This window comes from Kitasatospora sp. NPDC001225 (assembly GCF_053597855.1).
In genome coordinates, this window is sequence record NZ_JBSFJC010000057.1 from 6744 (window position 1) to 56406 (window position 49663).

General features: G+C 74.4%; 16 protein-coding genes and 1 pseudogene. 9 read left to right on the forward strand and 8 right to left on the reverse strand.

All coding sequences use genetic code 11. The features are described from left to right. Positions 1–151 precede the first annotated feature (151 nt). Positions 152–23791: an EndoU domain-containing protein gene (locus ACWDCZ_RS20685; protein WP_449816604.1), complete on the forward strand. Its 23640-nt coding sequence runs from the start codon at positions 152–154 to the stop codon at positions 23789–23791. Positions 23792–24305: 514 nt separating this feature from the next. Here the strand turns inward: ACWDCZ_RS20685 and ACWDCZ_RS20690 are convergent. Together ACWDCZ_RS20690 and ACWDCZ_RS20695 are read right to left on the reverse strand one after the other, a co-directional pair. Continuing rightward, on the reverse strand, positions 24306–25007 hold the full coding sequence (locus tag ACWDCZ_RS20690) for a response regulator (protein WP_049659142.1): 702 nt from the start codon (positions 25005–25007) through the stop codon (positions 24306–24308). Beyond that, complete coding sequence (locus tag ACWDCZ_RS20695) at positions 24979–26073, reverse strand: sensor histidine kinase (protein ID WP_158077755.1); 1095 nt, start codon at positions 26071–26073, stop codon at positions 24979–24981. The genes ACWDCZ_RS20690 and ACWDCZ_RS20695 overlap by 29 nt, the downstream gene beginning before the upstream one ends. Positions 26074–26626: 553 nt before the next feature. On the opposite strand from ACWDCZ_RS20695, the gene ACWDCZ_RS20700 reads away from it, so the two are divergent. The 8 genes from ACWDCZ_RS20700 (at position 26627) to dpgD (ending at position 38656) form a co-directional block, all read left to right on the forward strand. Further along, a complete protein-coding gene (locus tag ACWDCZ_RS20700) occupies positions 26627–28396 on the forward strand; it encodes a 2-isopropylmalate synthase (RefSeq protein ID WP_449816605.1) in 1770 nt (589 codons plus the stop codon). Positions 28397–28559: 163 nt separating this feature from the next. Further along, entirely contained in the window at positions 28560–31307 is a 2748-nt protein-coding gene (locus ACWDCZ_RS20705) for a helix-turn-helix transcriptional regulator (RefSeq protein ID WP_449816606.1), read from the forward strand. 173 nt (positions 31308–31480) lie between these two features. Further along, positions 31481–32611, forward strand: coding sequence for a 3,5-dihydroxyphenylacetyl-CoA synthase DpgA (gene dpgA / locus ACWDCZ_RS20710; RefSeq protein ID WP_449816607.1), 1131 nt, complete (start codon positions 31481–31483; stop codon positions 32609–32611). A gap of 47 nt (positions 32612–32658) precedes the next feature. Next, positions 32659–33369: an enoyl-CoA-hydratase DpgB gene (gene dpgB / locus ACWDCZ_RS20715; protein WP_049658312.1), complete on the forward strand. Its 711-nt coding sequence runs from the start codon at positions 32659–32661 to the stop codon at positions 33367–33369. An 85-nt stretch (positions 33370–33454) separates the two neighbouring features. Further along, entirely contained in the window at positions 33455–34675 is a 1221-nt protein-coding gene (dpgC, locus tag ACWDCZ_RS20720) for a (3,5-dihydroxyphenyl)acetyl-CoA 1,2-dioxygenase DpgC (RefSeq protein WP_053112401.1), read from the forward strand. Next, positions 34675–36339 (forward strand): thiamine pyrophosphate-binding protein, encoded by a 1665-nt coding sequence (locus ACWDCZ_RS20725; RefSeq protein WP_449816608.1) that lies wholly within the window; start codon positions 34675–34677, stop codon positions 36337–36339. Before dpgC ends, ACWDCZ_RS20725 begins: the two co-directional genes overlap by 1 nt. 77 nt (positions 36340–36416) lie before the next feature. Then, complete coding sequence (locus tag ACWDCZ_RS20730; RefSeq protein ID WP_049652975.1) at positions 36417–37856, forward strand: benzaldehyde dehydrogenase; 1440 nt, start codon at positions 36417–36419, stop codon at positions 37854–37856. Next, a complete protein-coding gene (gene dpgD, locus ACWDCZ_RS20735) occupies positions 37856–38656 on the forward strand; it encodes an enoyl-CoA-hydratase DpgD (RefSeq protein ID WP_049652977.1) in 801 nt (266 codons plus the stop codon). The genes ACWDCZ_RS20730 and dpgD overlap by 1 nt, the downstream gene beginning before the upstream one ends. Before the next feature lie 87 nt (positions 38657–38743). Here the strand turns inward: dpgD and ACWDCZ_RS20740 are convergent, their stop codons facing one another. The 6 genes and pseudogenes from ACWDCZ_RS20740 to ACWDCZ_RS20765 form a co-directional block, all read right to left on the reverse strand. Then, positions 38744–39703: a quinone oxidoreductase family protein gene (locus ACWDCZ_RS20740; protein WP_117490417.1), complete on the reverse strand. Its 960-nt coding sequence runs from the start codon at positions 39701–39703 to the stop codon at positions 38744–38746. A gap of 79 nt (positions 39704–39782) precedes the next feature. Beyond that, positions 39783–40439: a CatB-related O-acetyltransferase gene (locus ACWDCZ_RS20745; RefSeq protein WP_388051534.1), complete on the reverse strand. Its 657-nt coding sequence runs from the start codon at positions 40437–40439 to the stop codon at positions 39783–39785. A gap of 19 nt (positions 40440–40458) precedes the next feature. Next, complete coding sequence (locus tag ACWDCZ_RS20750) at positions 40459–41964, reverse strand: class I SAM-dependent methyltransferase (protein WP_449816609.1); 1506 nt, start codon at positions 41962–41964, stop codon at positions 40459–40461. 93 nt (positions 41965–42057) lie between these two features. After that, on the reverse strand, positions 42058–43053 hold the full coding sequence (locus tag ACWDCZ_RS20755; protein ID WP_049652986.1) for a quinone oxidoreductase family protein: 996 nt from the start codon (positions 43051–43053) through the stop codon (positions 42058–42060). 50 nt (positions 43054–43103) lie between these two features. Then, positions 43104–44309 carry an FAD-dependent oxidoreductase gene (locus ACWDCZ_RS20760; RefSeq protein ID WP_049652989.1) on the reverse strand — a complete coding sequence of 402 codons (1206 nt, stop codon included), beginning with the start codon at positions 44307–44309 and terminating at the stop codon, positions 43104–43106. Between the two features lie 46 nt (positions 44310–44355). After that, a pseudogene (locus tag ACWDCZ_RS20765) lies at positions 44356–49587 on the reverse strand (SDR family NAD(P)-dependent oxidoreductase); the annotation flags it as partial. Between the last annotated feature and the right edge of the window lie 76 nt (positions 49588–49663).

The window sequence follows — 49663 nt, forward strand, 5'->3', positions numbered from 1 at the left end:
GGGTGAGGAGCCTGCTGGGGCGTCGAAGAAGTCCGGTGCGGCGGTGGGGGGTTCGGGTTCGTCGGAGCGGGTCAAGTCGCCGTCGGAGTCGGCGGCTTCTTCGGAGATGCGGGAGGCCGCGACGAAGCGGGAGGCCGCGGGGAAGGCTTGGGTGACGCCCAAGGCCGAGGCCGACGCGGCGGCGGTGGAGAAGCCCGGCGCCGGATCGGCTGCCCGGCCCCGGGTGCCGGAGAAGCCTTCGCCGGAGGCGCGGGGCGAGGAGGCCCGGCTGACGGCGCAGAAGCACGCGGAGGTCATGGACCGCTGGCTGGAGCACAAGCGGCAGGACCCGGAGACCAGGAAGCTGACGGAGCAGCGTGCCGAGGAGGCGCGCCAGGCGGCGGAGAAGCAGGCGGAGCGGCGGGCGGAGCTGGCCGCGGAGCGGCGGGAGCGGGCCGCTGCCGAGCGGGAGGCGTCCGAGCGGACGAAGGCGCAGGTCGCGGAGGCCGAGGCCCGGGCCGACCGCCGGCGAGCGGAGGCGGCGGCCGCCGAGGACGCCCGGTGGCGGGAGCTGTTGCAGGACCTGCGGGACAAGTCGGGTGGGAACTCCGGGACGATCGGGGAGATCTCCTTCGCCGAGGCCAGGGCCCGGATCACCCAGCGGGCCGATGCCGCGCTGCGCAAGCCCATGCGCGAGTACACGGGGCCGGCGGACTTCGAGGCGATGGACCGCTACCTGGCTCCCCACCTGGTGGCCGCCGAGGCCGAGGCCTGGCACGAGCTGGCGCGCGAACTCGGCATCAACGTGGGCTCGTTGGCTCGGCAGGGCCTCATGCCGACGTTCCCCCGGAACCTTCCGGAGCGGCCCGGCGGGAGGGTCGCCTTCGAGGCCGAGGCGTCCCCGGTCTCGAAGACCGGACCGGTCGGGGGCAAGGGCAAGGGCCTGGCCGTCGAGCCGGTTGAGACTGTCGGGGCCGGCAAGCCCGGCAAGCCCGGCAAGCCCGTCGAGGCCGTCGTGAAGGAGCCCGAGGAGGAGATCACGGTTCTGCGGGCTCCGAACCCGGACGAGACCTGGGCGCAGATGGAGGCCCGGGAGGCCCGCGAGCTGGCGGCGGCGATCGAGCTGTCGACGCGGCTCCGGCAGGAGTCGAGCGGGGGCGGGGGTCCGATCACCTCGGCGTCGGCCGCGTCCGGGAGCCGGACCGGGTCGGCGCTGACGCCCGAGGCCAAGGCGAAGCTCCTCCAGGTCCCCACGCAGGCCCTCGATGAGGTCTCCCCGGCGGAGGGGTCGGCGTCGACTCAGCCGGAGGTGCCCGTCGTCGCGCAGCCGGAGGCGCCGTTCACGGCGCAGGAGTTGATCGACGAGCTGGTCGGCCTGATGCCCGGGGTTCCCCAGGCGCCGGCGGGTCTGCTGGGTCCGGACGTGTTCGGTGACCGGGTCGTTCCGCCCGCTCCGGAGTTCCTCCAGGGCTACGACTACCGGCAGTTGAAGTCGGAGTCCCGGGTGGCGTTCTTCCGGGCGCTGGACCTGGCGCGCGCGACCGCGCCGACGGCCGAGGGGCTCGCCCCGGAGACGCTGGGCCAGCACCCGGAGTCGGTCGTCGAGTCCAGTGGGATCCGGACGATGTCGCGGACTGCCGGTTCGGGGTTTCTGCGGAAGTGGGTGCGCATTCCGCGGCTGGTGCACTCGATCTGGCTGGGTGGTCCGTTGTCGGCGGACAACGAGCACACGGGTCCGTTCATGACCAATGTGCAGGACTCGGCGGACGGTCCGGGCCAGGAGTTCACCCATGTGATCTGGACGGATGTCACCCGTGCCCGGGTCGCCGAGGCCAGGGCGGCCGAGGGGACGGGCGACGACACGCCCGAACTCGCCACCGTACGGGCGATGGTGACGTGGGCGGGGACCCGGCCGCGCGGGAACGTGGTGCTGGTCAACGTCGACGAGGTCTTCTCGGCCGAGGCGCCGATGGGCCTCGAAGCGGCCTACAAGATGGAGACGGCGAAGCGCCTCGGGCAGGGGTACGCCTCGGCGAGCGACATCCTGCGACTGGAGGTCCTCGGCCGGTTCGGCGGGATCTACACCGACGGCGACAACCGCCTCCGGACCGACCCCACCCCGGCGGTTCGGCGGATCGTCGAATCCGACCAGGGCTTCGCCGTCGCCAAGGTCGGCAACGCCGGCATGGCGAACGCGGTGCTGATCGCCCCGGCCGGGCACCGCGCCGTGCGGCAGCACCTGGAGGTGCTGCGCCGCAACTACCTGCGCAGCTCGCACGAGAACACCGTCCGCGGAGGCTACTTCCAGTACCTGGACCGGATGTCCGTGTCCAAGACCGACTTCCGCGAGGCGGACAAGATGGCGGGGGAGGACCCCGTCTGGGTGCAGGGCCACACGGAGGAGCGGGACAAGAACGCGGTCCTCTACCTGAGCGGGACCGGCATCAACATCTGGGCGGACCTGGCGCACGGCCTGGGGCTCAAGGGCCCCGGCAGGCTCCCGGTGGTCGAGCCGGGTGTGTTCGAGATCGGGGTCGGGAACACCTGGGTGCCGCGCGAGCAGCCGGCCGCGGAGGCGGAGCCGGCGGAGGGCGGCCAGCAGCCCGAGGCGCCCGACCGCGCGGCGACACTGCTGGCGGCCCGGAACATCATCAACACGCTGATCCGCGAACTCTCCTACCAGAACGGCAAGTTGGCTCTGAGCGAGGTGGCGGCGAGGGTCGCCCGGCACCCGCAGCCCGCGTTGCTGTGGGACACGGTGATCGGCTTCCTGGCCGGCCACCCCGAGCTGCGGACGCGGGTGCAGTGGCGCACCGTCCAGAAGTACGACGCGGGGACGAGGCCGATCGGCGCCCCGGTTCCGCTCCCGCCGTGGTCCGCCGGCCTCCTGGTGCCCGAGCCAGGGGAGGTCGAGGGGATCAAGACCGGGCGGGGTGTCGAGCGGGTGCGCATGCTGGCGCCCGAGGAGGTGCCGCCGCCCGCCGCGACGGGGGTGCTCCAGGTCCCCACCCAGGCCGTCGACGGTGTGGTCCCGGCGGTGACCGACCTGGACCGGGCCCGCGAACAGCTGGCCGCCGTGGGCGCGGGGGCGGAGGAGCAGGCCGCGATCGGCGCGCGCCTGGACGACCTGGTCGCGGCGCTGGACGAGATCGGTGCGGGTGCGGAGGCCCGGCAGGGTGTCGGCACGGCCTTGCAGATGGGTTCCTTCCAGCAGGCGTTCGCCGGGCTGGGCCAGGCGCAGCGTCTGGAGGTGCTCCGGCTGCTGGCGCAGGCGCTGCGGGACGGGCTGGAGCCCGGCGCGCAGCCGATGCTGGCGCTGCTGGTGACAGTGCTCCTCGCGGCTCAGCAGATCCGGGACGAGGTGCCGGTGGCGGCCGAGGGGGAGTCCCCGCGTGATCTCGCCAGGCGGTTGACCACGTTCGCCGACGGGATCCTCGCGGGCGCGGTCGCCTGGGCCCGTGAGTCGATGCGGGGTGAGCCCACCGCGCCGTACGCGGTGGTGGCGGTGGCGGGCTACGGCCGCACCGACCTGACGCCGGCCGCCGATCTGGACTTCGGTCTGCTCGGCGCCCAGGCGGACGCGGCCTGGCTGCGGTCGCTGACCAACCTGGCGGCCGGCTGGCTGGACCTGGCCCGCCAGTTCCTGCCGGTGAACGGGTCGGCGGCGGCGCCGTTCCAGGCCGACATCATGTGGTTCAACCCCAACCTGGCGGTCTTCGACCCGGAGGCCGTGCTGGAGCACGCGCTCGCCGCTTCGGCGGACGAGCTGACGCCCAAGCACGGTGTCATGCACGACACCCGGCTGATCGAGCTGGCGCCGCTCACCGGCGCCCTCGCCGCCTTCACGTCGCACGAGGGCCAGCGGGAGCTCTTCCGGAGGTTCGCCCAGGAGCGGAGCGGGCGCGGCGACGCCGAGGTGGAGTGGGCCGCCCTGCGGGAGTCGCTCGCCGGCCTCCCGCGTCCGGAGACTCTGGCGCAGGTGAACAGCGTCAACGTCAAGACCGGCTTGATGCGCCAACTGACCGTCGCCACGCGGCACCTGTATGCCGCGTACCGGGCCGTGGCGAAGCCGGACACCCCGTGGCGGCTCAGCACCGGCGAGCGGCTGGAGGAGCTGATCGCGGGGAAGGTGCTGTCGGGGCCGCTCGGCCGACAGCTGGTGGACGCCTATGTGCTGGGCCTGAGCCTGCGGCAGCGGTTGCACCAGGCGTACGGGGGTGAGCGGGACGAGGTCGCGACGGCACAGGTGGCCGAGCCGCCGAACGGGCTGGAGCGTCTGCTGCCGCAGGAGCAGGAGCAGTTGGCGGCCGCGATCGGGGTGCTGCACGAGGTGCAGGGGAGCCTCGGTGCCCTGTGGTCCAAGGTTCAGTCCTCGGCGCCGTCGCGCTGGAAGACCCTGTTCGGGCGCCGTCCGGTGGTGGACCAGTCCGTCGGCCTGGTGCCGGACACGGTCGAGCCGGGTGAGTTGTGGGACGCGGATCTGGAGCTGCCGCTGGTCGGTGGCGGCAGTGTGCGGCTGGGTGATGTGCAGAGCTTGACCATCGTGGCGCCGGAGACGGGTCTGCCGCAGGGTCGGGCGTTCCATACGGAGGACGAACTCGCGCAGCGGCGTGAGGTGTTGAGGAACTTCGACCTGGGGCGGCGGTGGCTGCTGGAGGTCGACGGGCAGGGGCGTGTGGTCACGGGGTACCGGAAGGTGCCGTGGGGGACGGGCGGTCGGCGCTACCTCGCCCTGCTGCACGGCAACCGGGACTTCGCGGTCCTGCCGCTGTCGGGTCCGGTCGGCACGGTGAAGGTCACTGCTACCGGGCTGGCCAGGACCTTGCGGCGCAGGCCGAGTGTCCAGCAGTTGGCGGCGGGTGACGAGATCGTGCTGGCCGCATGTGACGCGGCGCTGCCCGCTTCGGATGGCGGGCCGTCGCTGGCGCAGGAGGTGGCGGACGCTACCGGTCGGGTGGTGTGGGCGCCGACCGGGAGGATCGCGGCGCTGTCGACCGACCTGGACGCGGACGCGGGCTTCCTGATGTACCCGGCCGCCGACGGCACCCCGGGTGCCTGGATCCGCTTCACGCCCAACGGTGTCAATCCCTCCCAGGACTCGGAGGAGTCGCACCCGGCGGGCGTGTCCGAGGTGGGCCCGGTGCCGCGTGGCACGGCTCCGCTGGCACCGTCGCAGAGTTCGACGGGCGTCGTGATGACGGGCGTCGAGGACTCCGAGGAGGAACAGTCCGAGTCCGAGGAGGACGCGGACGACCTGGAGGAACTGGACGACCTGGAAGAGCTGGATCCGGCGGAGGGGTTCGCGTGGTCGCAGCAGCCCCAGCACCCCGGGAACCAGGGCGAGGGGTCGGGGTCTGTCCAGGCCCAGGTGTCGACCGTCATGCAACCGGAGGCGCCCTTCACGGCACAGGAGTTGATCAACGAGCTGATCGACCTGATGCCCGGGGCTCCGCAGGCGTCGGTGGCGCCGGTGGGTCTGCTGGGTCCGGACGTGTTCGGCGACCGGATCGTCCCGGCCGCGCCGGAGTTCCTCCGGGGTTACGACTACCGGAAGTTGAAGTCGCGGTCCCGGGTGGGGTTCCTCCGGGCGCTGGACCTGGCGCGCGAGACCGCGCCGACCGCCCAGGAGCTCACCCCGGATACCCTGGGCCTGCACTCGGGGTCGGTCGTCGAGTCCGACCAGTCCCAGACGATGCCGCGCAGGTCGGGCCCGATTCACCTGCCGAAGCCGGTGCGCATTCCGCGGCTGGTGCACTCGATCTGGCTGGGCGGCCCGCTGTCGATGGACAACGAGCACACCGGTCCCTTCATGACCAATGTGCAGCACTCGGCGGACGGTCTCGGCGAGGGGTTCACCCATGTGATCTGGACGGACGTCACCCGTGCGCGGGTCGCCGAGGCCAAGGCCGCGGCGGCCGCGGGGACGGACGACGTCCCGGCTGAACTCGCCACCGTGTGGGCCATGGTGGAGTGGGCGAGGAGCCGGCCGAACCGGAACGTGGTGCTGGTCAACGTCGACGAGGTGTTCTCGGCCGAGGCTCCGATGGGCCTGGAGGCGGCCTACAAGATGGAGACCGCCAAGGGTCTCGGGCAGGGGTACGCCTCGGCGAGCGACATCCTGCGACTGGAGGTCCTGAACCGGTTCGGCGGGGTCTACACCGACGGCGACAACCGGCTGTTGAAGGACCTGGACCCCGAGGTCCGGCGGATCGTCGAGTCCGAGCAGGGCTTCGCCGTCGCCAGGGCCAGTGCCGCGACCACGGTGCCGAGCGCCACGACCAGCACGATCGGTACGACCACCGGGTTCACAAAGACCACCAGGACCTCCAAGGGCGGCCTGGCGAACGCGGTGCTGATCGCCCCGGCCGGACACCGGGCCGTGCGGCAGCACCTGGAGGTACTGCGCCGTAACTACCTGCGCCGCTCGAACGAGAACACCGTCCGCGGGGTGTACTTCCAGTCCCGGAAGCCGTCGCACATTTCCGGTGCCGACTTCCGGGAGGCGAAGACGTGGGTGAAGACGGACCCTGGCGAGCCGACGCGCCACACGGACGACGGGGAGAAGAACGCGGTCCTGTACCTGAGCGGGACCGGTGTCAACATCTGGGCGGACCTGGCGCACGGCCTGGGGCTCAAGGGCCCCGACGCACTCCCGCTGGTCACCTCGGAGATCTTCGAGATCGGCACCGGGAACACCTGGGTGCCGCGGGAGCAGCCGGCGGCGGCCGTCCAGCTGCCCGAGGTGCCCGACCGCGAGGCCACGCTGCTGGCGGCCCGCCGTATCATCAACACATTGATCCGCGAACTCTCCTACCAGAGCGGTAAGTTGGCGCTGAGCGAGGTGGCCGCGCGGGTCGGCCGGCACCCGCGGCCCGATCTGCTCTGGGACACGGTGATCGGCTTCCTGGCGCACCACCCCGAGCTGCGGGAACGGGTGCAGTGGCGCACCGTCCAGAAGCTTGACGGGGCGACGAAGCCGACCGGCAGTCCGGTCGTCCTCCCGCCGTGGTCCGACAGCCTGCTGGTCAGGGTGGAGGAGGCCAAGCCCAGGGCGGGCGTCGAGCGGGTGCGCATGGTGGCGCCCGAGACTGTGGCGCCGCCCGCCTCGACGGTACCCGCGGCGGGGCTGCTCCAGGTTCCCACCCAGTCCGTCGACGGCGTCGCCACGGTGGTGGAGACCGTCGTTCAGGAGCAGTCCGAGCTGGACCGGGCCCGTGAACTGCTGGTCGCCGTGGGTGCGGATGCGGGGGAGCGGGCCGCGATCGGTGCGGGCCTGGACCGGCTGGTCGCGGCCTTGGACGGGAGCGGCGCGAGCGCGGAGGACCGGCAGGGCGTCGGCACGGCCTTGCAGATGGGGCCCTTCCAGCAGGCCTTCGCCGACCTGGGGCAGACGCAGCGTCTGGGCGTGCTCCAGCTGCTGGCCCAGGCCCTGCTGGACGGTCTGCGGCCCGGGGCGCAGCCGATGGTGGCGCTGTTGATGACGGTGCTCCTGGCGGCTCAGCAGATCCGGGACGAGGTGCCGGTGGCGGCCGCGGGGGACTCTCCGCGTGACCTCGCCAGGCGGTTGACCGGGTTCGCCGACGGGATCATGGCGGACGCGGTCGCCTGGGCCCGTGAGTCGATGCGGGGTGAGGCGACCGCGCCGTACGCGGTGGTGGCGGTGGCCGGTTACGGCCGTACCGACCTGACGCCGGCCGCCGACCTGGACTTCGGTCTGCTCGGTTCCCAGCAGGACGCGGTGTGGCTGGAGTCGCTGACCAAGCTGGCGGCGGGCTGGCTCGACCTGGCTCGTGCGTTCCTGCCGGTGAACGGGACGGTGCCGGCGCCGTTCCAGGCCGACATCATGTGGTTCAACCCCAACCTGGTGGTCTTCGACCCGGAGGCCGTGCTGGAGTTCGCGCTCGCCGGTCCGGGAGGTGAGCCGGGGCCCACACACGGTGTCATGCACGACACGCGGCTGATCGAGCTGGCGCAGCTGCCCGGTGCCCTCGCGGCCGTCACGTCGCGGGAGGGCCAGCGGGAGCTCTTCCGGACGTTCACGGAGGAGCGGGGCCGGCGCCTCGACCCCGAGGTGGAGTGGATCGCCCTGCGGGAGGCGTTCGACCGTCTCCGGCGTCCGGAGACGCTGGCGCAGGCGAACACCGTCGACGTCAAGGCCGACTTCATGCGGCAGTTGACGGTCGCCACGCGGCACCTCTATGCCGCTTACCGGGCGGTGGCGAAGCCGGAGACGGAGTGGCGGCTCAGCACCGGCGAGCGGCTGGAGGAGCTGATCACGGCGCGGGTGCTGCCGGCGGCGCTCGGCCAGAGGCTGGTGGACGCCTACAGGTTGGCCCTGAGTCTGCGGCAGCGGCTGCACCGGGCGTACGGGGGTGAGCAGGACAAGGTCGCGACGGTGACGGCGGCCGGGCCGCTGAACGGGCTGGAGCGCCTGCTGCCGCAGGAGCAGGAGCAGTTGGCCGTCGCGCTCGGGGCCCTGCGTGATCTGGAGGGGAGCCTCGACGCCCTGTGGGTCAAGGTCAGGCCCCCGGTCCAGGCTCCGTCGCGCTGGAAGAACCTGTTCGGGCGCCGTCCGGTGGCGGACCAGTCCGTCGGCCTGGTGCCGGACACGGTCGAGCCGGCCGAGTTGTGGGACGCGGAGCTGGAGCTGCCGCTGGTCGGTGGCGGCAGTGTGCGCCTCGGTGACATCCAGAGCTTGACCATCGTGGCACCGGGGACGGGCCTTCCGCAGGGTCGGGCGTTCCACACGGAGGACGAACTCACGCAGCGGCGTGAGGTGTTGAGGAGTTTCGACCTGGGGCGGCGTTGGCTGCTGGAGGTCGACGGGCAGGGCCAGGAGGTCACCGGGTACCGGAAGGTGCCGTGGGGAACGGGTGGGCGGCGTTACCTCGCGTTGGTGCACGGGAACCGGGACTTCGCGGTCCTGCCGCTGTCCGGCCCGGTCGGTACGGTGAAGGTCACTGCTACCGGGCTGGCCCGGACGCTGCGGCGCCGGCCGAGTGTCCAGCAACTGGCGGCGGGTGACGAGATCGTGCTGGCCGCATGTGACGCGGCGCTGCCGGCCTCGGACGGTGGGCCGTCGTTGGCGCAGGAGGTGGCGAACGCTACCGGCCGGGTGGTGTGGGCACCGACGGGGAAGATCGCGGCGCTGTCGACCGACTTGGATGCGGACGCCGGGTTCCTGATGTATCCGGCCGCCGACGGTACGCCGGGTGCCTGGATCCGCTTCACCCCGAACGGCGTTGGGGCTGTTTCAGCCTCGGACGAGTCGGTGGGCGCTTCCGAGGCGGGCCCGGTGTCGCGTGGCACGGCTCCCCAGGTGCCGTCCCAGAGCTCGACGGACGTCGCGACGACGGACGTCGTGGAGGAGCAGCCCCAGCTCCCCGAGAATCAGGGAGAAGGGTCGGCCCAGGCGCAGGCGCAGGCGCAGGCACCGGAACCGCCCTTCACGGCCCAGGAGTTGATCGACGAGCTGGTCAGCCTGATGCCCGGCGGCCCGCAGGCGCCGGCGGCGCCTGCGGATCCGCTGGAGGCCATGCTGGGGCCGGACCTGTTCGGCGACCGGGTGGTCCCGCCCGCCCCGGAGTTCCTCCAGGGGTACGGCTACAACCAGTTGAAGTCGGAGTCCCGGACGGCGTTCTTCCGGGCGCTGGACCTGGCGAGCGAGGCGGCGACGCCGACGGCCGAGGGGCTCGCCCCGAAGGCCCTGGGCCAGGACCCGGAGTCCGTCATCGAGTCCGGGGCGCTCCAGACGGTGCGGCGCAGGTCGGGGTCGATGCACCTGCCGAAGCGGGTGCGCATTCCGCAGCTGGTGCACTCGATCTGGCTGGGCGGTCCGTTGTCGGCGGGCAATGCGCACACCGGCCCCTTCATGGCGAACGTGCAGGAATCGGCCGACGGTCTCGGCCGGGAGTTCACCCATGTGATCTGGACGGACGTCACCCGTGCGCGGGTCGCCGAGGCCGCGGCGGCCGCTGGGACGGGCGATGACACGCCCGAACTCGCCACCGTACGGGCGATGGTGGCGTGGGCGAGGAGCCGGACGCACCGGAACGTGGTGCTGGTCAACGTCGACGAGGTCTTCTCGGCCGAGGCGCCGATGAGCCTCGAAGCGGCCTACAAGATGGAGACCGCCAAGGGGTTGGGGCAGGGGTACGCCTCGGCGAGCGACATCCTGCGGCTGGAGGTCCTGGACCGGTTCGGCGGGGTCTACACCGACGGCGACAACCGGCTGTTGAAGAACCCCGTTCCCGAGGTCAGGAGGATCGCCGACTCCAAGCGGCACTTCGCCGTCGCCACGGCCAGTCTGGCGGATGCGCCGGGCGCCAGGAACGGCACGACCGCCAGGGGCGGCCTGGCGAACGCGGTGCTGATCGCCCCGGCCGGGAACACGGCCGTGCAGGAGCACCTCAGGGTGCTGCGAAGCAACTACCAGCGCAGCTCGCACCAGAACACCTTCCGCGGGGAGTACTTCCGGCCCCGGGGGCAGGAGGACAACACCGAGGCCAACTTCCAGCAGGCGGAGGTGGTGGCGGGGCCCCCGGTCTGGGTCCAGAACCACACGGAGGAGAACGAGAAGAACGCGGTCCTCCACCTGAGCGGGACCGGTGTCAACATCTGGGCGGACCTGGCGCACGGCCTGGGGCTCAGCGGCCCCGGTGCGCTTCCCGTGGTCGAGCGGGGCGTGTTCGAGATCGGGGTCGGGAACACCTGGGTGCCGCCGAGGCCGTCGGCGGTGGCGGGCGCCCAGCTGCCCGAGGTGCCCGACCGCGCGGCGACGCTGCTGGCGGCCCGTCGCATCATCAACACGCTGATCCGTGAACTGGTGTACCAGAACGGGAAGCTGGCGCTGAGCGAGGTGGCGGCGAGGGTCGCCCGGCACCCGCGGCCCGAGCTGCTGTGGGACACGGTGATCGGGTTCCTGGCCCGGCACCCCGAGCTGCGGGACCTGGTGCGGTGGCGCACCGTCCGGAAGGTCGGCGCGGGAACCGGGCCGGCCGACCAGCCGGTGGCGCTCCCGCCGTGGTCCGCCGGTCTCCTGGTGCCCGCGTCCGAGCCGGTGGCGGGGGTCACCGCCGGGTCGGATGTCGAGCGGGTGCGCATGCTGGCGCCCGGGGAGGTGCCGCCGCCCGCCGCGACGGGGGCCGTGGCGGGGTTGCTCCAGGTACCGACTCAGTCCGTCGATGGCGTGGTCCCGGCGGTGACCGACCTGGACCGGGCCCGTGAGCAGTTGGTCGCCGCAGGCGAGGGTGAGGCGGAGCGGGCCACGATCGGCGCGCGCCTGGACGACCTGGTCGCGGCGCTGGACGAGAGCGGTGCGGGCGCGGAGGACCGGCAGGGCGTCGGCCGGGCGTTTCAGATGGGTGCTTTCCAGCAGCCGTTCGCCGGCCTGGCGCAGGCGCAGCGTCTGGATGTGCTCCGGTTGCTGGCGCAGGCGTTGCGGGACGGTCTGCGGCCGGGTGAGCAGCCGATGGTGGCGCTGTTGCTGACGGCCCTCCTCGCGGCACAGCAGATCCGGGACGAGGTGCCGGTGACGGTCGCGGGGGAGTCTCCGCGTGACCTCGCCCGGCGGTTGACCGCGTTCGCCGACGGGATTCTCACGGATGCGGTCGTGTGGGCCCGTGAGTCGATGCGGGGCGTTCCGACGGCGCCGTACGCGGTGGTGGCGGTGGCGGGCTACGGTCGCACGGACCTGACGCCGGCCGCCGACCTGGACTTCGGGCTGCTCGGCTCCCAGGCGGACGCGGTGTGGCTGGGGTCGCTGACCAACCTGGCGGCGGGCTGGCTGGACCTGGCGCGCGCGTTCCTGCCGGTGAACGGGACGGTGCCGGCACCGTTCCAGGCCGACACCATGTGGTTCAACCCCAATCTGGCGGTCTTCGACCCGGAGGCCGTCCTGGAGTTCTCGCTCGCCGCTCCGGGAGATGAGCCGGGGCCCAAGCACGGTGTCATGCACGACACCCGGCTGATCGAGCTGGCGCAGCTCACCGGGGCCCTCGCCGCCGTCACGTCGAGCGAGGGCCAGCGGGAGCTCTTCCGGAGGTTCACGGAGGAGCGCGGCGGCCGCATCGCCCCCGAGGTGGAGTGGCTCGCCCTGCGGGAGGCGTTCGCCGACCTCCAGCGCCCGGAGGCGCTGGCGCAGGTGACCAGCGTGGACGTCAAGGCCGATTTCATGCGGCAGTTGACGGTCGCCACGCGGCACCTCTATGCCGCGTACCGGGCGGTGGCGAAGCCGGAGACGCCGTGGCGGCTCAGCACCGGCGATCGGTTGCAGGAGCTGATCGAGGGGAAGGTGCTGTCGCCGAGCCTCGGGCGGAGGCTGGTGGACGCCTACGAGTTGGCCCTGAGCCTGCGGCAGCGCTTGCACCGGGCGTACGGGGGCGAACGGGACAAGGTCGCGACCGCGCAGGTGGCCGAGCCGCCGAACGGGCTGGAGCGACTGCTGCCGGAGGAGCAGGAGCAGTTGGCCGCCGCGCTCGGGGCCCTGCGCGAGGTGCAGGGGGGCCTCGACGCCCTGTGGTCCAAGGTCAAGTCCTCGGCTCCGTCGCGCTGGAAGAACCTGTTCGGGCGTTCCCGTCCGATGGCGGACCAGTCCGGGGGCTCGGCGTCGGACTCCGAGACGCCGGTGGTCGGTGTGCCGGAGGTGCCGGACACGGTCGAGCCGGGTGAGTTGTGGGATGTGGACCTGGAGCTGCCGCTGGTCGGTGGCGGCAGTGTGCGGTTGGGTGATGTCCGGAGTCTGACGATCGCGGCGCCGGGTTCGGGCCTTCCGCAGGGTCGGGCGTTCCACACGGAGGACGAACTCGCGCAGCGGCGTGAGGTGTTGAGGAACTTCGACCTGGGGCGGCGGTGGCTGCTGGAGGTCGACGGGCAGGGGCGTGAGGTCACGGGGTACCGGAAGGTGCCGTGGGGCACTGGCGGTGGGCGGCGCTATCTCGCGCTGCTGCACGGCAACCGGGACTTCGCGGTGCTGCCGTTGTCCGGCCCGGTCGGTACGGTGAAGGTCACTGCTACGGGGCTGGCCCGGACGCTGCGGCGCAGGCCCAGCATTCAGCAGTTGGCGGCGGGTGACGAGATCGTGCTGGCCGCGTGCGACGCGGCGCTGCCCGCTTCGGACGGCGGGTTGTCGCTGGCGCAGGAGGTTGCGGATGCGACGGGCCGGGTGGTGTGGGCGCCGACCGGGAGGATCGCGGCGCTGTCGACCGACCTGGACGCGGACGCCGGGTTCCTGATGTACCCGGCCGCCGACGGTAGGCCGGGTGCCTGGATCCGCTTCACCCCGAACGGCGTTGAGTCCGCCCAGGCCTCGGACGAGTCGATGGGCGCCTCCGAGGCGGGCCCGGCGCCGCGTGCCAGCGTTCCCCTGGTGCCGTCGCAGAGTTCGACGGACGTCGCGATGACGGGCGTCGAGGAGACGGACGTCGAGGGCGAGGAGGAGGACGAGCTACCGGCCGCGAACTCCCGTACGGACAAGGGCAAGGGCAGGGTCGACGAGGCCGCCGAGGAGGACCTGGACGACCTGGAGCGGCTTGATCTGGAGGAGGCGATCGCGCGTTCGCGGCGGCCCCAGTACCCCGGGAACCAGGGAGAGGGATCGGGATCTGCCCAGCCGGCGGTGCCGGTGCAGGTCGTCGTGCAGCCGGAACTCCGTTTCTCGGCGCAGGATTTGATCGACGAGCTGATCGGCCTGATGCCCGGGGTTCCGCAGGCGTCGGTGGCGCCGGTGGGTCTGCTGGGTCCGGACGTGTTCGGTGACCGGGTCGTCCCGGCCGCCCCGGAGTTCCTCCAGGGGTACGACTACGGGAAGTTGAAGTCCGAGTCCCGGGTGGCGTTCTTCCGGGCGCTGGACCTGGCGAGCGGAACGGCGCCGACGGCCGAGGGGCTCGCCCCGGAGGCCCTGGGCCTGGAGCAGGGTTCGGTCGTCGAGTCCGGACGGTTCCAGACGATGTCGCGGAGTACCGGTCCGGCGTTCGGGCGGAAGCGGGTGCGGATTCCCCGCCTGGTGCACTCGATCTGGCTGGGCGGCCCGCTGTCGATGGACAACGAGCACACCGGTCCGTTCATGACCAATGTGCAGGACTCGGCGGACGGTCTCGGCCAGGGATTCACCCATGTGATCTGGACGGACGTCACCCGTGCGCGGGTCGCCGAGGCCAGGGCGGCCGCGGAGACGGACCGGGACACGCCCGAACTCGCCACCGTACGCGCCATGGTGGAGTGGGCGGGGACCCGACCGCACGGGAACGTGGTGCTGGTCAACGTCGACGAGGTCTTCTCGGCCGAGGCGCCGATGAGCCTCGAAGCGGCCTACAAGATGGAGACCGCCAAGGGTCTGGGGCAGGGGTACGCCTCGGCCAGCGACATCCTGCGACTGGAGGTCCTCCGCCGGTTCGGCGGGGTCTACACCGACGGCGACAACCGGCTCCAGGCCGACCCCGCCCCGGTGGTCGAGCGGATCGTCAACGCCCGGCGGAGCTTCGCCGTCGCGAAGGTCGGCAATGCGGGCATGGCGAACGCGGTGCTGATCGCCCCGGCCAGGCACCCGGGTGTGGAGCAGCACCTGGAGGTGCTGCGCCGTAACTACCTGCGCAGCTCGCACGAGAACACCGTCCGCGGGATGTACTTCCAGTCCCGCGACCGGGCGCACATCACCGCCGAGGAGTTCGAGGAGGCGGAGGAGTGGGTGGGGAAGGTCCCCGCCGAGGCGCAGCGCCACACGGACGACGGGGAGAAGAACGCGGTCCTGTACCTGAGCGGGACCGGTGTCAACATCTGGGCGGACCTGGCGCACGGCCTGGGGCTCGATGGCCCTGAAGCGCTCCCGCTGGTCCCCTCGGAGATCTTCGAGATCGGCACCGGGAACACCTGGGTGCCGCGGGAGCGGCCGGCGGCGGCCGTCCAGTTGCCCGAGGTGCCCGACCGCGAGGCCACGCTGCTGGCGGCCCGTCGCATCATCAACACGCTGATCCGTGAACTCTCGTACCAGAGCGGTAAGTTGGCGCTGAGCGAGGTGGCGGCGAGGGTCGCCCGGCACCCGCGGCCCGATCTGCTCTGGGACACGGTGATCGGCTTCCTGGCCCGGCATCCCGAGCTGCGGGAGCGGGTGCAGTGGCGCACCGTCCAGAAGTACGACGGGGCGACGAAGCCGGTCGGCACTCCGGTCGCCCTCCCGCCGTGGTCCGACAGCCTGCTGGTCAGGGTGGAGGAGGCCAAGCCCAGGCCGGGCGTGGAACGGGTGCGCATGCTGCGGCCCGAGGACGTGCCGCCGCCCGCCGCGCCGGTGCCCACCGCGGCACCGGCGGGGCAGCAGCAGGTGACCGAAGAGCAGGAGGCGACCGGACAGGAGGAGACGGCCGACGGCCAGGCCGGTCAGGCACCCGGCCGGCAGTTCCACGCGCCGACCGGCGGCACCGACGGCACCGACGGCACGACGGCCGGCACCACCGCGCCGACCCGCGGCACGCCCCAGCAGCAGGCCGCGCCGCAGCCGCCCGCGGCGACGGACCCGGCGAACTTCCCCGGCTGGCAGCCCTTCACGACCGCCCAGGGGACGGCGGCCGAGCCGCTCCGCCCCGACCGTACGCCGCGCCCCGGCCCGGGCCCGCAGACCGACCCCAACGGGGTCGTGCGGGACCACGGCGGCTGGCAGCTGAAGCCGACGGCGGTCCCGGGGGCGCCGATCACGCGGTTCCCGGGTGCCTGGCAGCGGCCGGTGGCGGCGCCGGAGTGGACGTACTACCCGGAGGACTGGAGCGCCGACACGGTCCTGCGGCACGTCCAGGCGGCGATGCGGAACAGTCCGAGCGTCGCGCCGGGGCCGGACGGCCTGGACCGGGCGGTCGGCTGGTCCGGGAGCCTGTGGGTCGAGGCGGTCCTGGACCAGCAGGGCTACATCCTGTACCACCACCCGCTCCCCAACTCCCCCGCGCCGTACGCGGCGTGGCAGGAGGAGGCGGTGGTCGGCCGGGGCGACCGGGTCGACCTGTTCGGGTACCCGGGCGTACTGCTCCAGCGGGTGCGGTTCGACAGCGGGCAGGACGGCTTCGAGTTCACCGTCCGGCTGCACCTGGAGCCGTCCGTGGGCATGACGCCCGCCGAGCTGGACGCGGTGCGGCAGCAGGTGCGGACGCTCATGGCCGACTTCACGGCCGGGCAGCAGGTCGGGGCCTTCGACCGGCTGCTGAACGTGGGCGTGGAGTTCACCGAGGAGGCGGGCGACGGCGTCACCACGCTCCCGGTCGCGCCGGGCGCGGTGCCGACCCTGGCGCAGGTGCTGCCGCGGCAGTTCAGGGAGGCGGCCGGAACGGTCGACCTGGAGTTCGTGACGGGGACGCAGCTGCGCAAGTCCCCGCCGGTGCGGGAGGTCCACGTCGGCGGGGACTGGACGGCCGGGCTGCGCCCGTCGTTCACGGCTCCGGCCTGGGACCGCCCCGGCCGGGGGCTGCCCCCGGAGTGGGGCACCGCCGAGGCCCGGTACGCCGCCCACCACGTGCTGCGGACGGGGACGGCCGAGGTCGTCGGCGAGGCGGCCGCGGGCCGCCCGGTCCCCGAGGTCCGCCGCGGCCGGTTCGCCGGGGTGCGGCTGAACGTCCGGGTCGAGGACGGCGTCATCACCGACGTCTGGGGCGAGCCGCACCAGAAGCTGCGGCCGCAGCTGACCGCCCCAGTGGCCGGCACCGAGGCGGTGCTGGTCCCCGCGCAGGAGGTCAGGCCGCCGCAGGACGCCTTCATCCGGGCCATCACCGCCCGGGAGCTGGAGTCCTTCGACGCCCGCCGGGTCCGGCTGCCGGACGGGGACACCGAGACGGTGCTGACCGTCCGGCTGTACCTGGACCTCGAAGCGAGGCTGGACCTCGCGGACGGGCCGACGGCCGCGGCCGTGGAGGCTCTCCGGGAGGCGGGCCGGGAGGGGGTCGAGAAGGTCTACAACACCGGGCAGCGGCTGCCCAGCGGCGATCTGCTGCGGGTCGAGGTCGAGTTCGTCCCCGACCGCTCCACGGCGCACCACACGGTCGCCGTCCGGGAGCGCCAGGACCGGGCCAACCACCGGACCTGGGGCCTGAACACCGGGGCGCGGACGATCGCCCACGAGATCGGCCACCTGCTCGGCCTGGACGACGAGTACCGGGAGGCGGGTTCCACGCCCCGGCCGATCCATCCGGACGACAGCGGGATCATGGGCGGCCGGCAGACCGACCGGTTCGGACGCCCCTGGCTGGACATGAACCACCTCCACGAGGGCCCGCTGGAGGTCCTCGCCCCCTTCGCGCCGCCGGCCGCCCGCAACCTGCGGCAGCTCGGCGGGGTGGTGGACGAGGCCTTCGGCGAGGACCGCGGCCCGACGCCGGTCGGCGACGCGCCGACCCGGGCCCGGTTCCGCGAGGAGGTGCTGCGGCGCGCCCTGTACGGCGGTCCGGGCGGGCGGGACGGCCACCTGGTGCCGCCGCGGGGGTCGACGCGCCCCCGGCCGGAGCGGGTGCCGGGGTCGCAGGAGCGCAACGGGACGTTCAAGGTGGTCGGCGGGCCCGCCGACGCGGCGGCCACGCAGGTCGGCGCCCTGGCCGGCGACCTGCCCGGGCCGCGCCGGAACCGGACGGTGTTCCCCGAGCACTGGACGGCGGACGACGCGGTGTACGCCGCCGAGCAGGCGTACCAGCACGCCCTGCGCACCGGCCGGGTCACCGCGACCGGCCTGCACTCCCACCACTGGGTCGGCGAGTACGGCGGGGTGCGGATCGAGGGCCGGATCCGGGCGGGGGAGTTCGTCTCCTTCCGTCCCTCCGACGACCAGAGCGGGCTGGACACCCCGGCGTACATGCCGTGGCGCCCGACCGGTGGGGCCTTCGGCGCCCGGGTCGAGGACCTCGTCCGGTACGGCGACCGGCAGACCCTCACCGGCGTCCACGCCGAGCCGGAGAGGGCGGCCGCCACGGCGCACGGCGTCAAGGTGGGCTCGGTGCTCGCGGAGAACGACAACGGCACCTACCGGGCCGACGTCTGGTTCCTCGACGCGGCCGTGACCCCCGGCGCCCCGATGGCGAAGTTCCCGTCGCGGTGGCACCAGCACGCGGACGGGGAGACCCACACCCTCTACCCGAAGGCGTGGACGCCGTCGCGCATCCTGTCCGCCGTGGAGCGGGCGTACGCGGCCCGGCACACCTCCGAGCCGCTGGACTCCGGCGCCGTGCGCTGGGTGGGCGAGGCCGACGGCGTGCGGATCGAGGGGATCACCCGGGACGGCCGGCACCTGACGCACCGTCCGACCGCCCGGCAGCCGCTCACCGAGTGGTACGCGCCGCCGGCGGCGGACGGGTCCACCGGGCCCGGCCTGCGCGGCCGCCGCGTCCGGACGGTGGAGGGACAGCTGGGCATCGAGGTCGCGGCACCGGTGCACCTGAGGGTCGCGGCGGGCGCCACGCCCGCGGCGGTCGCGGACGCCCGCAAGCGGCTCCAGCGGGCCGCCGACGACTTCGTCCGGCAGCACCGCGCCGCCGGCGACCCGCCGGTCCTGCTGACCCTCGACTTCGTCGACACGGAGGCGGACGCCCTTCCGGGCGCGGCGGTCGGGGTGGACTCCCTCCCCGACGGCGCCGGGCTGGACGTGCTCCTGCCCGGTGTGGCCGGGGCGTTGACGCCCGGGTTCTCCGCGACGGTCGCGGGCAGCGCGGGCCCGGCCACGGTCACGGCCAGGGCACAGGCCGGGTACGGACAGCGGGCGCTCGTCGAACCGGAGCTGGCGGAGCCCGCGGCACCCGGAGCGGGCACCCGCCCGGCCACCGTCACGGAGATGGCGGGGCAGCAGTGGATGATCGACGGGGCCTTCGCCCCGGCGCTCGCGGGGAACGCCGGGCGGGGACTGCCGACCGGCTGGACGCCGGGCGAGGGCAGGTACGCGGCGCTCCAGGTGCTCGCCGGCTGGCGCGGCCGGCGGCGCGAGCTCGTGAAGGGCCGCTTCAACGGCGTCCCGATCGAGGTCCGGACCGAGAACGGGCGGATCGTGGACTTCCGCGGCCTGCCGGACCGGAGTGTCCCGGCCCAGTTCACCAAGGCCGTCCCCGAGCCGTCCGGCCAGGGCCTGGTCTTCCCGACCGGCCCGCGCCACGCCCCCGAGTCCTCCTCCTCGTCCTCCGCGCCCGCCGGCGCGATCCCGCAGCCGGCGCAGGACCCGGCGACGGCGCTGCTGCCGGGCCACGCCTCGGCCGAGGCCGTACCGGACGACCCGGCGGCGCAGCCGTTCGAGCTCCGGCGCGGCCCGCTCGTACCGGGCGGCGAGGACGTCACCGTCCTCGTCCTGCGCGTCCACCTGGACGGCTCCGGCCTGACCGGGGAGGACGCCCGGGCCAGGGTCGCCGCGCTGGGCGCGCGGATCCGGGACGCCGCCGCGCGGTTCGACAACCGCACCAGGCTCCCGGACGGCACCCCGCTGCTGGTGCGGGTGGAGTTCGTGGACGCCACCGGCGATCCGCACCGGACGGTGCTCCTGCACGAGCGGAGCGTCGCCCAGGACGCCGGGAACTGGCACCTGGAGATCTCCCGGGACGCGCTGGTCCACCAGCTGGGCCGGGCCTTCGGCATCTCCGTCACGGAGTACGCGGGCGGCGGCACGACCCACGTCGTCCCGGCGCCGTCGGTCCGCGTCCTGCGCGAACTCGGCGAGCTCGCGGACGACCGGCTGGGCCGCCTCGGGCACGACACCGAGGACGGCGAGTCGCCCCGGACGGAGTTCGCCGACGGCGTCCTGGAGGCCGAACTCGGCCCGGCCGTCGGGACGCGGGGCGGCCACCTGCCGTCGGCCATCGGCGAGGAGGGGGCCGAACAGCTGGAGCTGGTGCGCCGTCACGCCAACGGCACCCTGCTGGTGGAGACCGGCGCGGGCCGGCGCACCCTGTTCCCCGAGCACTGGACCGCCGCCGAGGCCCGGTACGCCGTCGAGCAGGCGGCCGTCGACGCGGTCCGCAACGAGACCTTCCGGGTGACCGAGAACGGGATCTTCTGGCAGGGCGTGTACGAGGGCGTCCGGATCGAGGGCAGGTCGGACGAGGACGGGACGGTCACCGCCTTCCGCCCGGCCGCCGACCAGCGCGGCCTGGTGGCGCCCGCCCACGCGCCGGGCGCCGGCGCGGTCGACGTCCCGTCGCTCGACGGGGCCCCGGTGCTCACCCCGGACCAGCTGCGCGTGTTCGGCGAGCAGGCCAGGCGGGAGGGCGGCACCGGGCTGCCCCCGGAATGGACCCGGGAGCAGACCCGCCACGCGGCCCTGTGGGTGTACGAGCAGCAGAACGGCGAGGCGAGGGGACGCAACGGGGACGAGATCGTCACCGGCGCGTACGGTGACGTCCGGATCAGGCTGCTGGTCCGCAACCGGCAGATCATCGACTACTGGGCCGAGCCGGGGCAGCGCTTCGACGCGACCGAACCGGCCGAGCCGGTACGGGTGCTGGCCACGGCGGAGGTGCGTCCGCCGGTCCGCCGGTTCCTGCGCTCGCTGCAGGCCCAGTTCATCCAGTCGTACGAGGTCCGGCGGGTGGTGGACTCCGACGGGGACACCCGCACCGTCCTGACGGTGCGGGTCCACCTGGAGGCCGACGGCCTGGTGGGCAGCCGCGCCGAGGCCGAGCGGGGCCTCGACCGGGTGCGGCTCAACGCCGAGGCGGGCGTCCGGGACGTCTTCGGCCAGGGGCTGCGGCTGCCCGACGGCAGCCTGCTGGAGGTCGCGATCCGGTTCGTCGACCGGGAGAGCGCCCACCACGTCGTCGAGGTGCGCTCCTATACCTCCCAGGAGCACGCCCAGCACTGGGGCGTGGACTCCCCGCCGAGGGTGATCGGCCACGAGGTCGGCCACCTGCTCGGCCTGGCCGACGAGTACCGGCGCCAAGGGGCCGGCCCGCGGCCCGTCCACCCGGAGTTCGGTCTGATGACCGCGCCCGGGAGCGACATCTACGGCCGGGTCTGGTACGACGCCGGGCACCCGGTGGAGCTGGGCGTCACGAACCCGGCGGTCTCGCTCCGGCCGCACAACCTGAACGAGCTGGGCGCGGTCCTCGACCGGGTCTTCCGGACGGACCTCCGGCCGGTGCCGGCCGGGGAGTTCCCGGTGCGGGCCGCCTTCGGCGAGGACGCGCTGCGGACCGCGCTCTTCGACGGGCCGGACCGGACGGGCGGGTACCTGACCCCGCCGGCGGAGTCGGGGCGGCGCAGGCTGCCCCGGGTCGGCGCGGAGAACCCCAACGGCACGTACCGCGCCGACGCGGGCGAAGCGGCGCTGGACCGGTACCGGACGATGTTCCCCGCGCACTGGACGGCCGAGGACGCGGTGTACGCGGCGCGGCAGGCCTACCTGCACGCCCGCCGCACCGGCGGGATCAGCGGGCGCGGAGACCTCGCGCAGCGCTGGGTCGGCGAGTACGACGGCGTGCGCATCGAAGGCCGGATCCGGTCGGGGGAGTTCATCTCCTTCCGCCCCGCCGAGGACCAGTCCGGGCTCACCGCGACGGCCCCCGCGCCCGAGCCCGCCACGCTGCCCTTCGGCCACCGGGTCGAGGACCTCAACCGCTACGGCGACCGGCACACCCTCACCGGCTTCCACCACCGCGCCCGGCTCCGCGGGGCCCTCGCGGTGGACCCGGCGGACCACGGCCTGCACCTCGGGCCGGTCCGGCCGCCGCGGGCCAACGGCACCTACCGGGCGCCGGTGTACTTCCTGGACCCGGGGATCGCGCCGGGCGCGCCGCTGAGCGAGTTCCCGTCCCGGTGGCGCCGCCCCGAGAACCAGGAGGCCCGGACCTTCTACCCCGAGTCCTGGGTGTCCGAGGACGTCCTGGAGCGGGTCGACCGGGCCTACCAGGAAAGGCTGTTCGAGGAGGTGCTGCCGGACGGCGCCGTGCGCTGGGTCGGGGTGGCCCACGACGTGTGGATCGAGGGCGTCACCCGGGACGGGCGGCACCTCGTCCACCGGCCCACCGACTGGCAGCGGTCCCGTCGGGAGACCGGGGCCGGGGCGGTCCCGGTCTGGGAGCGTCCCCTGGTGCGGGACGACGTCGACTACTCCATCGGCTACCGCCGCGTGCGGCCGGGCGGGGCCGGCCTGCCGGACACCGAACTGGTCGTCCAGGTGCGGGACCACGGCGACCTGACCGCCGAGGAGCGGGCCGGGCTCCAGCGGCTCGCCGACGAGCAGGCCGCGGAGCTGTTCCCGGCCACGGCTCAGCCCGGCGGCCGGCCGGTCCGCATCCGGCTCCGGTTCGTCCCCGAGGCGGACGGCCCGGAGGCGATGCCGCCGGTCTCGTCCTTCCCGAGCGCCTTCGTGCGGCAGCTGCGGTCGCGGCTGGAGGAGGCCGAGGAGCTGGTCGCCGGACTGCACGGCACGCCGGCGCCGGAGCCGCCGCTGCTCGCCCCGGTGACCCCGGGCACGGGCGAGCGCCCGGCTACCCGTACCCGCCTCCAGGACCTGGAGGCGGCGGGCATCGACGCGCCGGCCCTCGACCCGGCCCTCGCCCACGCGCTCGCCCTCGCGGACGAGCGGGCCGAGGGAGCCGAGAGGCCCGGGGGACTGCCCACCGCGTGGACGGCCGCCGAGGGCGGGCACGCGGCGCGCATGGTCGCGCGGGAGCACCTGGCCGAGCTCGGGGACGGGCGGACGGGCACGGTCACCGGGCGGTTCGCCGGGGTGGAACTCCGGGTGACGCTGGAGGACGGCCGGATCGTCCGCTTCGCGGGCACGCCGGGCCAGACCTTCGAGAACCAGCGCCGACCGCGCCCCGCCGGGCAGCAGCCGCCGGCACTCATGGCGCTGCGCCCGGCCACCGGGCGGCAGCTCCGGGAGGTCGGGGACGACGGGCCGCACGAGGCCGTCGAGCCGGAGCAGCCGGCCGTCGTGGAGGCGGCCCCGGTCACCCCGGTCACCCCGGACGCGGCGCCGCCGGTGCGGCCGCCGGCGGCCTTCGGTGCGGCCCCGGCCGTCCAGGCCGCCCCGGCCAGCACCGGCTCCGCCCCGGCGTCCGCGACCCCGCCGCCGGTGGTCCCCGCCGGGCCGCCGCCGCTGCCCGCGCTGGGGGGCCTGCGGTTCGACGGGACCGGCCTCACCGGCCGCCCCCCGTACGGGAGTTCGGCCGTCCGGGCCGGTTCGCCGTCGGACCCGCGGGAGTCCCGGATCCCCTGGGACACCGTTCGTGCACTGCTCAACCGCGCCTACCGCCAGGAGCGCGGCCGGCTGCTGCCGATGCTGCGGGAGTGGCTCGCCCCCGAGCACGTGGCGGCGGACCTGCTGGCCGAGGCGGACGCGCTGGTGTCGGCCCTGCCGTCGGAGCTGTTCGCCGAACTCCCGCACGAGGAGGACGCCCGACTGCTGCTCCGGGCCGGGTACGTCCTCCACGGCTCCTCGGCGGACCCGGGGGAGGAGGCCGCCGCGGCGGAGCAGGCCCGGGCCGAGCTGGCCGCCGCCCTGCTGGACCTGCTGGAGCCGCTGCGCGACCCCGCACCGGACCCGGCCGCGGTCGAGCGGTCCCTGGACGGCCTGCGGGACGCCGTCTCCGCCCTGCCGGACCCGACCGGGGCCGCCGTGTGGGACGTCCTGGCCAGGATCGCGCGGACGCGGACGCGGATCACCGCGACCACCCCGCTGCACGAGGCCAACTCCCTGGTGAACGAACTGGCCGACCGCTTGATCGGCCAGGACGTGCGCCGCCTGCTGGGCGTGCCGACGGGCGACGGGGACCTCGAGTTCCTCGCCGGCCGGATCTTCCACGAGGCCCACGTCGTCCGCGACGACTGCTTCGACGTGAGGACGGTGCGCCATGCCCTGCGCGGCCTGTAGCGGGGGCCGCGGGAACGGCGGGACGGCCCCGGCCGTCCCGCCCCCGGGGGCCGGCACCATCTGCCCGCCCGGCGGTGTGGTGGCCGTCGACATTGCCGGGCGGGCGGAAGTTCCGTACCTTGGTGCCGGCTTTGGCCCCCGAAGGGCTCTCCTTGACCTTGAGGCGTCGTCACCTGCCGTCGCACGGGCGGGTGGTGGCCACCGCCGACGGCGGGTGCGGGGAGAAGTTCCTCATGGCCGTCGAATCCGCTCCGGCCCTGAATTCCCCCCCCCGGTTCCCCGGCCTCCGCATGCCGGTACGGACCGGCGCTTCGGCGGCGAAGGGCGGGAGCACCGGTGGGGTGGAGCGCGGGTCCGGCCGTCGGGGTGCAGGGGCGGTAGGTGGTCGGCAGGGGTTGAGGCCCCGGCCGGCCGCGGCGAGGCTTGGAACCGGGCCGACCGGGCCGACCGGTGCGTGGGGCGGGGTGCCGGACGGCCGCGCGGGGGAGTCGGGAAGGAGCGTGCGGAGGAGGTCTCAGCCCGCCCGGTGGCGGTGGCAGGACTGGTCGTGCGGGGGCGCGATCAGGGAGGCGGCGATCGCCTTGTTCACGGCGTCGATCCGGGAGACCGCGCCGAGCTTGGCGAAGACGTTGCGCAGATGGCGTTTGACGGTGGCTTCGGTGATCGTCAGCCGGGTGGAGATCTGGCCGTTGCTCAGCGCCTGCGCGACCAGCTCCAGGATCTCCAGCTCCCGGGCGGACAGCACGTTCTCGGTGATGCCCTGCATCCGGGCCAGGCTGTCCCGGGAGACGGCCAGGACCATCCGGTCCGAGCCGCGGTGGACGCTGCGGACCGCCGCGAGCAGCTCGTCGCCGCACACGCTCTTCAGCAGGTAGCCCCGGATGCCGGCGTTGATGAGCCGTCGGAGCAACTGGGGGCCGTCGTACATGGACAGCATGATGATCTGCGAGGACGGCGAGAGCGCCCGCATCCTGGTGACGGTGTCGGTGGGCTCGCCGTCGGGGAGTTCGACGTCCAGCAGGACGACGTCCGGCCGGTGCCGGGCGACCTGGGCGATGGCGTCGCCGCTGTTGGCGGCCTCGCTCACCACCACCATGTCGTCCTGCGACTCCAGGATCTCGCGCACCCCCTCGCGGACCAGCGCGTGGTCGTCGACCAGGGCGACGCGGGTGGTGGCGGACGCGGGGTCAGCAGCTACGGCGTCGCGCGGGTTCATCGAGGAGCCGTCCTTTGAGAGGTACCGAGAGATCCACCCTGGTGCCGTTGTCCGGACGGCCGTTGACCAGCAGTCGGCCGCCGAGCAGTTCGGCCCGCTCGCGCATCGAGGACAGGCCGACGCCGGCGTCGGCCGGCCGCTCCTGCGGCAGCCCGCAGCCGTCGTCCTCGACGGTGGCGCGGAGCTCGTTGGGGGTGATCTCGACGTTCACCAGCAGCACCGTGGCCCGGGCGTGGCGCAGGGAGTTGCGGACGCCCTCGCGGAGGATCAGGAACACCTCGTCGAGCACCTCCGGCGGAGCCCAGGCCTCGTCCCCGTTCACCCGGAGCCGGGCGGCCACGCCGTCGGGGCCCAGCGACTCCAGGTCGTTGAGCAGGGCCTTCTCCAGGCTCTTCAACGGCTGGCGGGTGTGCAGGTCGGAGGTGACCGCGCGCAGGTGGTGCATCGACTCCTGGATGGCCTGCTGGGCGGTGGCCAGCTTGACGCTCGCCCGGTCCGGCTGCTTGTCCAGGTAGAGGGTGTAGAGCTCCAGCTGGCGGTGGGTCACGCTCATGCCGTGCCCGATCCGGTCGTGGAGCTCGCGGGCGATCCGGCGCCGCTCGTCGAGCTGCGCCTCGTGGATCTTGTCGACGAGTAACCCGGTGTACGCGGCCACCGACTCGCGGATCCGCAGGGCGACACCGCGCTCCAGTGCGAGGGTGATCAGGGTGAGGGTGTCGACTTGTCTCGATCCGGGCGGAAGGTGGCTGAATATCGTCGACAGCGCCGCGTGGAAGAAGGCCGAGGAGGCCTGGACGGATTCCCGGGGGTGGACCCCGTCCGCCGCGCGTGTCGCGCCGACGTCCCAGGCCAGCAGCTTGCACGTCTGGTCGACCTCGACCTGCCCCACGCGCAGGCTGGTGACCACGTCGGCGACGATCTGACGGGCGGTGGCCAGGGCCTGGTCCAGCGAGGCCGGGCTCTGCGCGATGGCGTTGCCGGCCGCCCGGAGCGAGGCCTCGTAGGCCTCGACTATCTCGGGCGTGCGTTGTTCGATCAGGTCCGCCACCTGTTGGCGAGTCGTCAAGGCTGCCTTCTCCAAACCGGTCACGTGCCGGCCCCCGTGTCGCCTTGGCCAAGCGGGGTCAAGATACCAGAACGCCGTGCGAATTCGAGGGCGTGAAGATGGCCTCCGGGAGGCCCCCTCGCCGGTCGAGCGTGTTCGAATCTTCAACTAGTTCAAAGGCGTGGCCGGAATGCCGGGACCGGTGACAAAGGGGGGGTCGGCCGCGCCGTGAAGAAGTGGACGGCGGCGGTGGCCGGAAGTCGTCCCGTCGTGCCGGCCGCCACCCGGCCGGGCGCGGGCGGAGGGACCGCCGGTGGTACCGGGGCCGGAGCGGAGTGGCCCGAGGGTGGAGTGTCCACTACTCCCTTCGATACCCCCCGCTCATCCCTCCGGCGCGGATGGGCCGACAGCGCCGGCGAGACCGTTGTCCGGGACTACGGCGGCTCTCTAGCGTGACGTTCACAGGACGTCCGCAATCGACCGGTACTTCCTGCATGTCCGCAACAAGAGCATCACTCCGTGCATGTCCGCAACAAGACCAGTACTTCCCGCATGTTCGCAACAAGAAACAGTTGTGAGGAACCAGACCGTGAAGGCTGACCGGCTGCCCCGGCGCTACCAGGCGTTCGTCCCGATGACCCTGCCCGACCGCACCTGGCCGGACCGGACCCCCACGGCGGCGCCGCGCTGGCTCTCCACGGACCTGCGGGACGGGAACCAGGCGCTGGCCCGCCCGATGACGCCGGCCCGCAAGCTCGCCATGTTCGACCTCCTGGTGGCGATGGGCTACCGGGAGATCGAGGTCGGCTTCCCGGTCGCCAGCCAGGACGAGTACGACTTCGTCAGGATGCTGATCGAGCAGGACCGGATACCCGACGACGTCCGCGTCTCGGTGCTGGTGCCGGCCCGCGACGAGCTGATCGAACGGACCGTGGAGAGCCTGCGCGGCGCCCGCGCCGCCACCGTCCACGTGTACAACGCGACCGCGCCGCTCTTCCGCGACCTCGTCCTCGGGATCGGCCGGCCGGAGTGCGTCGACCTCGCCCTGCGCGGCACCCGGTCGATGATGCGGCACACCGAGCGGCTGCTGGGCGACTGCGAGGTCGGCTACCAGTACTCCCCGGAGCTGTTCAACGAGACCGAGCCGGAGTTCGCCGTCGAGGTCTGCGAGGCGGTGATGGACCTCTGGGAGCCCGGCCCGGGCCGCGAGATCGTGCTGAACTTCCCGGCCACGGTCGAGCGTTCGATGCCGCACGTGTTCGCCGACCAGATCGAGTGGCTGGACCGCACCCTCTCCCGCCCCGAGTACCGCTGCCTGTCGATCCACCCGCACAACGACCGGGGCACCGGGGTGGCCGCCACCGAACTGGCCCTGCTGGCCGGGGCGAAGCGGGTCGAGGGCTGCCTGTTCGGCGGCGGGGAGCGGGCCGGCAACGTCTGCCTGGTCACCCTCGGCCTCAACCTGCTGACCCAGGGCGTCGACCCGGGCATCGACTTCTCCGACATCGACCGGGTGCGCCGCACCGTCGAGCACTGCTCCGGACTGCCGGTCTCCCCCCGCCACCCCTACGGCGGCGAACTGGTCCACACCGCCTTCTCCGGGACGCACCAGGACGCCATCAGGAAGGGCTTCGCCGCCCTGGAGGCCGAGGCCGCCGCCGCCGGCGAGAGCCCGCGCGACCGTGCCTGGCGGATGCCGTACCTGCCGATCGACCCGCAGGACCTCGGCCTCGGCTACGAGGCGGTGGTCCGGGTGAACAGCCAGTCCGGCAAGGGCGGCGTCGCCCACGTCATGAGCGCCCGGCACGGCCTGGACCTGCCGCGCGGGCTGCAGATCGAGTTCGCCCGCACCGTGCAGGCGGTCGCCGAGGCCACCGGCGCCGAGGTCGCGCCGGACCGGATCGGCCGGCTCTTCGAGCGGGAGTACCGGTCCACCGCGGACGAGACCAAGCCGCTGGCCGTACGCCACGCGCCGGTCCCCACCGAGCTGTTCGTCGACGGGGCCGGCCCCGCCAGCGCGGACGGCACGGTCCGCGCGGAGGAGGTGCGCAGCCTCGGCGCGACCCTGGCGCCCTGGGGCGTCGAGGTCCGGGACGTCCGGCACACCGGCCCCGAGGGCAAGTCCGCGGACCCGGGGCGGGAGGCCGCCGTCTACGCCCGCTGCGCCTTCCCGGACGGGCCGGCCTGGGGCTTCGGCCGGGGCCCGGGCCTGCACGCCGCCGCCTTCTCCGCGATCCGGGCCGCCGCCGCCCGGGCCGGCCAGGGCCCGGCCGAACCGGACCCGCCCGCACCGGAGCGGGCCCGGGCCCAGGGCGCCGCCCCGCTCCCCGCCGAGCATCGCTGAGCCCGAACACCAGCTGGGCCCACCACAGACCCACCGACGGGGCACCACCGGGAGCCCCGGAGCAGCACCGAGCACCACCCAGCACCACCCGAGCACCGCTGAGTCCCACGCAGCCGGTTCCCCCACCCACACCCGCACGTACGCACGAGAGAAAGTCTGAGCAATGATGCTGGTCGAACGCGATGAGCACCTGGCCTTCCTGGCCGGTCTGCTGACCGAGGCGGTCGGGGGCAGGGGACGGATCGCCGTGGTGAGCGGCCCGGCGGCCACCGGAACGAGCGCCCTGCTGGACGAGTTCGTCGAGCAGGCGGCCGGGGCGGGCGTCCTGCCGCTGACGGCGGTGGGGTCGGCCGCCGAGACCGGCCTGCCGCTCGGCGTGCTGGGCCAGCTGCTGCGCGGCGCCCCGGTGCCGGCCGAGCAGCGGGCCGCCGTCCGCGAACTGCTCGCGGCCGGCCCGGACCGGCGGGAGTCGGCCGCCCGGGAACTGAGCGCGCTGCTGCTCGACCTGGCCGAACGGCAGCCGCTCGCCCTGGTGGTGGACGACGTCCAGCACGCCGACCCGGACTCGCTGGCCTGCCTCTCCCACCTGACCCGCCGGCTCGGCCGCTCCCGGATCATGGCCGTCCTCGGCCGGACCGGCCGGGCCGCCCACCGCACCGCCGAGTTCCACCAGGAGCTGCTGCGCCGCCCCGGCTGCCACAGCCTGGTCCTGCCCCTGCTCACCCCCGACGGTGTGGAGCGGCTGGTCGCCGAGCGCCTGGGCCGGGAGGCCGCCGACCGGCTCGCCGCCGACTGCCACCGGATCAGCGGCGGCAACCCGCTGCTGCTCACCGCCCTGCTCGACGGGCAGCTCGCGGCGGTGCGGGCCGGCACCGACGACGGCGGGCTGGCCGTCGCCGACGGCTACGGGCAGGCGGTGCGCGACCTGCTGCACCGGAGCGCCCCCGGGCTGCTCCCGCTCGTCCAGGCGCTCGCCGTGCTCGGCGCCCCGGACGGGGTCGGCCGGCTGCTCGGCGTGGACGGCGCGGAGGCGGCGCGCGGCCTGCGCGAGCTGGCGGACTGCGGCCTGCTGGCCCCCGACGGCTTCCGCCACCCGGCCGCCCGGGCCGCCGTGCTGCTCGACACCGGCTCCGAGCGCAGGGCCGAACTGCACGGCAGGGCCGCCGGACTGCTGCACGCGGGCGGGGGCGCCGCGGCCGCGACGGCCGAGCACCTGCTCGCCTCCGGGCGGGTCGAGGAGGCCTGGACCGTCCCCGTACTGGAGGAGGCCGCCACGCTGGCGCTGGCCGAGGGCCGGGTCGGCCAGGCCGTCGAGTACCTGCGGCTGGCCTGCCGGGTCTGCGCGGACGGGCCCCGGCTGGCCCGGATCAGGACCGCCCTGGTCCGCGCCGAGTGGCGGATCAACCCGGGCGCCCCGACCCCGCACCTCACCGAGCTCACCACCGCCCTGCACCGCGGCCACCTGCGCCCCAGCGACGGCCTGGTGCTCGCCAAGGCCCTGCTGTGGCACGGCCGTTTCGAGGAGGCCAGGGACGTGCTGTCCCGGCTCGGCCTGGAGAGCGGCCCGCACGACCCGGAGACCGCGGCCGAGCTGCGGACCACCCGGCCGTGGCTGCGCTGCTGGTACGCGCCGCTGCTGGCGCACGTGCCGTCCGCCGAGGAGGAGCCGGACCCGCGCCCGGCGCCGTCCACCGCGGTCAGCTGGCGGCTGGAGGCGGCCACCGCGCTGGACTCGGTGCTCAGCCGCGGCCCGTCCGAGCAGGCGGTCACCGAGGCCGAGCGGATCCTGCGCACCTCCCGGCTGGACGAGACGGGCATGGACACCGTCGAGTCGGCGCTGCTCGCGCTGACCTACGGCGACCGGGCCGACCGGGCCGCGCCCTGGTGCGACGGCCTGATCGCGGAGGCGGCCGCCCGCCAGTCCCCGGGGCGCCAGGCCCGGTTGGCGACCATCCGGGCCGAGATCGCCGTACGGCAGGGCGACCTGCCCGGCGCCGAGCGGTACGCCCGGCAGGCGCTGGAGATCATCCCGGCCGGCAGCTGGGGGGTGGCGGTCGGCGGCGCGCTGGCCAGCCTGCTGACCGCGCTGACCGCGATGGGCCGCCACGACGAGGCCGCCGACCAGCTCAACCTGCCCGTCCCGGAGGCGATGCTGCAGAGCCGCTACGGCCTCCACTACCTCCAGGCCCGCGGCCGGTACCAGCTGGCCACCGGCCACCTGAACGCCGCGCTCGGCGACTTCCTCGCCTGCGGCGAGCTGATGCGCCAGTGGGGGCTGGACGTGCCCGGCCTGGTCGCCTGGCGCGGCGAGGCCGCCGAGGCGATGCTCCAGCTGGGCGACCGCGACGGGGCCCGGCGCCTGCTGGAGGAGCAGCTCGCGATGGTCGACCAGTGCGCGCCGCGGGCGCGGGGCGTGGCGATGCGCCAGCTCGCCGCCACCGGCGACCTGCGCCAGCGCCCGGCCCTGCTGCGCAAGGCCGCGGACGTGCTCCAGGAGGCCGGCGACCGGTACGAGCTGGCCCGGGCGCTCGCCGACCTGGCCAGGACCTACCACGACCTGGGCGAGCTGCGCCGGGCCAGGCTCACCGCCCGCCGCGCCTGGATGCTGGCCGAGGAGTGCCAGGCCCAGCCGCTCACCCGGCTGCTGGGCGTGGAGTTCGGCTGGAGCAGCGGCGGCGACCAGTCGGCCCGGGAGAGCGCCCCGGCGGTGTCCGACGCGGTGCTCAGCGACGCCGAGTGCCGGGTCGCCGAGCTGGCCGCGCACGGCTACACCAACCGGGAGATCGCCAAGCGGCTGTACGTGACGGTCAGCACCGTGGAGCAGCACCTGACCCGGGCCTACCGGAAGCTGCGGGTCAGCTCCCGGGTCGACCTGCCCACGGCGATGGGCGCGCTGACCCGGGCCGGCTGAGCCCCGGCCGGGCCCCCGGCGGGCCCCTGGTCGAGCCCCGGCGGGGCCGGGCAGGGGGCCCCGCCGGGACAGGGGGCCCTAAGGGGCGGACCGGGGTGTTCGAGCGGGTCCGCCCCTGCTGGAATGCGTCTGTCAGTCGTCCATGGCCGGAATTTTCCAGAAAGGGGGGCGACATGGCGCTGACCTTGTCAGAGAAGGACGTGCCACCGCTCGCGGAACAGGACGGGGCATTGCCCCGGATCATCGGCATCGCCACCGCGAACCCGCCGGACTCCTATACGCAGAGCGATATCCTCGACATATTCGGGATAACCGACCAGCGCATTCGGTCGCTTTTCATGAACAGCGCGATCGACCGCCGTTTCCTCATTCTCCCGCCGGAGGGGCCGGACGGCGGGCGCCGGATGGAGACCCAGGGCGAACTGCTCCGCAAGCACCGGGCGTCGGGCGTGGAGACGGGCGCGCGGGCGGTGCGCGAGTGCGTGGCCCGCACCGGCCTCGACCTCTCCGAGATCGGCTACATCTGCTGCGTCACCACCACCGGTCTGCTCACCCCCGGGCTCTCCGCCCACCTGATCAAGGAGCTGGGCCTCGACGTCCGAACCAGCCGGCTCGACGTGGTCGGCATGGGCTGCAACGCCGGGCTCAACGGCCTGACCGCGGTGGCCGGTTGGGCCGCCGCCAACCCCGGGCGACCGGCCCTGATGGTCTGCGTCGAGACCTGCTCGGCGGCCTACGTCTTCGACGGCACCATGCGCACCGCGGTGGTCAACAGCCTGTTCGGCGACGGCGCCGCGGCGGTGATCCTGATGGCCGACCCGGACGGCCAGCTGGACCGCCCGGAGAGCGGCGTGCGGGCCGAGGGCCCGACCGTCCTCAAGTTCTCCAGCCGCATCATCCCCGAGGCCGTCGACGCGATGCGCTACGACTGGGACGACGACCAGGGCAAGTTCAGCTTCTTCCTGGACCGCGACGTGCCGTACGTGGTCGGCGCGCACGCCGAACTCGTCGTCGACAGGCTGCTGGAGGACACCGGCCTGCGGCGCAGCGACATCGCCCACTGGATCGTCCACTCCGGCGGCAAGAAGGTCATCGACTCGGTCCAGATCAACCTCGGACTGACCCGGCACGACGTCCGGCACACCACCGGGGTGCTGCGGGACTACGGGAACCTCTCCAGCGGCTCGTTCCTGTTCTCCTACGAGCGGCTGATGGCCGAGGGTCAGGTCCGGCCCGGCGACCTCGGGGTCTTCATGACGATGGGCCCCGGATCGACCATCGAGACGGCCCTCGTCCGGTACTGACCGGAATGCACCAGACACAGCCCGCACCTTCCGAAAGAGGAATTCCCATGTCCGTCAGCGAACTGCTTCCCGAACGCACCGGGTCGGCCGGGCGCCACGTCCTGATCGACTGCTCCGCGCCGCTGACCGAGCAGCTGATCGGCCAGGTCGTCGAGGTCTGCGACGAACTGGAGGACGCCGACCGGGCGACCTTCGCCGTGCTGCACGTCGAGGGGACGGCCGGCGTCCGCGAGCAGGCCTGGCCCGGCGAGGTCGGCATCCACCTGGTCAACAAGTGGGAGCGCGCGCTGCGCCGCCTGGAGCGCGTCCCGGCCGGCGTCCTCGCCGTCGCGGCCGGCGAGTGCGCGGGCCCGGCGCTGGACCTGCTGCTGGCCGCCGACCACCGGATCGCCACGGCGGACACCCGGCTGAGCCCGGCGGTCACCGCCGGCCGGCTGTGGCCCGGCATGGCCGTCCACCGCCTGGTCCAGCAGCTGGGCGTCGCCCGCGCCCGCCGCCTGGTGCTGTTCGGCACCGAGGTCACCGCGGCGGAGGGCGCCGAGCTGGGCCTGTTCGACCGGGTCGTCGAGGACCGCGCGGGCGTCGCCGCCGCCGTCGAGAGCGCCGGCGCGCTGCTCGGCGGGCTGGTCGGCGGCGAGCTGGCTATCCGCCGCCGGCTGCTGCTGGACGCCACCACCACCAGCTTCGAGGAGTCGCTCGGCGCCCACCTGGCGGCCTGCGACCGGACGCTCCGCAACCAGTCCGCCGACCGGGCCTGACCCGTCCGGCGCCCGACCGTCCCGTGCCCGGGCGGGCGGGCGCCCGACCCGACCCGTACCCGACCCACCGAGGGAAACAGCTGTCATGACCGTCCCAGTCTTCACCCTGGACACCGCGCGCAGCGTGGACACCGCCCCGGAGGCCAGGCTGTCCCGGCAGCGCTTCCTGCGGGAGCACGTCGCAGAGGTCTACGGTGCGCTCACCGAGGAGCGCACCGTCCACCTGCGACTGGACGAGCTGCTGCGCCGGGCCGGGGAACGCCACCCCGGCCTGGTGCCCGGCGAGGCGCAGCTGGCCGCCGAGCACGGGCTGCGGCAGGCCGACAAGGAGGGCCTGGAGATCGACCAGGGCATCTTCCTCCAGGCCGTCCTCGCCCACCCCGAGTGCGGCCGGCACCTGATCGACGCGATGCTGCGCCCCACCGAGCGGGCGCTGGCCCTGCTCCCGGAGTTCAGCCGCACCGGCAGCGCCGACCTCGGCGTGGTCCGGATCGAGCGCCGCGACGGCACCGCCCACGTGACCGTCCACAACGACCACTGCCTGAACGCCGAGACCAACGCCCATGTCGAGGACATGGAGACCGCGGTGGACCTCGTCCTGCTCGACCCGGCCACCGAGGTCGGCGTCCTGCGCGGCGGCGAGATGACCCACCGGCGCTACCTCGGCCGCCGGGTGTTCAGCGCCGGGATCAACCTCACCGAGCTGCACGAGGGCACCATCTCGTACGCGGACTTCCTGATGCGCCGCGAGATCGGCTACATCAGCAAGATCTACCGCGGCCTGCTGGTCGACGACGACCGCGCCTGGCCGCAGCGCACGCTGGAGAAGCCCTGGGTGGCCGCCGTGGACACCTTCGCGATCGGCGGCGGGGCGCAGCTGCTGATGGTCTTCGACCACGTGATCGCCGCCGCCGACAGCTACTTCAGCCTGCCGGCCGCCCAGGAGGGCATCGTCCCCGGCCTCGGCAACCTGCGCCTCACCCGGCTCGCCGGCGGCCGGGTCTCCCGCCAGGTCATCCTCGGCGGGCGCAAGATCTGGGCCCGCGAGCCCGACGCCGCCGCGCTGTTCGACGAGGTGGTCGAGCCCAGGGCGATGGACGCGGCCGTGGAGGCCGCCGCCGCCCGGCTGGCCAGCCCCGCGGTGGTCGCCAACCGGCACATGCTCCACCACGCCGAGGAGCCCGTCGAGACCTTCCGCCACTACCTCGCCGAGTTCGCCCTCCAGCAGGCCCTGCGGCTGTACGGGCTGGACGTGATCGCCAAGGTCGGCGCGTCGTGGACCCGCCGCCCGGCGAAGGACGCCTGATGCGCCCGGTCGAGGCGATGCTGGAGATCCTCCGGGCCGAGGGCGTCACCACCGTCTTCGGCAACCCCGGCACCAGCGAACTGCCCTTCACCGACGCGCTCAGCGCGGCCGGGGACATCGACTACGTGCTCGGCGCCCACGAGGGCTCGGTGGTCGCCATGGCGGACGGCTACGCCCGGGCCACCGGCCGCACCGCCTTCGTCAGCCTGCACATCGCGGCCGGCCTCGCCAACGGCCTGGTCGGGCTGCTCAACGCCAGCCGCTCGCGCACCCCGATGGTGGTCACCGCGGGCCAGCAGGACCGCCGCCACCTGGCCTGCGACCCGATGCTCTCGGGCGACCTGATCGGCCTGGCCTCGGCGGCGGTCAAGCAGACCTTCGACGTCCAGCACGCCCACGACCTGCCGCTGATGCTCACCCGGGCCTTCGCCGCCGCCCGGCGCGCCCCCGCCGGGCCGGTGTTCCTGTCCATCCCGATGGACCTGCTCACCGAGGACGTCGACGTCGAGATGCCCGGCCGCTCCACCCTCGCCCCGCAGGGCCCGGCCACCGAACTCGCCGCCGCCGCCGGGCTGCTGGCCGCCGCCGAGCGCCCCGCCCTGGTGGCCGGGGACGCCGTCGGCCGCGACGGCGCGGTGGCCGAACTGACCGCGCTCGCCGAGGCGCTCGGCGCGGTGACGTACCACCAGCCGATGAACGACAACCTGGACTTCCCCACCTCGCACCCGCTGTACGGCGGCATGCTGGGCGCCACCCACGCCGCGATCCGGGAGACCCTGGCGGCCCACGACACCGTCCTGATCGTCGGCACCCACGCCTTCATGGCCCACCACTACACCCCCGGCTCGCCGATCCCGGAGACCACCACCGTCCTCCAACTGGACGCCGACGCCGCCGAACTGGGCCGCAACTTCGGCGTCCGGCTGGGCCTGCACGGCGCGCTGCGGCCCTCCCTGGCCGCCCTCGCGGAGCAGCTCGCCGGACGCGTCCCGCGGGCCGCCGAGCGGACCGCCGCCGCCGGCCGGCGGGCGGCGGCCGGGTGGGCCGCCACCGACCGCGCCGCGCTCGCCGCGTACGGACCGGGCCCGCTCGACCCGCTGGCCGCCGCCCACGCCGTGGCCGCCGGACTGCCCGAGGACGCCGTCGTGGTCGAGGAGGCCATCACCACCGGCCTGCGGCTGCGCCAGGTGCTCCGCCAGGACCGCCCGGGCTCGTACCTGCACACCGTCGGCGGCGGCCTCGGCCACGGCATCGGCGCCGCCGTCGGCCGCCGGATGGGCGACGACAGCCGCCCGGTGGTCGCCGTGCTCGGCGACGGCTGCGCGATGTTCGGCCTCCAGGGCCTGTGGGCGGCCGGCCACTACCGCGTGCCGGTGACCTTCGTGGTGATGAACAACGGCGAGTACCGCACCCTCAAGGAGACCCTGGACACCTGGGACAGCCGCTCCACCCGGGGCGGGCGCTACCTCGGCCTGGACCTGGCCTTCGGCCCGGACAGCGGCCGCCACCGGCTGGACTTCCGGGCCGCCGCCGAGTTCTTCGGCATCGAGGCCGTCCGGGTCTCCCACCCCGCCGAACTCACCGAGATCGTCGCCAAGTCGGCGTCCGCGACCGCGCCGCTCCTGGTCGACGTGCCCATCACCGGGCACACCCCGCCTCGTTGAACCGGGGGCGTGCCCGACGGACACGCCCCGGTACGCCGTTCGTCGGGGCCGAACCACTGACAAGGGAGGTGGCCGCGATGAGCGGTCTCATTCAGCTGGACGCCGGGCTCGACCCGGCACTCTCCGGTGGCGAGCTCCAGGTACGGGAGCCCGCCACCGGGCGCCCGATCGCCGTGGTCTCGCTGGCGGCGGCCGCGGACGTGGACCCCGCCGTGGCCGCCGCCGCGCAGGCCCAGCCCGGCTGGGCGGCGACCCCGCCGACCGGGCGCGCCGCCGTCATGCGCCGCGCCGCCGCCGTGCTGGAGCGCCACCGCCAGGAGATCGTCGACCTGCTGGTCCGCGAGGGCGGATCGGTGCGCGGCAAGGCCGACTTCGAGGTCGGCGCCGTCCTGGACGAGCTGTGGTCCGCCGCCGCGCTGCCCACCCGCCCCAACGGCCACCTGCTGGCCTCCGAGCCGGGCCGGGAGAGCTTCGCCCGCCGGGTGCCGCTCGGGGTGGTCGGCGTGATCAGCCCCTGGAACGTGCCGCTGGTGCTGGCGATGCGCGCGGTCGCCCCCGCGCTGGCCCTCGGCAACGCCGTGGTGGTCAAGCCCGACGTGCACACCCCGGTCTCCGGCGGCCGGGTGATCACCCGGCTCTTCGAGGAGGCGGGCCTGCCCGCCGGGCTGCTCCAGGTCCTGCCCGGCGACGCCGAGGTCGGCGAGGCCCTGGTCCGTCACCCCGACGTGCCGATGATCGCCTTCACCGGCTCCAGCGAGGTCGGGGCCAGGATCGGCGCGGTCGCCGGCGGCATGCTCAAGCGCGTCTCGCTCGAACTCGGCGGCAACAACGCCCTGATCGTCCTCGACGACGCCGACCTCGACGCCGCGGCCTCGTCCGGGGCCTGGGGCTCCTTCTTCCACCAGGGCCAGATCTGCATGGCCGCCGGGCGCCACCTGGTGCACCGCGCCGTCGCCGACCGGTACCTGGAGCTGCTCGCCGACCGCGCCCGCAAGCTGCGCCTCGGCGACCCGTTCCGCGAGGAGGTCGACCTCGGCCCGGTCATCGGCGAGCGGCAGCTCGACCGGGTCGAGCGGATCGTCCGCGAGTCGGTGGCGGCCGGCGCCGTGGTGCTGGCCGGCGGCGCCCGGCGCGGCCCGTTCTTCGAGCCGACCGTGCTGGCCGGCGTCACCCCCGACATGCCCGCCTTCACCGAGGAGGTGTTCGGGCCGGTCGCCCCGGTCACCGTGGTCGCCGACGACGACGAGGCCGTCGAACTGGCCAACCGGACCGCGTACGGGCTCACCGCCGCCGTCCAGACCGGCTCGGTGCGGCGCGGCCGGGCGATCGCCGACCGGCTGCGCACCGGCATGGTCCACGTCAACGACCAGACCATCAACGACGAGGCCCACGTGCCGCACGGCGGCCGCGGCGCCTCCGGCAACGGCACCCGGCACGGCTCCGAGCACAGCTGGGACGAGTACACCCAGTGGCAGTGGCTGACCGTCCGCGAGACCCCGGCGAGGTACCCGTTCTGATGGCCGAGCCGACACGGGTGCGGTACGAGAGGAAGGGCCGGGTCGGGTACGTCACCCTCGACCGGCCCGAGGTGCTGAACGCGATGGACCTGCGCATGCACGAGGAGCTGTGCGGGATCTGGGACGAGGTCGAGGCCGACCCCGAGGTCTGGGTGGTGGTGCTGGCCGGCGCCGGGGACCGGGCCTTCTCGGTCGGCCAGGACCTCAAGGAGCTGGCCGAACGGGTCAGGGCCGGCACCGCCACCTCCACCTTCGGCAGCCGGGGCAAGCCGGGCTACCCCCGGCTCACCGAGCGGTTCGCGCTCTCCAAGCCGGTCGTCGCCCGGGTCCAGGGCTTCGCCATGGGCGGCGGCTTCGAGCTGGCGCTGGCCTGCGACATCATCGTCGCCGCCGAGGACGCCGTCTTCGCGCTGCCCGAGGCGAAGCTCGGCCTGATCGCCGGCGCCGGCGGGGTGTTCCGGCTGGCCCAGCAGCTGCCCTACCGGGCCGCGCTGGGCCACCTGATGACGGGCCGCCGGCTGAGCGCCCGGCGCGCGCTGGAGTACGGGCTGGTCAACGACGTGGTGCCGGCCGGGGAGCTGGACGACTGCGTGGACGGCTGGGTGCGCGACATCCTGCGCTGCGCCCCGCTGTCCGTCCGCGCGGTCAAGGAGGCGGCGGCCAAGGCCCTCACCACGCCGCTGGAGCAGTCCTTCGCCACCCGCTACGTCTGGGAGGAGCGCCGGATGCACAGCCGGGACGCCGAGGAGGGCCCGCTGGCCTTCCTGGAGAAGCGCGAACCGGAGTGGACCGGCACCTGACGCGACAGTGACGGCAACGACGAGGCCGCCGCCGGGAATCCGGCGGCGGCCTCGGTCGTCGTGCGGTGACCGCGTCGACCGCGGCGACTACGGGACGATGACCAGGCGCTTGTGCCCGGTGTCCTCGGCCTGCCAGGCCTGCTCGATCTCCGCGAGCGGCACGGCCCGGGTGTCGATCCGGATCTCACCGGCGGCGGCGCCCGCCATCAGGCGGTTGAACATGTCCAGGAACGCCTGCGGCGGCGGGAAGCCGCCGCCCACGATGGTCAGGCCCGCGCTGCGGATCGTGCCGGCCGACAGTTCGATGGTGGCGCCCGCCGACTCGCCGATCTGCACCAGCCGGGGGCCGGAGCTCTTCAGGTGGAAGTCCTTGCGGGTCATCGCGGTCAGCAGCGCCTCGGTCGGCTTGCCCCACAGGTAGTCCAGGATCACGTCGTACCCGGTGTCGCCGGCCGCGGCGGCGAAGGCCTCGGCCATCTCCTCCTGGGTGCCGTTCAGCGGGACGGTGGCGTCCGCGCCGTACTCGCCCAGGGTGTCCAGGACCTCCTGGTTGCGGCCGGCGGCGACGACCCGTCCGGCGCCCAGGTGCTTGGCGATCTGGATGGCGAGCTTGCCGGCGGCGCCGGTGGCGCCCAGCACCAGGACGGTCTCGCCGGGCTGCAGCTTGGCGGCGTGCTCCAGCGGTATCCACGAGGAGAGCGCCGGGTTGGGCAGCGCGGCGGCGGTGAGGTCGTCCACGCCGTCCGGCACCGGCCAGGTGAACGGGGCGCGGGCGACGGTCAGTTGCGCCATCGAGCCGTACGGCTTGCGGGCCCCGCCGAAGAACACCCGGCTGCCGTCCTCCAGTCGGCCGACGCCGTCCAGGCCGACCACCGCGGGCAGGTTGTCGGAGCTGGCGAAGTGGCCGCCGCCGGCCACCGCCTTGGTGGAGGGGTTGAGCGCGGCCGCCAGGACCTGGACGAGCACCTCGCCCTCGCCCGCGGTCGGCTCGGGGAACCGCTCGAAGCGGGGCGGCTTGCCGAGCGTGTGGAGGACTGCGGCGTCCATGGTGCTACTCCATTCACAGGTGATCGGGCCGAACGTACGCCGGTCCCCGGCCGAGGGCGGCCGGGGACCGGGGAAAACATCAGTTGATCAGACCGGCTTCCTTGGCCGCCAGTTCGAGCTCGGCGGGGGTGCCGGTGAAGATGGTGCGGACGTGCTCGGTGACGGCCTCGACCGGCCAGTCCCACCAGGCGATCCGGGCGAGCCGGTCGATGTCCGCGTCCTCGAAGCGCTTCTTGATCAGCTTGCCGGGGTTGCCGCCGACCACGCCGTAGGCCGGCACGTCGGAGGTGACCACGGCCCGGGTGCCGATGATCGCGCCGTCGCCGATCGTCACGCCCGGCATGATCACGGCCTCCCGGCCGATCCACACGTCGTTGCCGATGACGGTGTCGCCGCGGCTGGCGACGGTAGCCAGCGCGTCCACCGTCCGCGCGGTCCAGTCCCCGCCGAACATGAAGAACGGGTAGGTGGTGGAGCCGATCATCGGGTGGTTGGCGGCCGGCATGATGAACTGGGTGCCGGTGCCGATGGCGCAGTACTTGCCGATCACCAGCTTCTCGGGCCCGAAGTTGTAGAGCACGTTCCGGGTCTCGAACGCCGCCGGGTCGTCGATGTCGGCGTAGTAGGTGAATTCCCCCACCTCGATCAGCGGCGAGCTGATCAGGTTCTTCAGGAACACCACCTTGTTGTCCATTCCCGGAAGGTACGTCTGGGAAGGGTCGGGGCTGACGGGCATGGCCTCTCCTCGTGCGGGACTATGCCTTGACGGCGGTGACGAACAGGAAGTTTCTGGGGCCGGACAGGTCGCGCACGGTCATCCCGGCGTCGGCCAGCCAGCCGGTGAGCTGCTCCGGGTCGAAGGAGCCGCGGTGCGCCTGGCGCTCCAGCCGGCTCTGGAACTGTCGGTAGAGCGGGTCGGCGGCCTGACGGAAGGTCATCACCGTGAAGGTGCCGCCCGGGCGCAGGCAGCGGCCGACCTCGTGGATCGCCCGCTCCGGGTCGGGGATGGCCTGCAGCGCGTTCCAGCAGTTCACCCCGCCCAGCGAGGCGTCCTCGAACGGCAGCTCCAGGGCGCTGCCGCGGACGGTGAGGACCCGGTCCAGCTTGGCCCGCAGCTGGGCCAGCATCTCGGCGGAGAGGTCCAGCGCGATCACCCGCTCCTCGCCGAGCGAACGGGCCAGCACCCTGGTCCAGCGGCCGGCGCCGGCCGCCAGGTCGAGCACCGGGCCGTCGACCGGCCGGACGTGCTCGGTGAGGTAGGCGTCCTCGTCGTCGAGCGACACCCAGCCGCCCCAGTTGGCGCCCATGATCCGGACGAACCCGGCCCGCAGGCCGCGCTCGTACCGGCCGGCCAGCAGCGGGTCGCTCGGGCCGGACGGCTGGTCGTGGAAGTCCAACAGCCCGTCCACCGACGGGAATACGGCCTCGCAGCCGGTACAGACGGCGGCCTCGGTGCCGCCGGTCAGCGGCTGCCGGCAGCGCGGGCAGCGGACGGCCCGGGCGTGGCCCCGCAGGACGTCCGCGGCCGGGGACGGCTCGGCGGTCCGCTCCTCCTCGGGGGCGGGCAGCACGAACGGGGACACCGTGGCGCCGTGCTCGCAGGCCCAGACCGCCTTGGCGCCGGAGTAGGCCAGCAGCGCCCGGGTCTCGGTCGCCCACAGCTCGGCGGTGCGCTCGGCGGGCAGGCCGAGCCACTGGTCGAGCGCGGGGGCGGTGGCCCGCTCCTGCTCGGTCAGGCCCCAGACGGCGGGGGAGGGGAAGACCCGGCCGAGGTTCCACCGGGTCGCGGCGTCCGCGGTCTCCCAGGGCTGGAGGCAGCGGGCCAGCCGGGACAGGTCGTCCTGGTCCACCCCGGTGCCGGGGAGGGCGGCGAGGATCCGCTCGCCGTCCTCGGGGAAGTGGCCCAGCAGGAAGAACAGGGCGGCGTCGCGCCCGGCGTCCGTCCCGCCGTCCGACAGCAGCCGGAGGTAGCGGTCCAGGCCGGCCCGGACGGCCTCGTGGGCGGGGAAGCCGCCGTCCGGGCCGGCGGCCTCGGCCAGCAGCCCGAGCAGCAGGGCGAGCCTGGCCTGGTGCGCGGGCGGGACGGTGTCCAGCGCGTCCAGCAGGGCCGGAATTCCGGCGAGCGCGTCCGGGCGGAGGGAACCGTCCGCCTGGAATTCCGCGGCGAGCCGGCGGAATGCGCCGTCGAGTTCGGCGGGGGTCGAGCCGGTGAATTCGTCGATCGTGGCGCGCGCGACCGAAATCGCGCTCGTGTCACTCATGGTGCGGAGCCTACCCGTCCCGGTCTGCGAGGCAGATCCGAATATGGTGCGAGAAGCGTGTTCTGAGGGGAATTCAGGGGGTGTAGGGGGGTGTTAGGGGATGAGCAGGACGCGGCCGCTGGTGCGGCGCTCCTCGACGGCGGCGTGCGCCTCGGCGGCCTGGCCGAGCGGGAAGCGGGAGTCGATCCGGACGGTCAGCTTCCCCTCGCGCATCCACTGGAAGCAGCGCTCCAGGAAGTTCAGCGGCGGCCAGGACTCGTCGAAGAAGTGCGGCAGGCAGAAGCGGGTGACGAACAGCGAGCCCTTGTCGTTCAGCGTCATCAGGTCCAGCGGCGGGACGAAGCCGCTCGCCTGGCCGAAGTTGATCAGGTAGCCGCGCGGGGCCAGGCTGTCGAGGTTCGCCTCGAAGGTGTCCTTGCCGACCGCGTCGTAGACCACCCGGACGCCCTCGCCGCCGGTGATCCGCTTGACCTCGGCGGCCACGTCCTCGGTGCCGCCGGAGACGATCACCGCCTCGGCGCCGGCCTCCTTGGCGACGACGGCCTTCTCCTCGGCGGAGACCACGCCGATGACCCGCGCGCCGCGCATCCGGGCGAACTGGGTGATCAGCGTGCCCACGCCGCCGGCCGCCGACTGCACCAGGGCCCAGTCGCCCTCGGCCAGCGGGTACGCCTCGTGGGTCAGCTTGTACGCGAGCAGGCCCTGCACCGGCAGGCCGGCCGCCTCGCCGAGGTCGATGTCCTCCGGCACCGGGATCAACTGCGCGGCGGGGGCGATGACATGGCTCGCGTACGAGCCGGCCGCCAGGGCCCAGGCGACCCGGTCGCCGACCCGCACGCCGGTCACGTCCGGGCCGAGCGCCTCGACGTAGCCGGAGCCCTGGTAGCCGGGCTCCAGCGGGAGCGCGGCGTCGGCCCGGTAGTAGTCGCGCTTGGCGAGGTCGCCGCGCCGGTTGAGGATGTCGAAGAAGGTGACGGCCGCGGCGTGGGTGCGCAGCAGCACCTGTCCCGGGCCGGGCTCGGGCAGTTCGAGGTCCTCCAGCTCCAGCACCTCGGGGCCGCCGTAGGCGTGCTGACGGATGATCTTCATGGCGGGTGTCACTCTCTCTGGGAACGGGTGGTGTGCGAGCTGATGGACCGTCAGCGCGGCTTGGCGTTGAGGTAGTTGCTGAAGGCCTTGATCTGGAAGCGCTGGAACCCGGTGAAGGAGATGCCGTCCTTGGAGCGCTTGAAGAGGCCGGGCACCGACTGGCCCTGCTTCCCGGTCGCCGCGGCGTAGTGGTAGAGCATCTTGACCCGGCGGCGGCGGATCTTCTCGTAGCGGCGCAGCAGTTCGGCGGGGGAGCCCTGGCCGGAGAGCGCCCGCCCGATCACCCAGGCGTCCTCCAGTGCCTGGTTGGCGCCCATGCCGGTGCGCGGCGGGACGGCGTGCACCGAGTCGCCGAGCAGCGTCACCGGGCCGCGCCCCCACACCTTGGGGACCTGGTGCAGGATGTGCGGGAAGACCTGGACGTCCTCGTCGCTGATCGACTCCAGCAGCTCGGGCAGCGGGGAGGAGAAGCCGGCGAACCGGGCCCGCAGGTTGGCCACCGCGGACTGCGGCCGGCCGTCGGCGCCGATCGGGCCGGTGCCGTCGGGGGAGCCGGGCGCGCCGGGCGGGACCGCGTCGCCGTCCGCCCACGGCGTCTCGAAGGCCCAGTAGAGCATGGACTCGCCGAGCGGGTGCATCACGCACAGGCCGTGCTCGCCGGCCATGGTCTGCACCCGGTTGCTGTTGGTCAGCTCCACCGGCAGCGGGGTGGTGCCGTGCCAGGTCGCCCAGCCGGTGTGCTCGGCCGGCGAGAAGCCGAAGAGGTGCTTGCGGACGAAGGAGCGGTGGCCGTCCGCGCCGATCAGCACGTCGGCCTCGATCCGCCGGCCGTCCTCGAAGGTGATCGCGACCGGCCCGTCCGTCCCCGGCGCGGGCTCGTCGATGACGGTGGCGCGGGCGCCGAACCGCAGCACGCCCGGCGGCAACGCGGCGGCCAGCACCTCGACCAGCTCGCTGCGGCGGATCACCTTGTTCGGCGAGCCGAAGTCGCGCGCGATCCGGTCGAGGTCGACCTTGACCAGCGGCTGGCCGGTCTCCGAGGTGATGTCCACCCGGTCGAGGCGGTGGCCGAGGTCGGTGTGGTCGATGCCCAGCTGGGTCAGGATGCCCGTGGCGTTCGGCCACAGGATCACCCCGTAGCCGCCCTTGCGGAGCTCGTCCGCCTGCTCGTAGAGCTCGACCTGGTGGCCGGAGCGGGTGAGCGCCAGGGCGGAGGCGACGCCGCCGAGCCCTGCACCGATGATGACGATCTTCATGAGCTGTCTCCTGAGGAGGTTCGAACGGTGGATCAGCGGCCGGCCGTCAGAGGGGTCTGAGGGCGGGCTCGACGGCGTCGGCCAGCCACGCCAGCACGGTGCGCGCGGTGGTGTCGGAGTGGTCCTCCAGGACCGAGAAGTGGTCGCCGGGGGTGTCCAGGGCGGTGTGCGGGAGCGACCAGACGGCCTGCCAGCCGGCCGACTCCCGGATCTCCTCGGTCCACGGGTCGGCCGCCCGCACCAGCAGGGTCGGTACGGCGATCCGCTCCGGGCACCAGCCCGCGAAGAGCCGGTGGTACGCGCCCATCGCGGCCAGCCGGGTGTCGTCGGCGAGCGCGAAGGCCGACTCGCGGTCCTTCATCGCGGCGGACATCGACGGCTCCAGCAGCGGCAGTTGGTCGTAGTCCGGGTCGTAGCTGTCGACCAGGGCCAGCCCGGCCGGGCCCGCCCCGAGCCGCTCCAGCCGGGCGGCCACCGCGTGCGCGATCCAGCCGCCGGCCGAGCGGCCGACCAGGACGAACGGCCGGCCGCCGGTGTGCCGGAGCACCGACCCGGCGTGCAGGCCGGCCAGCGCGTCCAGGTCGGCGGGCGGCAGCTCGCCGGCCAGGAAGCCCGGCTGGGGCAGCACCAGGACCTCGCGGCGGCCGCGGCAGGCGGCGGCGAACCGGGCGTACTCGTGCGGGCCGGAGACCGGGCCGAAGGACGGCAGGCAGACCAGCACCGGGCCGTCCGGGCTCTGCGCCAGCCGGACCGGCTCGGCGGCCGGGGCCTCCTCGGCGGTCCGGAACGAGGGCCGGCAGCCGGCCGCGGCCTTGAGCAGGTCCAGCGCGGCCATCGAGGAACCCTGCTCGCAGGCCTGCCAGTAGAGCGTCGCCAGCGGGCCGTCGGGCTCGGCGCCTGTGGTGGTGCCCGCTCCGGCGGTCCGGCCGTCGGCGTCGGCGTCGGCGTCGGCCCGCTCGGCGAGGCGCTCGCGCAGGTGGGCGGCGAGCAGCGCCGGGGAGGGCTGGTCGTAGATCAGGCTGGTGGCCAGCCGGAGCCCGGTGGCCGCGCCCAGCTGGTTGCGCAGCGCCAGCGCCGTCAGCGAGTCGAAGCCGAGTTCGAGGAACCGCCGCCCCGGGTCGACCTGTTCGGGCCCCGCGTGGCCGAGCACCCCGGCCACCGCGCCGCGCACCAGGTCGAGCAGGATCCGCTCCCGCTCCACCTCCCCGGCGTCCGCCAGCCGCCCGGCCAGCCGCTCGGCGGCGGACGGGCCCGCGGTGTCCTCGGGGAACTCCCCGGCCGGCTCCTGGCGCCGGGCCGGCGCACCGGCCGCCAGATCGCGCAGCAGCGCGGGCAGCGGCCCGGGAGCGGCCCGGCGGCGGATGGCGGGCAGGTCAAGGCGGGCGGTCACCAGGGTGGCGTCCCCGGCCGCCAGCGCGGCGTCGAACAGGGCCAGGCCCTCGGCGGAGGAGAGCGGGGCCACCCCGCCGCGGACCATCCGGGACAGCTCCGCCTCGGCCAGCCCGCCGGTCATCCCGCTGGGTTGCGCCCACAGGCCCCAGGCGAGCGACTGCGCGGGCAGGCCCCGGGAGCAGCGGCGCTCGGCGAGCGCGTCGAGGAAGGCGTTGGCCGCGCCGTAGCTGGTCTGGCCCGCGCTGCCGAGGGTGGCGGCGGCGGAGGAGAACAGCACGAAGGCGGCCAGGTCGTGGCCGGCCGTCAGGTCGTGCAGGTGGACGGCGGCGTCGACCTTCGGGCGGAGCACGGTGTCCACCCGCTCGGGGGTGAGCGAGTCCAGGATGCCGTCGTCGAGGACGCCGGCGGTGTGGATGACGGCGGTGAGGGGGTGGTCGGTGGGGATGTCGGCGAGCAGCGCTGAGAGTTGGTGGCGGTCGGCGGTGTCGCAGGCGGTGACGGTGACGGTGGCGCCGAGTTCGGTGAGTTCGGTGGTGAGCTCGGCGGCGCCGGGGGCGTCGGGGCCGCTGCGGCTGGTGAGCAGCAGGTGGCGGGCGCCGTGGTCGGTGACGAGGTGGCGGGCGAGCAGGGTGCCGAGGGTGCCGGTGCCGCCGGTGACCAGGACTGTCCCGGCCGGGTCGATCGGGCGGGCCGGCTCGTGGGGGACGGGCAGCAGGCGGGCCGCGTGCGGAACGCCGTCGCGGATCACCAGCTGGGGCTCGTCGGTGGCCAGGGCGGCGGGGACCGCCGCGGCGGAGGCGGCGGAGTCGTCCAGGTCGAGCAGGGCGAACTGGCCCGGGTACTCCGCCTGGGCGGAGCGGACCAGTCCCCACACCGGGGCCAGGGCGAGGTCGTCCAGGCCGGGGCCGGCGGCGCGGCGGGTGGCCAGGACGAGGCGGGAGGCGGCCAGCCGGGGTTCGGCGAGCCAGGCGCGGAGCAGGTCGAGGGTCCCGTTGACGGCGGCGCGGACGGCCGTCGGCAGCCCGGCGTCCGGGCCCGCCGCGGCAGGCAGGTGGTAGAGGACGGTGGCGGGGACGGCCTCGGCGGCGGCGAGGGCGGCCAGGTCGGCGTACGGGACCAGCCCGTCGGTGGAGCCGGGCCCGGCGTTGAGGACGGCGATCGGGCCGTCCGGGCGGCCGGTGCGGGCTCCCCCGACGGGCCGCCAGACCGTCCGGAACAGGGCGCCGGCCGAGGCGTCCTCGCGGGGCCCCTCCAGCCAGTAGCGGCCGCGCTGGAAGGGGTAGGTGGGCAGGTCGACCCGGCGGGCCCCGGCGAGGGCGGGGGAGAAGTCGACCGGGACGCCCCGGACGTGCAGCCGGGCGGCGGAGGCCAGGAAGACGGTCGGGCCGCCGTGGTCGCGGCGGAGCGTGCCGCAGGTGACGGTGGGCGCGGCCGTCTCGTCCAGGGTCTCCTGGAGTCCGGGGGTGAGGACGGGGTGGGGGCTGATCTCGACGAAGGTGGTGAAGCCCTCGGCGAGCAGGGCGCGGACGGCCTCCTCCAGCCGGACGGTCCGGCGCAGGTTGCGGTACCAGTAGGCGGCGTCCATCGTCGTGGTGTCCAGCCACCGGTTGTCGACGGTGGAGTGGAAGGGGATGTCGGCGCCGCGCGGGGTGACGGGGGCGAGCAGGGTGAGCAGGTCGTCCTGGATCCGCTCGACGTGGGCGGAGTGGGAGGCGTAGTCGACGGGGATGCGGCGGGCGCGGATGCCGTCGGTGGTGAGGCGTTCGAGGAGTTCGTCGAGGGCGTCGGCGTCTCCGGCGACGACGGTGGAGCTGGGGCCGTTGACGGCGGCGACGGAGATGCGGTCGTGCCAGGGGGTGAGGTCGATCTCCCCGGCGGGCTGGGCGACGGAGACCATGCCGCCGTTTCCGGCGATGGCGGTGATGGCCTGGGAGCGGAGGGCGACGACCCGGGCGCCGTCCTGGAGGGTGAGGGCGCCGGCGACGGTGGCGGCGGCGATCTCGCCCTGGGAGTGGCCGATGACGGCGTCGGGCTGGACGCCGTGGGCCTGCCAGAGGGCGGCGAGGGAGACCATGACGGCCCACAGGGCGGGCTGGACGACGTCGACACGGTCGTAGCCGGGTGCGCCGTCGGCGCCGCGCAGGACGTCGAGGAGGTTCCAGTCGGTGAACTCGGCCAGCGCGTCGGCGCATTCGGCGATCCGCTCGGCGAACACCGGCTCGCTGTCCAGGAGTTCGACGGCCATGCCGACCCACTGCGAACCTTGCCCGGGGAACACGAACACCGTCCGCCCGGTCACGTCCGCCGTACCGGCCACCACGGCGGCCGGGTCCTGCCCGGCGGCGTAGGCGGCGAGCGCGGCCCGGTCGGCGCCGACCAGCACCGCGCGGTGGGGGAAGGCGGAGCGGCCGGTGGCCAGCGAGTGGGCGACGTCGACGGCCGCGAGCGCGGGGTGGGCGTCCAGGTGCTCGGCGAGGCGCCCGGCCTGGGCCCGTACAGCGGCCTCGGTGCGGCCGGCCAGCAGCCACGGGGCGCTGGTGCCGGCCGACGGGGCCTGCTCCTCGGTGGGCTCCTCGCCGGGCTCCTCGCCGGGCTGCTCCTCCGGGGCCTGCTCGACGATGACGTGGGCGTTGGTGCCGCTGATCCCGAAGGAGGAGACGCCGGCCCGGCGCGGGCGGCCGGTCTGCGGCCACTCCCGCTCCTCGGTCAGCAGCTCCACCGCGCCCGCCGACCAGTCCACGTGCGAGGACGGCCGGTCCACGTGCAGGGTCCGGGGCAGCACGCCGTGCCGCAGCGCCAGCACCGTCTTGATCACCCCGGCCACCCCGGCCGCGCTCTGGGTGTGGCCGATGTTGGACTTCACCGAGCCCAGCAGCAGCGGGAGTTCACGGTCCTGGCCGTAGGCGGCGAGCAGTGCCTGGGCCTCGATCGGATCGCCGAGGGTGGTGCCGGTGCCGTGCGCCTCGACGGCGTCCACGTCGGCGGCGGTGAGACCGGCGGAGAGCAGGGCCTGGCGGATCACCCGCTCCTGGGCCGGGCCGTTGGGGGCGGTGAGCCCGTTGGAGGCGCCGTCCTGGTTGACGGCGCTGCCGCGCAGCACCGCGAGCACCGGGTGCCCGTTGCGGCGGGCGTCGGAGAGCCGCTCCAGCAGCAGCATGCCGACGCCCTCGGAGAACCCGGTGCCGTCCGCCGCGTCCGCGAAGGCCTTGCACCGGCCGTCCGCCGCCAGGCCCTTCTGCCGGGTGAACTCCACGAACAGTCCGGGCGTGGACATCACCGCGACGCCGCCCGCCAGGGCCAGGTCGCAGCCCCGGCGGCGCAGCTCCTGGATCGCCAGGTGGATCGTCACCAGCGAGGAGGAGCAGGCGGTGTCCACGGTGACGGCCGGGCCCTCCAGGCCCAGCGCGTACGAGACCCGGCCGGTGGCGACGCTGCCCGCGCTGCCGTTGCCCAGGTAGGCGGCGACCTCGTCGGGCACCTCGTCCAGCCGGGCGGCGTAGTCGTGGTACATCACGCCGGCGAACACGCCGGTCCGGCTGCCGCGCAGGGTGAGCGGGTCGATGCCGGACCGCTCGACGGCCTCCCAGGAGGTCTCCAGCAGCAGCCGCTGCTGCGGGTCCATGGCGAGGGCCTCGCGCGGGCCGATGCCGAAGAAGCCGGGGTCGAACTCGGCGGCGTCGTAGAGGAACCCGCCCTGGGCGGTGGCGCTCTGCTCGCCGAGGTCCCAGCCGCGGTCGGCGGGGAACGGCCCGATGCCGTCGCCGCCCTCGGTGAGCAGCCGCCAGAAGTCCTCGGGCGTGCGCACCCCGCCGGGCAGCCGGCAGGCCATGCCGGTGACGGCGATCGGCTCGTCGGCGATCGCCGACAGCCGCTCGTTCTGCTTCCTTTTCGGCGCGGGGTTGTTGGTATTTGCGCGCGGCGCCTCGCCCCTCCGCGCCGGCGGGGTCGTGATGCTGTTCTCT

Coding starts and splice junctions, on each gene's coding strand:
- ACWDCZ_RS20690 (WP_049659142.1), bottom strand. CDS start 25,007: ATGAACCCGCGCGACGCCGTAGCTGCTGACCCCGCGTCCGCCACCACC.
- ACWDCZ_RS20705 (WP_449816606.1), top strand. CDS start 28,560: ATGATGCTGGTCGAACGCGATGAGCACCTGGCCTTCCTGGCCGGTCTG.
- dpgA (WP_449816607.1), top strand. CDS start 31,481: ATGGCGCTGACCTTGTCAGAGAAGGACGTGCCACCGCTCGCGGAACAG.
- dpgB (WP_049658312.1), top strand. CDS start 32,659: ATGTCCGTCAGCGAACTGCTTCCCGAACGCACCGGGTCGGCCGGGCGC.
- dpgC (WP_053112401.1), top strand. CDS start 33,455: ATGACCGTCCCAGTCTTCACCCTGGACACCGCGCGCAGCGTGGACACC.
- ACWDCZ_RS20725 (WP_449816608.1), top strand. CDS start 34,675: ATGCGCCCGGTCGAGGCGATGCTGGAGATCCTCCGGGCCGAGGGCGTC.
- ACWDCZ_RS20730 (WP_049652975.1), top strand. CDS start 36,417: ATGAGCGGTCTCATTCAGCTGGACGCCGGGCTCGACCCGGCACTCTCC.
- dpgD (WP_049652977.1), top strand. CDS start 37,856: ATGGCCGAGCCGACACGGGTGCGGTACGAGAGGAAGGGCCGGGTCGGG.
- ACWDCZ_RS20740 (WP_117490417.1), bottom strand. CDS start 39,703: ATGGACGCCGCAGTCCTCCACACGCTCGGCAAGCCGCCCCGCTTCGAG.
- ACWDCZ_RS20745 (WP_388051534.1), bottom strand. CDS start 40,439: ATGCCCGTCAGCCCCGACCCTTCCCAGACGTACCTTCCGGGAATGGAC.
- ACWDCZ_RS20750 (WP_449816609.1), bottom strand. CDS start 41,964: ATGAGTGACACGAGCGCGATTTCGGTCGCGCGCGCCACGATCGACGAA.
- ACWDCZ_RS20755 (WP_049652986.1), bottom strand. CDS start 43,053: ATGAAGATCATCCGTCAGCACGCCTACGGCGGCCCCGAGGTGCTGGAG.
- ACWDCZ_RS20760 (WP_049652989.1), bottom strand. CDS start 44,309: ATGAAGATCGTCATCATCGGTGCAGGGCTCGGCGGCGTCGCCTCCGCC.